This is a genomic window from Acidobacteriota bacterium (genome assembly GCA_016703965.1).
Taxonomy (GTDB): Bacteria; Acidobacteriota; Blastocatellia; order Pyrinomonadales; family Pyrinomonadaceae; genus OLB17.
The window spans coordinates 1730145-1787815 of sequence record JADJBB010000021.1 but is presented as its reverse complement, the minus strand read 5'-3'; the positions used below and the strand labels follow the sequence as shown (position 1 = coordinate 1787815).

At 53.2% G+C, this 57671-nt stretch carries 49 protein-coding genes, 2 tRNA genes and 1 pseudogene (2 of these 52 cut by a window edge); 26 read left to right on the top strand and 26 right to left on the bottom strand.

What is annotated here, in order from left to right:
- Both IPG22_15020 and IPG22_15015 read left to right on the top strand, forming a co-directional pair.
- Positions 1-248 carry the end of a GDP-mannose 4,6-dehydratase gene (locus IPG22_15020; protein ID MBK6589598.1) on the top strand. Its footprint begins 739 nt before the window's first position, so the window shows 248 of its 987 coding nt (coding positions 740-987); the start codon falls outside the window, past its left edge; the stop codon is at positions 246-248.
- Positions 241-882, top strand: a complete 642-nt coding sequence (locus IPG22_15015; protein ID MBK6589597.1) for a carboxypeptidase regulatory-like domain-containing protein — start codon at positions 241-243, stop codon at positions 880-882. Before IPG22_15020 ends, IPG22_15015 begins: the two co-directional genes overlap by 8 nt.
- Before the next feature lie 86 nt (positions 883-968).
- Here IPG22_15015 and IPG22_15010 read toward each other — a convergent pair whose 3' ends face one another.
- A complete protein-coding gene (locus IPG22_15010) occupies positions 969-1403 on the bottom strand; it encodes a hypothetical protein (GenBank protein ID MBK6589596.1) in 435 nt (144 codons plus the stop codon).
- Between the two features lie 191 nt (positions 1404-1594).
- On the opposite strand from IPG22_15010, the gene IPG22_15005 reads away from it, so the two are divergent.
- Positions 1595-1858 (top strand): hypothetical protein, encoded by a 264-nt coding sequence (locus IPG22_15005; GenBank protein ID MBK6589595.1) that lies wholly within the window; start codon positions 1595-1597, stop codon positions 1856-1858.
- On the opposite strand, the gene IPG22_15000 is transcribed toward IPG22_15005, so the two are convergent.
- The 4 genes from IPG22_15000 to IPG22_14985 all read right to left on the bottom strand — a co-directional run bounded on the left by IPG22_15000 (position 1855) and on the right by IPG22_14985 (position 5088).
- On the bottom strand, positions 1855-2148 hold the full coding sequence (locus tag IPG22_15000) for a Smr/MutS family protein (protein ID MBK6589594.1): 294 nt from the start codon (positions 2146-2148) through the stop codon (positions 1855-1857). The two genes, IPG22_15005 and IPG22_15000, sit on opposite strands and share 4 nt — an antisense overlap.
- On the bottom strand, positions 2148-3275 hold the full coding sequence (locus tag IPG22_14995; GenBank protein MBK6589593.1) for a hypothetical protein: 1128 nt from the start codon (positions 3273-3275) through the stop codon (positions 2148-2150). Before IPG22_14995 ends, IPG22_15000 begins: the two co-directional genes overlap by 1 nt.
- Before the next feature lie 79 nt (positions 3276-3354).
- Positions 3355-4791, bottom strand: a complete 1437-nt coding sequence (locus tag IPG22_14990) for a hypothetical protein (protein ID MBK6589592.1) — start codon at positions 4789-4791, stop codon at positions 3355-3357.
- A 138-nt stretch (positions 4792-4929) separates the two neighbouring features.
- Positions 4930-5088 (bottom strand): hypothetical protein, encoded by a 159-nt coding sequence (locus IPG22_14985; GenBank protein ID MBK6589591.1) that lies wholly within the window; start codon positions 5086-5088, stop codon positions 4930-4932.
- Between the two features lie 3 nt (positions 5089-5091).
- Between IPG22_14985 and purH the strand changes: the two genes are divergently transcribed.
- On the top strand, positions 5092-6804 hold the full coding sequence (purH, locus tag IPG22_14980) for a bifunctional phosphoribosylaminoimidazolecarboxamide formyltransferase/IMP cyclohydrolase (protein ID MBK6589590.1): 1713 nt from the start codon (positions 5092-5094) through the stop codon (positions 6802-6804).
- Positions 6805-6817: 13 nt separating this feature from the next.
- Here purH and IPG22_14975 read toward each other — a convergent pair whose 3' ends face one another.
- The gene (locus IPG22_14975) at positions 6818-7954 is read right to left on the bottom strand and encodes a hypothetical protein (GenBank protein MBK6589589.1); all 1137 of its coding nucleotides are present in this window, start codon (positions 7952-7954) and stop codon (positions 6818-6820) included.
- Between the two features lie 229 nt (positions 7955-8183).
- Here IPG22_14975 and IPG22_14970 point away from each other — a divergent pair, with 229 nt between their 5' ends.
- The 3 genes from IPG22_14970 to IPG22_14960 all read left to right on the top strand — a co-directional run bounded on the left by IPG22_14970 (position 8184) and on the right by IPG22_14960 (position 11727).
- Positions 8184-9116, top strand: coding sequence for a nuclear transport factor 2 family protein (locus tag IPG22_14970; GenBank protein MBK6589588.1), 933 nt, complete (start codon positions 8184-8186; stop codon positions 9114-9116).
- Positions 9117-9528: 412 nt separating this feature from the next.
- Positions 9529-10536 (top strand): nuclear transport factor 2 family protein, encoded by a 1008-nt coding sequence (locus IPG22_14965; protein ID MBK6589587.1) that lies wholly within the window; start codon positions 9529-9531, stop codon positions 10534-10536.
- Positions 10537-10782: 246 nt separating this feature from the next.
- On the top strand, positions 10783-11727 hold the full coding sequence (locus IPG22_14960) for a nuclear transport factor 2 family protein (GenBank protein MBK6589586.1): 945 nt from the start codon (positions 10783-10785) through the stop codon (positions 11725-11727).
- Positions 11728-11789: 62 nt separating this feature from the next.
- Here IPG22_14960 and IPG22_14955 read toward each other — a convergent pair whose 3' ends face one another.
- The 10 genes from IPG22_14955 to IPG22_14910 all read right to left on the bottom strand — a co-directional run bounded on the left by IPG22_14955 (position 11790) and on the right by IPG22_14910 (position 24602).
- Complete coding sequence (locus IPG22_14955; GenBank protein ID MBK6589585.1) at positions 11790-14471, bottom strand: ComEC/Rec2 family competence protein; 2682 nt, start codon at positions 14469-14471, stop codon at positions 11790-11792.
- Between the two features lie 9 nt (positions 14472-14480).
- Entirely contained in the window at positions 14481-14774 is a 294-nt protein-coding gene (locus tag IPG22_14950; GenBank protein MBK6589584.1) for a helix-hairpin-helix domain-containing protein, read from the bottom strand.
- Positions 14775-14871: 97 nt separating this feature from the next.
- Positions 14872-17379: a DNA translocase FtsK 4TM domain-containing protein gene (locus IPG22_14945; GenBank protein MBK6589583.1), complete on the bottom strand. Its 2508-nt coding sequence runs from the start codon at positions 17377-17379 to the stop codon at positions 14872-14874.
- A gap of 4 nt (positions 17380-17383) precedes the next feature.
- Entirely contained in the window at positions 17384-17854 is a 471-nt protein-coding gene (locus IPG22_14940; protein MBK6589582.1) for a type II toxin-antitoxin system VapC family toxin, read from the bottom strand.
- A gap of 5 nt (positions 17855-17859) precedes the next feature.
- Positions 17860-18072 carry a hypothetical protein gene (locus IPG22_14935; protein ID MBK6589581.1) on the bottom strand — a complete coding sequence of 71 codons (213 nt, stop codon included), beginning with the start codon at positions 18070-18072 and terminating at the stop codon, positions 17860-17862.
- Between the two features lie 33 nt (positions 18073-18105).
- Positions 18106-19188 (bottom strand): peptide chain release factor 2, encoded by a 1083-nt coding sequence (gene prfB, locus IPG22_14930; GenBank protein MBK6589580.1) that lies wholly within the window; start codon positions 19186-19188, stop codon positions 18106-18108.
- Between the two features lie 196 nt (positions 19189-19384).
- Entirely contained in the window at positions 19385-19735 is a 351-nt protein-coding gene (locus tag IPG22_14925; protein ID MBK6589579.1) for a VOC family protein, read from the bottom strand.
- A gap of 468 nt (positions 19736-20203) precedes the next feature.
- The gene (gene lnt / locus IPG22_14920; protein ID MBK6589578.1) at positions 20204-21841 is read right to left on the bottom strand and encodes an apolipoprotein N-acyltransferase; all 1638 of its coding nucleotides are present in this window, start codon (positions 21839-21841) and stop codon (positions 20204-20206) included.
- Positions 21842-22841: 1000 nt separating this feature from the next.
- On the bottom strand, positions 22842-24353 hold the full coding sequence (locus IPG22_14915; protein ID MBK6589577.1) for a tetratricopeptide repeat protein: 1512 nt from the start codon (positions 24351-24353) through the stop codon (positions 22842-22844).
- A gap of 174 nt (positions 24354-24527) precedes the next feature.
- A tRNA-Glu gene (locus tag IPG22_14910) sits at positions 24528-24602 on the bottom strand.
- 141 nt (positions 24603-24743) lie between these two features.
- Between IPG22_14910 and IPG22_14905 the strand changes: the two are divergent.
- The 3 genes and pseudogenes from IPG22_14905 to polA all read left to right on the top strand — a co-directional run bounded on the left by IPG22_14905 (position 24744) and on the right by polA (position 28133).
- A pseudogene (locus IPG22_14905) lies at positions 24744-25072 on the top strand (type II toxin-antitoxin system RelE/ParE family toxin).
- The gene (locus IPG22_14900; GenBank protein MBK6589576.1) at positions 25065-25373 is read left to right on the top strand and encodes a putative addiction module antidote protein; all 309 of its coding nucleotides are present in this window, start codon (positions 25065-25067) and stop codon (positions 25371-25373) included. The pseudogene IPG22_14905 and the gene IPG22_14900 overlap by 8 nt, the downstream one beginning before the upstream one ends.
- Positions 25374-25397: 24 nt before the next feature.
- On the top strand, positions 25398-28133 hold the full coding sequence (gene polA / locus IPG22_14895; GenBank protein MBK6589575.1) for a DNA polymerase I: 2736 nt from the start codon (positions 25398-25400) through the stop codon (positions 28131-28133).
- A gap of 8 nt (positions 28134-28141) precedes the next feature.
- On the opposite strand, the gene IPG22_14890 is transcribed toward polA, so the two are convergent.
- Positions 28142-29314 carry a PAN domain-containing protein gene (locus IPG22_14890; GenBank protein ID MBK6589574.1) on the bottom strand — a complete coding sequence of 391 codons (1173 nt, stop codon included), beginning with the start codon at positions 29312-29314 and terminating at the stop codon, positions 28142-28144.
- Positions 29315-29695: 381 nt separating this feature from the next.
- Between IPG22_14890 and IPG22_14885 the strand changes: the two genes are divergently transcribed.
- Positions 29696-30181 (top strand): SH3 domain-containing protein, encoded by a 486-nt coding sequence (locus IPG22_14885; protein MBK6589573.1) that lies wholly within the window; start codon positions 29696-29698, stop codon positions 30179-30181.
- Between the two features lie 112 nt (positions 30182-30293).
- Here the strand turns inward: IPG22_14885 and IPG22_14880 are convergent, their stop codons facing one another.
- The 5 genes from IPG22_14880 to IPG22_14860 all read right to left on the bottom strand — a co-directional run bounded on the left by IPG22_14880 (position 30294) and on the right by IPG22_14860 (position 40578).
- On the bottom strand, positions 30294-30725 hold the full coding sequence (locus IPG22_14880) for a hypothetical protein (protein ID MBK6589572.1): 432 nt from the start codon (positions 30723-30725) through the stop codon (positions 30294-30296).
- Between the two features lie 21 nt (positions 30726-30746).
- Complete coding sequence (locus IPG22_14875; GenBank protein ID MBK6589571.1) at positions 30747-31772, bottom strand: hypothetical protein; 1026 nt, start codon at positions 31770-31772, stop codon at positions 30747-30749.
- Between the two features lie 54 nt (positions 31773-31826).
- Positions 31827-32783, bottom strand: a complete 957-nt coding sequence (locus IPG22_14870; GenBank protein ID MBK6589570.1) for a discoidin domain-containing protein — start codon at positions 32781-32783, stop codon at positions 31827-31829.
- Between the two features lie 359 nt (positions 32784-33142).
- On the bottom strand, positions 33143-33823 hold the full coding sequence (locus IPG22_14865) for a hypothetical protein (protein MBK6589569.1): 681 nt from the start codon (positions 33821-33823) through the stop codon (positions 33143-33145).
- A 53-nt stretch (positions 33824-33876) separates the two neighbouring features.
- The gene (locus IPG22_14860) at positions 33877-40578 is read right to left on the bottom strand and encodes a tetratricopeptide repeat protein (GenBank protein ID MBK6589568.1); all 6702 of its coding nucleotides are present in this window, start codon (positions 40576-40578) and stop codon (positions 33877-33879) included.
- Positions 40579-40847: 269 nt separating this feature from the next.
- Between IPG22_14860 and IPG22_14855 the strand changes: the two genes are divergently transcribed.
- From IPG22_14855 to IPG22_14835, 5 genes are all read left to right on the top strand, one after another.
- Positions 40848-41513 (top strand): pyridoxamine 5'-phosphate oxidase family protein, encoded by a 666-nt coding sequence (locus tag IPG22_14855; protein MBK6589567.1) that lies wholly within the window; start codon positions 40848-40850, stop codon positions 41511-41513.
- 34 nt (positions 41514-41547) lie between these two features.
- The gene (locus tag IPG22_14850; GenBank protein ID MBK6589566.1) at positions 41548-42327 is read left to right on the top strand and encodes a transporter; all 780 of its coding nucleotides are present in this window, start codon (positions 41548-41550) and stop codon (positions 42325-42327) included.
- Between the two features lie 30 nt (positions 42328-42357).
- A complete protein-coding gene (locus IPG22_14845) occupies positions 42358-44214 on the top strand; it encodes a peptidase M14 (GenBank protein MBK6589565.1) in 1857 nt (618 codons plus the stop codon).
- A 64-nt stretch (positions 44215-44278) separates the two neighbouring features.
- The gene (locus IPG22_14840) at positions 44279-44746 is read left to right on the top strand and encodes a hypothetical protein (GenBank protein ID MBK6589564.1); all 468 of its coding nucleotides are present in this window, start codon (positions 44279-44281) and stop codon (positions 44744-44746) included.
- Entirely contained in the window at positions 44736-44939 is a 204-nt protein-coding gene (locus IPG22_14835; GenBank protein ID MBK6589563.1) for a hypothetical protein, read from the top strand. The genes IPG22_14840 and IPG22_14835 overlap by 11 nt, the downstream gene beginning before the upstream one ends.
- Before the next feature lie 240 nt (positions 44940-45179).
- On the opposite strand, the gene IPG22_14830 is transcribed toward IPG22_14835, so the two are convergent.
- From IPG22_14830 to IPG22_14815, 4 genes are all read right to left on the bottom strand, one after another.
- Positions 45180-45256: transfer RNA gene (locus IPG22_14830), tRNA-Ala, on the bottom strand.
- A 45-nt stretch (positions 45257-45301) separates the two neighbouring features.
- A complete protein-coding gene (locus IPG22_14825; protein ID MBK6589562.1) occupies positions 45302-45556 on the bottom strand; it encodes a hypothetical protein in 255 nt (84 codons plus the stop codon).
- 25 nt (positions 45557-45581) lie between these two features.
- Positions 45582-46808, bottom strand: coding sequence for a hypothetical protein (locus IPG22_14820; GenBank protein MBK6589561.1), 1227 nt, complete (start codon positions 46806-46808; stop codon positions 45582-45584).
- A complete protein-coding gene (locus IPG22_14815) occupies positions 46798-48009 on the bottom strand; it encodes an ATP-grasp domain-containing protein (protein MBK6589560.1) in 1212 nt (403 codons plus the stop codon). Before IPG22_14815 ends, IPG22_14820 begins: the two co-directional genes overlap by 11 nt.
- A gap of 148 nt (positions 48010-48157) precedes the next feature.
- On the opposite strand from IPG22_14815, the gene IPG22_14810 reads away from it, so the two are divergent.
- The 10 genes from IPG22_14810 to scpB form a co-directional block, all read left to right on the top strand.
- The gene (locus tag IPG22_14810; protein ID MBK6589559.1) at positions 48158-48856 is read left to right on the top strand and encodes a site-2 protease family protein; all 699 of its coding nucleotides are present in this window, start codon (positions 48158-48160) and stop codon (positions 48854-48856) included.
- 4 nt (positions 48857-48860) lie between these two features.
- Positions 48861-49835 (top strand): tryptophan--tRNA ligase, encoded by a 975-nt coding sequence (gene trpS / locus IPG22_14805; GenBank protein ID MBK6589558.1) that lies wholly within the window; start codon positions 48861-48863, stop codon positions 49833-49835.
- Positions 49836-49838: 3 nt separating this feature from the next.
- Positions 49839-50195 carry an arsenate reductase gene (locus IPG22_14800; GenBank protein ID MBK6589557.1) on the top strand — a complete coding sequence of 119 codons (357 nt, stop codon included), beginning with the start codon at positions 49839-49841 and terminating at the stop codon, positions 50193-50195.
- 2 nt (positions 50196-50197) lie between these two features.
- On the top strand, positions 50198-50689 hold the full coding sequence (locus IPG22_14795) for a DUF3060 domain-containing protein (GenBank protein ID MBK6589556.1): 492 nt from the start codon (positions 50198-50200) through the stop codon (positions 50687-50689).
- A 46-nt stretch (positions 50690-50735) separates the two neighbouring features.
- On the top strand, positions 50736-51131 hold the full coding sequence (locus IPG22_14790; protein MBK6589555.1) for a DUF2237 domain-containing protein: 396 nt from the start codon (positions 50736-50738) through the stop codon (positions 51129-51131).
- 90 nt (positions 51132-51221) lie between these two features.
- Complete coding sequence (locus IPG22_14785) at positions 51222-52529, top strand: amino acid permease (protein ID MBK6589554.1); 1308 nt, start codon at positions 51222-51224, stop codon at positions 52527-52529.
- Positions 52526-53674, top strand: a complete 1149-nt coding sequence (locus IPG22_14780) for an aminotransferase class I/II-fold pyridoxal phosphate-dependent enzyme (protein MBK6589553.1) — start codon at positions 52526-52528, stop codon at positions 53672-53674. The genes IPG22_14785 and IPG22_14780 overlap by 4 nt, the downstream gene beginning before the upstream one ends.
- A 92-nt stretch (positions 53675-53766) precedes the next feature.
- Complete coding sequence (locus tag IPG22_14775; protein ID MBK6589552.1) at positions 53767-56439, top strand: S8 family serine peptidase; 2673 nt, start codon at positions 53767-53769, stop codon at positions 56437-56439.
- A gap of 58 nt (positions 56440-56497) precedes the next feature.
- The gene (locus IPG22_14770) at positions 56498-57301 is read left to right on the top strand and encodes a segregation/condensation protein A (GenBank protein MBK6589551.1); all 804 of its coding nucleotides are present in this window, start codon (positions 56498-56500) and stop codon (positions 57299-57301) included.
- Positions 57302-57437: 136 nt separating this feature from the next.
- Positions 57438-57671, top strand: partial view of an SMC-Scp complex subunit ScpB gene (gene scpB / locus IPG22_14765; GenBank protein MBK6589550.1) — the 5' end (the start) only. It continues 330 nt past the right edge of the window; 234 of the gene's 564 nt are visible here — the first part of the coding sequence; it begins with the start codon at positions 57438-57440; its stop codon lies beyond the right edge, outside the window.

Below are 57671 nucleotides of genomic sequence, written 5' to 3'. Positions count from 1 at the left end.
AAGAAGTTTCGATCAACGATCTCGCCAAACGTGCAATCGACCTGACGGGCAGCACGAGCCAGATCAAGTATCTGACCTATGACGAGGTTTACGGTGACGGCTTTGAAGACATGCAGCGTCGGGTTCCAAACCTCGAAAAAGCCAAGCGTTTGATAGGTTACCAGCCAACCCGTTCGCTTGATGACATCATCAATGATGTAGCGGATGAAATGCGTGGCACTCCATCCGAGTCGAAAATGCATGCATAAATTACATCACAGATCAGTCACGGTCGCATTCGGACTTCTGCTTTCTGCCTTCTGCTTGTTGCCAACTGCATTCGCTCAAAACACCGGCGGAGCAAAAGGCAAGGTTCGAAACCTCAAAGACGAAGGCATCGCGAACGCGACCATCTCTGCCCGTCAGAAAGGCGTCGATCTCAAATCAACCAAGACTGACGCGAAAGGCGAGTTTGTCCTCGATGGCCTCGAACCGGGCATCTACAACCTTGCTTTCGAAGCCCGCGGCTATTCTGCTGCTGTTCAATACAACGTCGAGATCAAAAAAGGTAAGGTTCGTGACCTCGGCGATCGTTTGATCCTGATGGTCGACCGTGGTTCGCGTGTGATCGTTAAAGGCAGCGTCTTTTTCAAAGACGGCTTCATCGCCGCCGGTGCAAAAGTGACGGTCGAACGCGTGAACGGCGACGGATCGATCCGTAAACTAGGCGAAGCCGCGACCGATTCGCAAGGCGAATTCTCCTTCACCCAACCCGAAGGCACCGCCAAACTCCGCTTCATGGCCGTATTGAAAGATGGAAAAGCGGTAAAGGACATTGATGTCGACTCCGCAATGGTCTACCGCACCGCACTAAATCTTGACATCGACCGGCCGAAACCATAGTAACCAGTTAAAAACCCGAAAAGACACGAAATAGAGCAGGCTCTTTATTTCGTGTCTTTTTCGTGAACTTTCGTGGTTACTGATCCCTAATTGATCGTCTCAGTTATCTCCTCAGGCGGCCGCATGGCTTCCATGTTGGCTTGGTCTGCGACGATGAGCGGGCATTCGTCGAGGACGACGGTGTTGGCGATGGTCTGGATCCAGTAGGTTCCGGCGGTCGGAAAGACGACGTTTACAAAGAAGCTGACGTTGTCGGTAAAGCCGCCCTCGGCAAGCTCGATCTTGGTCGGCTGCGAGGTGACGATCAGGTTTGTTTTGTCGGGTGAAAGGATGCGGACCTCGGTTTCGTGGCCGCCCTGGCCTTGCCAGTGGTTGATGACCGCAAACTTGATGAGCGAAACGGGCAGTTTCTCGACCATTATGTTTTGAAAAATGCCCATCAGCGAGATCTTGTTGCCCATCTCAATGCGAACATCGTCGCACAGCAATGTGTACATCAACTTAAGTGTTTTCGATTCCATTTGTTGCATTAAATACCTATTCGCCCGCGATCTTCAGATCCGCTGTAACATCTGTAACACCATCCCTGACTGTTACAAGATGTTACAGCTTATAACATATATTAGAGCGTTCCCTAAATTTTACTTTTCCTTAAGCCAAGGTCAAGAGTATAATCCGAATAAACTCAAGTAGAACGTGAGAACCAAGCATTATGCTCATGTATTTTTTGATCGGACTCTCTTTGGTCCTCGTTGGCATCGTCGGTTTGCAATTCACCTATATGTTCTGGGTCGAGAGAATGTATAAGGAACGCCGTGCCTATCTGCGTCATCTCGAAAACAAATACGCCCGCCAATCCGAACGCCTCGCCGCGGCGGAACGCCGTATCGCCGAGCAGAACGACCTGCTTCAAACTGTCTATCCTGAATTTGGAATAGAAGATGAGGTCTGGGCGGATGTGATCGAGGAGCTTTAGACGTCTAACTGCACGATCGTCGCTCCCCAACTCCCCGAAAACTCAGGTGCGTTCTTGAACGACTTCACAAAATCGGTCTCTGACAGCACCTTTCTTACGATCTCGCGTTGGACGCCGACGCCTTTGCCGTGGATTATTCTGACGACGGAAAAGCCTTTTTTGTGGGCTTCGGGAAGGTAGGCTTCGACCACGGCCCGGATGTCTTTCGGGCTGAAGGAATGCAGGTCGAGTGAATCGGTGATCTCTATTTCTACCGGTTCAGAGAATGGATCATTCGGGTCTTCGGTCACTATTTCACCTTGGTCTCGTACTGAGCGATGTCTTCGGGCGGAGTTACACGCAGGCGGTTCTTGTCCTTAAAGACGATAAAACGCTTCTCGTCCATCTGCCCTGATGAATTGCGAAGGCTAACGCTGAACGTCTTGTTATCGCCCTTCCCATCGACCTTCAGAGGCAGACGTCCCCAGATTTCGGTATTAGGCGAGCTTCTCCAGACCGTGTAGTAGCTCTGATCGTATTTATCGAAAGCCATGACCAGAATGCTGTCAAAATCGGGCTCAACGCCGTCTATCGGCTTAGAAAAGCTATTGCGTGCGAGGATCACCCAGTTGCCGGGAGCAAGCGTCTTGTCGCCCGAACCGACCTTGTTGGCGGAATCGGCGTCGAGCCGCTGCCAGGTGACGAACTTGCGGTTGTTCTGCTGAAAAAAGACGATGTCGGTCGGTACCTGCAGTTCGACCTGTCGGCCAAACAGCCATCCGGCCGGTGCCGGCGAGACCGACGGATCGAGCCTGACCTGATACCAGATGTCGTATTTATCTTCGAGTTTGTCCGGCTCGCCTTCTTCCTTCGCCGCCTCTATCTCGGCGTTCTTTGATCGCTTACCCGATTTTTGCTGGCCCTTCGGTGCGTCATCGACGTCAGGAACCTCTGCCTTCGGGACGAATTTCCACGCCATGATCTCAAAGGTCGAGCCGTTTGAGAGTTTGAACAGGACGTTCTCAGGATTCATATCCGGAGCGGCACGCAGGTTTGAAGCCGAACGGATAACGCCCGCAGCCTGCGGCGACTGGTCCTTGAATTCCTCTGCCAGAGCCTTAGATTTGGCCAGCGTTGCACTAGTGATAACGTTCTGAGCCTCGATCCAGCCTTCGGTGGCCGCCTCGTCGTGGGCACGAACGCGGAACCACAGCACCTTTTCGTATTCGAATTCATCGATCACATCGAGGCTGTCGCCGCGTTTGACCTCAAGCAGATCAGCCGCTACGACCGCGTATGAAGTGCGTATCTGGGCCGTCTTGGCAATGACCGTCGCCTTATCATTCGCCCCGAAAACACCAGGAGCTACACCGCCGCAGCCCAGCTGAAACAGCCCTACAAATGCCAACCCGATCAATAAAATAGCGTGAATCTTCATCTACAAACCATCCGCCCTTCGTTCGCCAAGTATTATAACCGAAGGGCGAAAATATGTCTTTTTCACCAAAGTCTTTTCCTCACTTCCTCCAATTATCGATCCCAAGCTTCTCGAGTATCTTCTTTTGCTTTCCTGACGGTTTGCTAACGGCAGTGAATTTAGGAACGCCGGTGGAACGGTCTATTTGGATCCCTGCCTGCAGAAGTGGTGCGTCCATTGAGAACACTTCGCTTCCTGATACATAACGCTCGGTCATCGCAGCGAGTTCGGGATGCGATCGGAAGATGGCAATGAGAGCCGTATTACCGTCGGTTCGTGGCGTGGTTAGGCTGTGTTTTGTAACGACTGCCTTTATCAGGTCGGTCACGGAACGCTTGCCGCCTGAGGCTTCGAGCACGGCGATGTCGCAGAGGAAGCCGAGCAGCATTCCGCGTGCGTAAACCGTTGTGTTAGAGCCGCTCCAACGGTTCGCTGAGGCGTCGATGAGCGAGGTTCTATTCGTCTGCGAATCGTCGATGCCGTACGCCCTCGACAGCGTATCGAGAAAGTCAGCAAAGCTCAGCCGGTTGACACCAACGCCGACCTTCAAGGACTGATACAACGCAAATCCCTCGTAAAACCAGTCGTAATTCCCGCTTAGGTTCACACCGTTCGGTATCCAGAGGTGAAACAGCTCGTGCCGAAGCTGCTCATGCAAACGCTGCACCGATTGATTCTTGAACGGCATATCCGACGACACGATCGTCACCGTCGAAGTACGTGTGTCACCTTCCCAATTGCCAAGCCCAACTGTATTGGGAAACTTCGACAGCCGCACGATGACATTTGGTTCAGCAAGCTTCCCAAACGCCTTCTCGTACTCTTTAACGATCGAATCCGCCATCGACGCTGCTTCGCCATCAGTGAACTGCCATTCGCCCGAGATCGCCAGCTTGACCGAGCCGCTCGATACTTCCCTCATGTTCGAACCGACGTAAAACACGGCCTTTTCGACATTTGGAACAGCTACAGGCTGAGCGGCAAGGCCTGCAACTTTCCACCCGACAGGCAGTTCAAAGCTCACCTTCGCCGTCTTCCCGACCGACTGGGGCAGCAGATCGTCAAGGACGAGCAGTCCGCCGTCCGCCTTTGCCCACGAAGTGTGAGCGGCCGCAAACATTCCCGGACGAGGTGTGAGATCGACGGTGTAGGCGAGCTTGCCGACGTTATTGAGGCTGACCATCTCGTTCGGCTGCAAGCTTTTACGAGCGATCAGAAAGCCGGGTTTGTCGTAGAAATAGATGTGCGATAACCGCTCCGTCAGCAACCCGAAAACCTCGCCATATTGGTCCAAGAACCAGATCCGCTCAGCCTTGTTTGTAACATTTACCGAGACCGTTACATCGGCTGTTACAGCCTTCTCCGCGTTGATCCTGATGCGAACATCGACGTCCTGAGCCTCTGTAAATGTAAAGAATTGTAAAATCAGCACGAACGCAGCTAAAACGGTGGGAATTGGTGCTAAAATTTTTGACATCGCTATTGGGCGGCGAATAGACTTACTATTCACGAACAGGCTCTGCCCACAGGATAGAGGATTTATGAGTGTAATCAAAGTCATTATTTTCGCGATGATAGTCGTTTTGAGCCTGCTATTTCTCGGACGATTCTTCTTCTAAACGCGTACCTTTTTCTCCCGCCCGTCTTTGTAGGTGAGTTCGTAATACAATATATTAGTGTTTGATGAAGCGGCATATGAGCCGCTTTTTTGTATTGCGGAACGCAGGCTGCCAGCCTGCGTGTGAAATATCAGCAGGCTAGCAGCCGCTTCCATATTATGAGCGAACTCAGAAAGATCAAACGTGCCCTTATCAGCGTCTCGGACAAAGTCGGCCTCGCGGAATTCGCAGCCGCTCTCGCCAAACACGGCGTCGAGATCATCTCAACCGGCGGAACAGCGAAGAGCCTTCGCGAGACTGTTTCAAACGTTACAGACGTCTCCACTGTTACGGGCTTTCCAGAGATGATGGACGGCCGTGTCAAAACGCTGCATCCCAAGATGCACGGAGCCTTTCTCGCTTTGCGTGACAATCCTGAGCACGTTGCTTCGATGCACGAACACGGTATCGAGCCTATAGACCTCGTCGTCGTCAACCTTTACCCGTTCGAAGAAACCATCGCCAAAGACGGCGTCAGCCTCGAGGAAGCAGTAGAAAACATCGACATCGGCGGCCCTGCGATGATCCGCTCAGCCTCAAAAAACTGGCGTGACGTTGCCGTTGTGACGGATTCACGCTTGTACGACGAGATCATCGAAGAGATGGATGCCAACGACGGTTCCCTCTCCCTGGAAACCCGCCAACGCCTAGCCACGCTCGCCTACACACGCACGGCCAGCTACGACCTAGCTATTTCATCATACCTCGCGAAACAGCTCTCAAATGACGATCTGGAAAGACTAGAACCGCTCAACCCACTCGGCCATCTGGCGTTTATTGAATTAGAAGACGATCCAGAAAACTCCCCTCCTTACGAAGGAGGGGTGGCTGCCGCTTCGGCTGACGGGGTGGTTCTCTCGGACGCGACTAAGCCGCTTCCCCAATACCGCTCGATCGACCTTACCAAGGTCACGGATCTAAGATACGGCGAAAACCCGCACCAGCGTGCAGCGATCTACACCACCGAAGAAGGCTCCGAAGGCATCGCCTCAGCCGAGCAGCTCCACGGCAAAGAGATGTCGTTCAACAACTACGTCGATGCCGAAGCCGCGTGGAACCTCGTCCAGGACTTCGACCAGCTCGCCGTCACCATCATCAAACACACCAACCCCTCCGGCGTCGGCACCGCTGCAACCAACCTCGAAGCCTACAAACGAGCCCTATCCACCGACCCCGTCTCAGCCTTCGGCGGCATTGTGGCGTTCAACCAAAAGGTAGATGCCGAAACCGCCAAAGCCGTGATCGAAGTGTTTTCAGAGGTAATTGTCGCTCCGGAATATGATAATGAAGCTCTGGAGATCTTCCGTTCAAAGAAGAACCTTAGAATTCTTCAACTCCAAGGCCAAAGACCAAAGACCCAAGGCCAACAGCTGGAATACAAACAGATCAGCGGCGGTTTCCTCGTGCAGGACCAGGACACTCATGTCCTAAACCCAGCCGAACTCAACATCGTCACCAAACGCCAACCGACGACAGCCGAACTCCACGCCATGCAGCTCGCCTGGACGGTCTGCAAGCACGTGAAATCGAACGCCATTGTCTTCGCCAACGAACACCAAACGCTCGGTGTCGGTGCCGGGCAGATGAACCGTGTGGATTCCGTCAGAATAGCCGCCATGCGTGCCGAACGCTTCTACCTGTCGCTAAAAGGCACGGCCCTCGCTTCCGATGCGTTCTTCCCGTTCCGCGACAACGTCGACGAAGCCGCCAAATTCGGCGTCTCAGCCATCATCCAACCCGGCGGCTCCATCAAAGACGAAGAATCCATCGCCGCCGCCAACGAACACGGCATAGCCATGGCATTCACGGGGATCAGGCATTTTAAGCACTAGTTGGTATTGGAATTTATTTCGGCAGCCTCGCCAGCCAGCCCTCATAGTGTCCGACGAGGGCTGCAAACGCCCTATTCACTTCCTCGTCCGAACGTCCGACTCCGGCTTTTTGCAGATTTCTTAGGGCTCCGACAATGTCGGCCTTGACGAAGCTCCCGGCAGACGTGAACCGTTTGTCATCGGCACCTTTGTACTGGTGGTCATTTGGGAATCGGAGATTGAACGCGTCGACGATCGAAGCCGCGACCGGGCTTTTCTCACTGTTGATCTTAGTGATCAACGCCTCGGCATCCGGTCTTTGCGGAGCGGCATCGACGGCCTGTTTCAGGATAGGAATGAGCTTGGCGAGCCTGTCGCATCGTCCATACATCATCGCGAAAAGATCGGCTGCCTCAGCAGTATCGCCTTCGTACGAACCGTCGGCAAAGACCATGGCATTTATGTTGTACTCCCTAACGCCAGCCAGTTCCGGGGCAACCATTCGTTCGTATGTTTTGCCGGGTTCGATGAGGGGCTTGCCGTAAACATCCAGAATTCCCGGAAACAACACCTTCATCGCGTCATCCTTATCCGTGCGAGCCGAATAACCGATAACTGGTTTCGTTGAGTTATTAGTAAATCTCGCCACATAGCGCGGCATCGGCTGCAGGACCGGAAAGATATCGACTCCCACGGAGGTACTGCGGTTATTGACGACTGGCACTTTAACCATCGACCTCTCGACGAGTACAGCCTTGATCGCAACCGGTTCGAATCCGTATTTGACGATCTCAGAAACGACCGCCGACTGTCCCCGCTCAAGCGTATAACGGGCGATAACGTCCTCAAATTCTCTAAACCGCGATCCACGAAAGACCGAAACTGTCAGCTCTGCCTTGCCATCAACAAGCCGTCCCAGAAAATACACAGCCTGGATCCTATCCGGCCCTTCGATAGGCTTGCTTCCCGCCTGTCTGTCCAGATTCAAAGTCCAAAAACCATTCGGCTCGTCGCTCAGCGGAATACGCGGCAGCGGCGAATTCGATGGTTGCTTAAACTCAACCACCAAACCGCCCTCAAGCAAAGCTTGTTTTTGATTTTGGGCAGTTCCCGAATCCGAGAATAGCAGAAGGCCGACAATGAGTGAGAAACTGTAGAAGAAAGTTTTCATTTGAACCTGCCAGAATGGGAAATTTCCGTGAGCATACTCCACTTGGGGTTCACAATCAAGCTTTTGCTTGCTCGCTCGTTAATTCCAAGATCACGTAGAAACTTTTTCCTTGCAATATGTTGTATAAGTGTTTAAACTACACCCAATTAGGACGACTGGGGAACGCTCGACAGGTTTTTGTATGAAAAGCCCTCGGGCTTTTGTGCTTTTTGGTGCGTGGAGACTTGTGATGATGAAAACACTTGCATTTGTTATGTTTACGGCGGCGGTTGGTTTGTTTGCCGGCTGCGGTGATTCGGCGAACGTCAATTCCAACGCTGAGATGGCCAATAAGATAGAGAAGGCTGTAGCGGCGGCTCCGACCAGGGGTTTGCTCGTCGGGCTGGAAACAAAGGCGTTCGAGGCGTGGAAGAATAACGATGCGGCATTCTGGGACGAATATCTTGACAGCAAGTTCGTCTCTTACACCGGCGGCGTTCGCTATGACAAGGCCGGCGAGATCAAGCAGATCACCGAAACCAAATGCGAGGTCACGAGCTATACGCTCTCCGACGAAAAAATGACCCCGATCGGCACCGATGCCATCGTTTTGACCACCAAAGTTGCGGTCGACGGCAAATGCGGCGGGCAACAGATACCTAGCCCCGTCATCTCCACAACGCTATACGTCCGCTATGCCGATACATGGAAGGCGGCGTATCACAACGAAGTTCCGGTACTTGATCCGAAGGCTCCGAAATCCGCAGCTCCGAAAAAAGCTCCAGTTAAGGCGAGCGAGCCTCGAACGGACGATAAGTCAGCAGCAGAACTGCTCGCCATCGAGAAAAAGGGCTGGGATGCGTGGAAAGCACGCGACCGTGCCGCCCTGGAACCGATAGTTACCGAAGACCTGACGCTCGTCGACGTCACCGGCACCGTCACTATCGGCAAGAACGCCGTGCTCGATGCGTGGCTGCTACCCAAATGCGACATCAAGGCCGCCGTTCCGTCCGATGCCGCTGCCACGATGCTCTCACGAACCGTCGCTATTCTCACCTACAAGGGCACCGCCGCCGGCAAATGCGATGGCAAACCGCTCGGCAGCCTGTGGGGCACGTCGATCTTTCAAAAAGAAGCAGGCGAATGGAAGGTCGCCTATGTCTTTGAGACACCCGCGTCATAAAACACGAGCCCGCACGTGAGTAAGGGCGATCCCTTTAACTCGGTCTTACAAAGTCTTTTCTCGGCCCAACTTCGCGAATCGCCCTTGTTTACACGCGGGTAGCGGGTCACTCTGAAATTAATTCATAATGGATCCTCACCTCGGCGGCCTCGGCGTCAAACTTTGCGAACTCTGCGTGGACAATGGCTTAGGTAAAATCAGGTATATTCCTCGCAGAGCCCGCTGAGATAAGACGCAGAGATCGCAGCCGGACGCCAAAAACCACCGCTACGCGAAATATCTTGACAAATTCTTATATTCATATAAGCTGATTAGCAAAAACGTGACTATAAAAGGGGTTGGGTCAATTTGTTCCGTCACGCGGGAACGGTTGACGTTTTCAGCTATTTACACTTTCCGATGGAGAAGATATATGAACCGTAAGAGTTTGATCACTTTAACCTTGGCTGCCGCCGCAATGCTGACCGCTTGCGGAGCACCGGCTGCCAACAACGCTCCGGCGAATAACGCCAACGCTTCGAACGCAAATACCGCCAAGCCGGTCGCTGCCGCACCGACTGCCGACGCTCTCTTTGCAATGGACAAGCAGGCCAGCGAAGCCTGGATCAAGGGCGATAAGGCCTTCTTCGAGGGCTTTCTTTCCGACAAGTTCGTCTCGTTTGAGCAAGGCCGGCGATCGAGCCGTGGCGAGATGCTCGGGGAGATCGGATCGTTCAAATGCGACGTCAAAACGTGGAATCTCGAAGACCCGCAGATGTCGATGATCAACGCCGACACCTACGTTATGAGCTACAAAGGCACATTCGACGGCTCGTGCACCGGACCTGACGGAAAGGCTATGAAACTGCCAAGCCCGGTCCGTGCCACAAGCATTTACGTCCGCGATGGCGAGAAATGGAAGGGTGCATTCCACGGCGAAACGCTGATCATCGACCCAAAATTACCGCCTCCGCCGCCAGCCAAAGCCGAAGCTAAAAAGGAAGAGCCGAAGAAGGCAGAAGCCAAAAAGGACGAGCCCGCAAAACCTGCCGCCGCCGCTCCGAGTGCGAATACAGATGCCCTCGTCAAGCTCCACACTTCGGGTTGGGAAGCATTTAAGGCAAAGGATGCTAAGAAATTCGAAGAGGTCCTTGCCGGCAACATGGCGATCGTCGACCCGGCGGGAACATGGATGAGCGGCAAAGCCAACGTCATCAAACACTGGACCGAAACGATGAAATGCGAAGGCGTTACCAAGGTCGGCGTTTCCGACGGTATTGCCTCAGCAATTTCGCCAACGGTCGAGATCCTAACTCTGAAAGGTACATCAGACGGCACCTGCGACGGCCGTAAGAACGGCCCTCTCTATCAGGCCGCCGTTTATGTGAAAGAGGGCGAGGCATGGAAACTGGCCTTCATGTTCGAAACGCCTGCTATGTAGAACGAAGCACTTGTTTTTGCATGGGAACCGGCTGGGCCCGGTTCCCTTTTTTTGAGCCCGGTCACGTTCAGGGTCCGTGCAATAAGGGAAATAAACTTCAAACTTGCCGTTTGCTTTATCACTTTCCGTGTATAGTTATTTTGATCTAGCACAATTCGGATCTCAGCAGCGGTTACTCGCCTACAGGCGTTCCGACATCACGTCGGCTACCTGGTAGGTTTTTGCCACGATCTTACGGAGAAAAATATGAAACGCATCACACTGATGACCATGACACTGGCCGCCGCGGCCCTATTTGCCGCCTGCGGTGCACCGGCCGATAACAAACCGGCCGCCAACAACGCTAACGCATCCAATGCCAACGCCAATGCGACCGCCAAGCCTGTCGCTGCGGCCCCGACCAAGGAGGCACTGATGACGCTCGAAAAAGGCGGTTGGGAAGCCTGGAAGAATCGCGACGCCAAATGGACCGTCGAGAACGCGTCGGACAAATACGTCGGCCTAGGCACGAGCGGCCGCATGGACAAGGCCGCATCGGTCAAGTCGTACACCGAGCAGAAATGTGAGGTCAAAAGCTACTCGCTATCTGACGAAAAAATGCAGATGGTCGGATCCGACGTCGCTATCCTGACGTTTAAGGGTGCTCAGGACGCAACCTGCGACGGCAAGAAAAACCCTGCCAACGTCCACTCGTCGAGCATCTACGTTCGCGAAGGCGACAAGTGGAAAGCAGCATTCTACGCCGAAACTCCGGCCATAGACCCAAAGGCTCCGCCGAAGGCCGCCGCCAAGAAGGACGATGCCAAGAAGGAAGAGGCTAAGCCTGACGCGGCGACCGAAGCGGTGCTCGCGATCGAAAGGAAGGTCTGGGAAGCGTGGAAAGCAAAAGACATCTCTGCTCTCGAGGCGATCCTTGCCAAGGACTTTGCATTTGTCAGCGGCGAGGGCCTCGGCGACCGTGCCACCGTGATCAAGAATTGGTCGACCGACAACAAATGCGAGATCAAGAGCGTATCGCTCACCGACGCAATGTCTGTCTCGATCGCGAAGGACGTGACCCTGCTCACCTACAAGGGCGGTGCCGATGGCAAATGCGAAGGCCAGCCCGTCCCGACCGAGTGGTACATGGCCGTTTACTCGAAAGAAGGTGAAGCATGGAAACCCAATTTCGGCATGGGCATCTCTCAATAGCCAAAATAAACGTTTAGTGGAGAAAGGCCGGAGTATTCGCTTCGGCCTTGTTTCACTGGGGCTCAAGGAAGGAATGTTTTGACCTCGATCTCAGTGCCATCTGTCGAAACCGAGACCAATCCGCGTTCGCCGGTTGTCGTTACTTTCGCACCCGCGGCTTTCCATCTATCGACAACTTCTGCGTGCGGATGCCCAAATGGCGACGAACGGCCAACCGAAATAACCGCGTATTTAGCCGCGACGGCGTTTACAAAGTCGACCGTTGAGGATGTCCGGCTTCCGTGGTGCGGGATTTTTATGACGTCGGAAGCAAGCGTGGTTTCTCCGGCAAGCATCTGCGTCTCGGCTTCGCGTTCGATATCGCCTGTGAGCAGGAACGCTCGTTTGCCGCAAACGATCCGGAGCACAACGGAATTGTTATTCTCTGAGAGTGTATTCGTATCGTAAGCGGACTGAGGATAGAGTACCTCAACTCTCACGTCGCCCATCTGCATCACATCGCCGCGAGCGATTGTCTCTGCCGGAATTCCGCGTCGGTGCAATACCTCGCTCAATTCGGCGAGATCGGGATCGGTGGGCACCACGCGGCCAAAGACCGCCGAATCAACGCTGAAATTCTTGGCAATCTCGGTCAATCCCTGTATATGATCCGCATCCGCATGCGTCGCCAGAATATGGTCGATCCGCGAATATCCCCGATGCCAAAGAAACTCGGAAACGACCGCTTCCCCGATGCCGCGTGCATCGGGAATGAACGCTTCGGCTTCTTCATCTGCCCTTTTATATTTCTGTTTCCCGCCGCCATCGACCAGCATTGTACGGCCGTCGGGAAAAGTGACCAGTGCTGAATCGCCTTGGCCAACATCGAGAAAATCAACGTGCAGCCGCCCGTCCGGGCGTGGAGCACTGAAAGGATGGAATACGATCAATAGGACAAGTATCGCTACGGACGCGGCAGTCGGAATAAGCACTTTTTGGCTGAGGATCGCTCCCTCATGTTTGAGATCGAACGGCCGCCATTTGCTCAATGCGAAAGCGAGGATCGAAACCGGCAAAAAGAAAAGAAGGTAAACGAATCGGCCATTTCCTGAATACGCCGGAAGCCGAAAGCTCAGCCAACTATTATCTGAAAACAGCCGCGGCAGGAAAAGCATCAGCCAGTTAAAAAGCTCGGCAAACGCGAATATTCCCCCTGCAAGTAACTCGCTAAATTGCCCCGCCACAACCCCAAGCACCGCCGCAAAACTCTCAAGTGCGATGAAGATGCCGACCCACAAATTCAGCACCACCGAGATCAACGAAACGCGATGAAAATACACCACTGACAGCGGCAGCATGCAGATTTGCACGACAAGCGAGACGAGAATTCCCTCAAAGATATACTGCAAGACAAATTGAACGCCGTGCCTGATCTTTGACTCGAACATCGGAGATTTGAATATATTAGCGGTCCAGATCTGCCGCTTCGATTCGAACTTCCAACGATCCTCGCTCCAGTAGATTGTCTCGCAAAAACGCTTGAGCCAAGCAGGAACATTCGGCGGGAACGGCCGCTCTCTCGTGGGCATCCAGCCACCGATGTTTCGCAACACCTCGATCAGCGGATACGCTACAGCGACGATCGCCGCAACGCTGACGAATGTGAGTTGAAACGAAGGATCGAACAATTCCGACGGCCGCCAGACAAGCAAAATCAGTCCGCAAGATCCGAGCGAATTCAGCAGCCCCGACCGCCGGTAAATGCAGTAGGAAAACAGCATCACCGTAAACATTAAAGCCGCACGAACGACCGGAACATCGGCTCCGACCGCGAGCGTGTATGCCCACAAAACCGTTGTCGTCACTCCGAATTGAAGCCAGCGATTCCGCGTAAGCTTTCGTAGAAATAACAGCAGCAGACCGCCAATAAAAGTGATATGAAGGCCCGAGATCACAAGGATATGAAACGTCCCGCCATCTCGAAAAAAGTCAGCCGTTCCCTTATCCAAAAACTGTTTGTTCCCCAACAAACTCGCTATCATCACACCAGCAGCCGGTCCGCTAAGGTTCCGCTGAAAGCTTTCGATAACCCTCGCCCGCTGATCATAAACCCAAGCTAGCGGCAGGAAAACGCTCTCGTCAGCGATCTTTTCGATAAGCAAAGGGCTCTTCACCGCCCCCGTCGCATCGACGCCGAGGCGGTCAAGTATCTCGCGTCTTGGGATCACCCCGGGGTTGAGATATTCGTTGTCGCGTTCGAGTTTGGTAGCGATGCGAAGACGGGAGCCGTATTTGAGATTCGAAATTTGAGATTTGAGATCGTCAATCTGGACGTAAAGACGAACTTTACCGCTAGCTTTTCGTTCGGTACTTCGTTGCTTGATTTGATCGACGGCTAGGTTTAGCAGAGCACCTTCTACGGAAGCCTCAGGCCGTCCAAGCAGCACGCCCTCGACCTCGACAGGTTCGCCGGAAATTAGCGTGCCGTTGTCGAACAGGATCTTAAGCCGATCGGGTGAAACGCTTCGCTTTTCTGCGACGGCCGAAGCGAAACCGGCAAGTCCGAAGGCAGCCAGGATAATGCTAGTGGCAACGGATTTCGAACGAAGGAGGAACGCGGATACTGTGAATGTCAAAGCCACAATCGCAACGATCCGTAGATCGGCATTCACAACATTCGCCGCCAAAATCCCCAACGCAAACGCCATTCCAAGCCAGAGCATCGGATTGCGGTTGAAGTTGGGAGGCCGACGATCTTCGGGCATCGTTAAATGTTATTCGGTTTTAATTAATGGACGAAGTTCGACAAACCGCTCTTCGCTGATCCCGCGTATCTGCATAAGATGCTCAACGCGTCGAAACGGGCCGTTTGCCGTCCGAAACTCAACGATCGACTCCGCCGTCTTACGGCCGATGTGCGGCAGTTTTTCGAGTTCATCGACGGTTGCAGTGTTTATGTTCAGTCCGTTAGAACTGTTGGCGATCTCACTAGAAATGTGTTCAATACGACGCGAGCACGATAGCAAAAAACATGACGTGATCGCAACGAGCAGGATAATTCGGCACATTTCCTAAATATTCAGTGGATAGTGGTTAGTGATAAGTGAGCAGTGACTATCCACTTGTCACTAACCACTATCCACTGACGAACAAAAACGACGGAGACTAATACTCATCTCCCAACGCACCTTCGTTGACGTCTTGCAGATCCTCATACGCCTTCGGTAAAACCGGCCGGGCACGCGAGGAGCCGTCCATTTCGCCGATGTAGCCTTCGCGGACCATGGCGTCAAGGATAGCTGCGGCTCGGCCGTAGCCGATCCTCAAATGCCGCTGCAATAACGATGTGGAGCCGCGTTTAGCCTGGACGACACACTTGAGAGCGTCCATGAACAGCGGATCACGGCGGCCGGGCAGGTCGCCGCTGTCGTCGAGTTCTTCTTCGGTTTTGGTGATGGTCGTGTCGTATTCCGGGCGGCCCTGGGCTTTCACGAATTCAACCACATCGTTTATCTCGCCCTCATCGACAAACGCTCCATGGACGCGAATGACGTTCGATTGTCCCGGCGGCAAAAACAGCATGTCGCCCTGTCCAAGCAAGCTTTCGGCACCGTTGCCGTCGATGATCGTTCGGCTATCGACCTTTGACGAGACCCGAAATGCGATACGAGTCGGCATATTCGCCTTGATAATACCGGTAATAACATCGACCGAAGGCCGCTGCGTTGCAAGTATCAGGTGAATCCCAACCGCTCGAGCCATCTGTGCAAGCCGCGTGATCGATTCCTCGACCTCTTTACCGCTAACCATCATCAGGTCGGCGAGTTCGTCGATGATGATGACGATGTACGGCAGCTTGCGATACGCATCACCGTTGTCATCGAGGCGTTCTTCGGTAATGAAGCCGCCGATCTTTTCATTGAAGCCGGCGATATTTCGCACGCTTTGCTTCGCGAGATCCTTGTACCGCTTTTCCATCTCAACAACGGCCCATCGAAGTGCTGTTGCGGCACGTTTCGGATCCGTGATGATCGGTGTTGCCAGATGCGGAATATCGGCATAAAGCCCGAGTTCGACCTGTTTGGGATCGACCATGATGAACTTAACTTCATCGGGGCGTGCCTTATAAAGGATCGACATGACCAGCGTGTTGATCCCGACCGATTTACCCGCACCGGTCGCACCGGCAATCAGCAAATGCGGCATCTTTGTGAGATCGGCAACATATTTTGCACCATCGATGGTCTTTCCAAGCCCAAGCGTGACCAGCGAGCCGGAATCCTTGAACTTCGCCGATTCGATCACCTCGCGAAGATAGATCGTCTCGCGTTTCTGATTCGGTACCTCAATGCCGACATACGCTTTCCCCGGAATTCGATCGATACGGATCGAAGGAGCTTTCAGAGCGAGGCAGAGATCGTCGACCAAGCTCGTCACCCGTGAATATTTCACACCTGCCGCCGGCTTAAATTCGAACGTCGTCACCACCGGCCCGGGCATAATATTGACCACTTTTCCAGGGACGCTAAACTCCGCCGTCTTTTGCTCAAGCAAGGATCCGATCCCGCGAAGTTCGGCTTCGTTGTGAGTAAACGTCGTTTTTGCCTCGGTCAAAAGGTTCGTGTCAGGGAGCAGGTATCCCGCGTAAGCCTGAGCGTCCGCGGTTTTGACCGCTTCGTCCAGAGCTTCATCGTTTTCGATAGCAGGGCTTTGTTCGATCTCGGCCGCCTTCGCTCGGATCCGTTTTTTCGGCATGTCGAAAGGAATTTCTTCAAATTCCGGCTCGACGACCTTCTGCGTTTCGTATGGATCTTCGCGAGTTTCAATAGTCGGGATCGACGGAGCGTCGTCAAACATCGGCTCGGCCCGACCGACGGCCGCCGCAGCCGCGAGCGATTCCATATTGCCGACCGGAATGGTCGCGGGAAGCTCTTCGTCGTCGGCTTTCTTGGGAAAAGGTTCGCGTCTGCCTTTTCGCTTGTCAGCCCGCAACTTGGCTTCCTCGATCTGGTCGTGGCGAGCTTCGCGGCGTTTGTCACGCCATTCGTCGATGCGGATCTTGAGGTTTTCGCCGGCGACGTCAAAATGGCTAAGGAAACCGGCGAGCGTGAAATTTGTGATCAGCAGGATCGAACTAACAAAGATCGCGGTCAGCAAAATGCCCGTTCCGACGGAACCGATAAAATACATGGTTCCCTGAGCTGCCGCCTCCCCAACGATTGCCCCGTAACCACCAAATAATGTGATCAACCCCGACAGCGAAACCGCAAAAAACACATATCCGGCGACTCTCGCCGCTCTCGGAATCAAGGTATCAGACTGAAAAACCCGCCAGGCGATCACTGCGATCAGAACCGGTATCAAATACGCCGTCCAGCCAAACGTGCTAAACAAAACCGCCGCAATATTTGCTCCGACAACGCCGACCCAATTCTTCAGCTTCGGAGCCCCGCTGCCCGTCGATATCCACGAACGGTCATCCGCACTGCTCGTGATCAGACACAGCAAGACCATCACCGCGACAGCTGCCAGAATGATCGCCACCACATCATTCCAGTGCGAATGCTTCGCCGCCTTCGCTCCCCGCTTTTTAAGCAAAGTGGTACCGTCCGCCAGACAAAAATTAATGTCGTCGTCCTTATATACCTCGTTGCATGTAGGGCAAATTTTCATCTGATCACTCAGAGACGTTTTGCTCGTCTGAGACTAATATCGATTGCGGATCGATCACTTCGATGAACCCAAAACGTTTGAAATCTTTGCCATTGAAAGTCAGGAGTTTCGTGATTTGATGAACGCTCATCGCGGCAGCGATACGAGCGTCGTGGACCTGTTTGCCGAGGACGGAATTGTCACGAACGATGGACCTCCATTCAGCGTAAATGGCTTGGGTGTCTGGCAATAGCGTGAAAATGGTTTCGTAGCGAGCGACCTCAATTTCCGCCACGATCGATGTCCATCCGAAGCCATTTTGCTCAAGCGGCCGTGTTGAGACATTCCAGAATTCAATTAGATTCTGAGGCAACACACAAATTTCATCGTACTCCTTGCTCAAAGTCACGAGAGCATTAGCCGCCAAAACGTGGGCGTGGTGATCAGGTTGCAAATTGCGCAGCAGGACATTTGTGTCAGTGAGAATCCTTCGCATGCGGCTCAGTCCTCGTAAATCGCTTCGCGAGAGTCGTCAAGAATGACGGCACGGTTACCCGCATGCCTTTCCACCATCTCTTTTAGAGCAGCAATTCGTTCTTCCTTCGTCAACGCAACCGGCTTCTCAAGCAAGCTGTTTACATAGTCGAGAACCTGTTTCTGCGACGCTGGCGGCAGCATTTGCACCTTGGTTGTGATAGCTTCGACCGAGTTCATATTCTCACCTCGCGGGAAATTTTAGCACAATAACTAGCGCTGAACATTAGTTTTCTTGAACAGCAAAAACTCCTTGATAAACTCATCAATATCCCCATCCAAAACCGCGTCAACGTCCGATTTTTCGTACTTTGTCCTTGTGTCTTTAACCAGTTTGTACGGATGCAGTACATAATTCCGGATCTGCGACCCGAAGGCGATGTCTTGTTTGGTGGCTTCGAGTTCGGCGGCTCCGGCTCTTAGTTTTTCTAGTTCGACCTCGTACAGTTTCGAACGCAGCACCTGCATCGCGACCGCACGGTTTTGGATCTGCGAACGCTGGTTCTGACATGTTACAACAATATTGGTCGGAATATGCGTGATCCTTACCGCCGAATCGGTCACGTTCACGTGCTGCCCACCAGCTCCCGAAGACCTGTACGTATCAATACGGAGGTCTTTATCCTCAATGTTCACCTCGATCGTCTCGTCGATCTCAGGCGAGACAAAGAGCGATGCAAACGAAGTTTCACGGCTGCCGCCCGAGTTGAACGGCGAGATACGCACCAAACGATGCACACCGGCCTCAGCCGACAGCAGACCGTAGGCATAATCGCCTTCGACACGGAATGTCGCGGATTTCAAACCCGCATCGCTGCCGGATTGTTCGTCGATGACCTCGGCCTTAAAACCTTTTTTCTCACACCAACGCAGATACATCCGCAGCAGCATCTGGCAAAAATCCTGCGCGTCCGTCCCGCCAGCTCCGGCCTGGAGCGAGCAGATCGCGTTGTTCGCGTCCGTTTCGCCGGACAGCAAACTCTCCGTCTCAGCCTCAGCTACCTCTTTATCCAAACGCTCGATCAGGGCCGCAAGTTCCGTCGCTGAATCAGCGTCCTCAGCCGCAAAATCGAACAAAACCTCAGCATCCGAAACGCCCGTCTCAAATGCCTTCTGCCGCGACAGAGCCTTCTCGATCCGCGACCGCTGCTGCACGACCTTCTGCGCCGATTCCTGATCGTCCCAGAATCCGGGAGTAGAAATAAGTTTTTCTGATTCGTCTAGTTCGCGTTGTTTGGCAGGTGCGTCAAAGAAACCTCCCAAGTTGGGTAACTTTCTCTTTGATCGCGTCGAAATTGGTTTGCAGTTCTGTGAGTTCCATTACCGACTATTCTACCGCAGAGGCACAGAGACGCAGAGTGGATCAGGCAGTTTTAACCACAGATGGACACAGATGAACGCAGATATAAGGAATTTTGAGCATCGATCGGTCCGCCTAGTTCCCATCTGTGTTTATCGGTGTCCATCTGTGGTCAAATTTCCCGTGTATCAGCTACGAATCCTTATTCTGCCCGATCCACAACCTATTCCCATCCGGATCGTCGAGCCGGAATTCGGTTAGGCCGTAGAATGTGGTTTCGAGATCGGGTATCTGGACGCCGTTGTCCCGGACCTGTTTGTGATATTCCACGATGTCGTCAGGATATAGATACAGCACGCCCGAACGCGGTGCTCCCGGACGCACATTGATCGACTGCTCGACCATGATCCGGCATTCCCCAAACACCAGCATCGCCCACCGCCACTCATCCCGACGGCTCTCAACGCTGAATCCCAACTTCTCGTAAAACTCAATGCTTCGACCAATATCAGCTGCCGGCAGCATCGGTATTAGGCGGTTCATTTTCATAGAGGCATCCCCTGTCGTTTTGTCTCCTGTCGCCAACGGCGACAAACATTAAAGCCTAGGGTGCAGCGAGTCTTCGAGCGAAACCCTAGGTAGCGTCAAAAATAAGGTACCGTCCCTGTAGGGGACGAACATTCCAACAGCACGCGTTGTTGCTCCCCTTCAGGGAGCGAATATTATCTGCCATCTGACCTAGGGTTCCGCAAAGCCTCCACCCCAGGCTTTAATGTTTGTCGCTGTTGGCGACGCTACCGATGAGGCCCGAGATGAAATCGCATGTCCGTGATCGTCGAATCAATATACGACAAAGGACGGAAGAGGTAGTACAAGATCTCTCGATCCTCCGGAAATATCACGTATGAGAGCCCATCCGACGCCGATATCTGGATATGAGTGCGTCGAAACTCTAAATAAGCGCCTAGATAGAGGCAGCACAACATGATGAATATGAGGATCACGCGGTTTCTACGACTCACAGGTTTTCCTCTTCACCACGCAAAGTGACAAAAGACCCAGCGTCAACACCGAGCACAACCATGCGAACCATTCGCCATACCTAACATATAGTGTCTGCGATCCGTCCGATTTTGGAAAAGACATAACCAAGGTTCCTTCTGTGTAGGATTTAGGACCACAATCAGCCATCGAGTCGCAGATGTCGCCATTTGGACTTATGTGAGCGGTAATACCTACATTTGTCACCCGAAGGACTGGACGGTTCGACTCGACCGCCCGAAATATTGCGTTCGCCAGATGCTGACGGAGAACGGGTGTAGGTCCAAGATAACCGTCGTTCGTCATCTCTATCAAAGCGTCTGCTCCGTTTCGAACATATTCACGACTCAGTTGTCCGAAGTGCGATTCAAAACAAATCATCACACCAGCTTTCAAATCGCCTACCGGCATAATGTCGTATTCGCGACCGTACGAAAAATTCCCAACAAAACCCGGGATCACCGAATCCAGTGGGCGTGGCACCGCCTCACCGAATGGAAGTAGAAATATCTTGTCGTATTGCGCAACCTCACGTCCGTCGGGGCCAACCATTACTGCGGAATTGAAATATTTGCCATTTGTGTCGTCCGGTTCTGCAGAGTTGAATAGAACGCTAACCTGATTTCGACGAGAAAAATCCCCAACAAATCGTTGGAACTCAAGGTCGTCGTTGTACATGTAATTCATCGGAGATTCTGGCAGAACAACGGTTACGCTGCGGTCTTGGGGCTCAGAATCGGTACCGGATTCTCTATTGCGAACCTTGCGAACCTCAAGCTCTGCCAGGTCAAATTGCCTTTGTCGAAGCCGTTCGAGGTCGCTATAGCTTATTCCCGACATCGGGACATTAGGTTGGATCGCCACGACGGTCTGCCAGGGTTTCCTTTCCACGTTACTCAAGTTGGAAACCGCATGTACAAACGACAAAGCAAGCGACAACGCAAGCAAGAAGGTCCATTCGAGAGCGATTCGTTTGCTCGTTTTTACTAGGTCATCGGAGGTAATCGTCACCGTCAAGGTGCGGACGATCATGACATTAACAGAAAGGATAACGCCAGTAGTGAACAGTACGCCGCCAATTGCCGCGGTCCATAGACTTGGGACGAGCCACATTGCAGGAATACTGCAAGATGGTTCGCATGCCTGCGAGTATGCAATCGCATTCCAATTATTCCCCGTCAGCCAATACCGCAAAAACTCCGTAAACACCCAAACGAACGGAGCCGCCAGGAATCCCCACGAGCCGAACCGCCTGAGCAGCACCGCCAGAATGCCCGCGAACAAAGCCGGAAACAGCCCGACCGCAGCCGCCACGAAAACCATTCCCGAATACGCCAGCCACGGCGGGAATCCGGCGTAGTTGATCGGGGCAAACGTCAGCCACCAGCACGTTCCAAAAAAGAAGACAGTACCGAACAGCCATCCAATTGCAAACGACCGCACGACAGATTCCTTTTCCCGCTCCACCGCCCACATCAACGGAACCAGAGCGAACCACGCAGTGAACCACCATTCAAAATCAGGAAACGCCACGATCAGCAATCCCGCCGCGAGGATCGCGAGTAGAGCGTTTTTCCAGTTGGGAAGGATTTTTGTAAGAAAGCTCATGGTTTCGCTCCGGGTCAGAACCCCCCTGCGTAAGCGGGGGGAACGACCGCCAACAATATTCAAGTTCGTTCCGCCCGCTTACGCACGCGGTTCTGACCCGGAGAGGCGGCCGGTTGAAAATATATTCTAACAAATACTGGAAAGCCGCGATGCTTATCACTTCGCTCGACCATTTTGACCGTTCAAAATGACCAAAACAACAATTTGCGGCAGTTTCAACTGACAAAATCTGTCAGATAACCGATTTGCCGTCACGGGCAGGTCAAATAGCCCGAAACACGTGATGCAGATTGAACGAATTTGATTCAAATTGAACGATACGCCCGTCTTTACTGGAAACCGCGAAAACACTGGGGTTTAAAGGAGGAGAGCCCGACTCGGGTGAGTCGGGCTCGTAAAGGTAGGACAACTGTAGGAACGCTCGGAAGGTGTAAGAGCACAGTGGCAAACCGCGCTCGATGTAGTGATGGCGGAGGGTCTTGATCGGGTGACCAAGCTGGCCACTGCTTCTATTGCACATAGCGTGCCACGGAAGAAGGCAGGGAGACAGGAGACGGGAGACATGGAGAATTAGGGATTCAAATTCAGTGATGGCCTGTATTTACCACTCCGAGCCTCGTGTCTCCGTCTCTTGTCTCCTGTCTCTTGTCTGCGGGTCCTCCTCTCTCCTCGTCTTCATCTGCTTTAAAAGGAAGAAGCCCGGCCGTTGTGGCCGGGCTTGAAAGGTTGGACAGATGAAGGAACGCTCGGAAGGTGTAAAGCACAGTGGCAAAACTCGTGCTCGTTGTAGTGGTGGCGGCAGGTCTTGATTCCTTAACCAAGCTGGCCGCTGTTTACTACTGCACATACCGTGCCACAGATCTAGTCCGGAGTCGGGAGTCAAGAGTCGAGTGTTAAGAAAAGGAAAAAAAGCCCATTTTATTGGGCTTCTAGAAACGTAAAGAATTGTATTGGAAACATACCGCTAACTCTCGACTCCCGACGCTAGACTCCAGACTTACTATTTGGAGCACCGTTCCGACGATCTTTGCAAAGCTAGTGCATCGGGGTTGTCAGGGCCGATCTCAAGGGCTGAGGCGACGAAGCTTTTGGCCTGCAGGCAATCACCCTTTTCGATGTAGATCTTGCCGAGGCTGACGTGAGCATCGATCAGCTTATTATCCCAAAAGATCGAGGTCTTGAAGGAACTGATCGCCTGGTCGATATCGCCGCGGCGAAGGTGGATCTTGCCCAGCAGAAAATAGCTTTCAGCGCTCATCGGCTCACTTGCCAGCACCCGGCGAAGCGTGGTCATGGCTTCATCGTCGTTGCCATTCTTGATGAGCGTACGAGCGAGGCCGAGCAGGCTTTCCGTCTCACTTATCTCAGCCGTGCTCGCGGCAACGGGTTTACGGCTCAAGACGACCGCGACAAAGTCCTTCCTAGCCGGCTGATTCACCCGAAGTGTTATCTCGCTGATGGTCTTAGACTTCTGCCACTCTGTCTCGAGCTTGGCGTAGCGGTTATTGTCGGTGAGGAAGCGCTGTGCCTGGTTGTTGATATCCGTGACCGACGGATCTTTCAGCGTATCGAGCACCTTGGAAAATATGTAGTAAGCCTCGCCGTCACGTGGGTTCGCGGCGATCGTGGAACGGAGCTGGGTCGCGGCCTCAATGGTATTTCCATTGAAAAAAAGGGCAGTCGCATAATTGAACCGAACATTCGCATCATCCGGAGCTGATTCCGAAGCTTTCTTAAGAAGCTCCATTCCCTCGTTCAGCAATGCCGCCGCCTTGGCAGGATTCTTTTTCTCGGCACGCGAGGCCTGAACCGCAATAGCACCCAACGCGTTATAGACCGTCGTCAGCTTAAGGTCATCAGTAAGCGGCCTGAGTGTGGCGAGAGCCGGTTCGTAATTTCCTTGCTGCCAAAAGATCAAGCCGATATAGAACGACGCCTCGGCGTAATTCTCGTCACTGCACTGCGCCTGCTTGTTTTCAGCCTTTGCCTTGTCCCGGCATTTCTGGCTGGCGCTGACCACTTTTTCAAAGGCGCCGATCGATTCCGAAAATTTCCGCTGGCCAAGATAAATATGCCCCAGCTCGATCTCGGCCTCGGTATATACGCCGTCGGGGATCGCTTTAGAGAATTCACGCGACGCATTGGTGAAATAGATCTCCCGAGCCTGTTTGTCAGCGGTCAGCAGGCCCTTGATATAAGCCTCAAACGCGCGGGACGGAACTGTATTTGCCGCCTCGATCAACTGATTCTGCGAATACGGCAAAGCCTTATCACGCTGATACAGTATCTGGTATGCGATCTGGCCCTGGATCGTCTGTAGATTGCCAAGGGCGTCGTTCATATTGATATCGCGGGTCACCTGCCGTCCATCGATCACCTCGCTCATGAACCGCCCTTCGTTTACGCGAACGATTTTCGACGTAACGTTAATGGTCGCCGCCGTTTCCGCCCCGGCAGGCACGATCGTGTAGCGGCCTGATATCAGCAAGGTCGCATTGGCATCTCTCGCCATTTTCAGTGACGTTGCAAGGCTCGGGATATTTGTAAGTGGAATTCTGAGACGCTGCTGGATGATCTTACGCTCTATATAAGGATTTTTTTCAGCATCTGTTACTCCAAAACAAAATTCGCTCAGGTTATGAGCGAATTGTACAAAGAAATATGATGCAAAACTTAGGGAAATAGATGGTATCCGGTACGGGATTTGAACCCGTGTTGCCGCCGTGAAAGGGCGGTGTCCTAACCCCTAGACGAACCGGACACAAAGGGAAATGAAATTACAAACATCGCTCCACCTGTCAAAAGGCGAACAAGAAGAATACCGCACAGCATTTAGGCTGTCAAACCGTATTCTGCAACTAAAAGCTTGAAAAACGGTATCCATTTGGATACCAAAGTTCTCGTGGAAGCGAATCCAAAAATACTTCTAGATTATGAAACCGACGACGGGGATTGTCCCATTCGAGACTGGCTAGACTCACTTGACCGAATAACAACAACTCGGATCGAGGCCAGATTAAAAAGGATCGCATTTGGTAATTTTGGTGATGCGAAGTCAGTTGGAAGCGGAGTTAGCGAATTGAGAATGCCGTTTGGAAGTGGCTACAGGGTCTATTTTGCCCAACACGGCGAGACCATTGTCATATTGCTTTGCGGTGGAGACCGCAGGAAAAAGACATTTATATGGCCAAGGAATATTGGTCGAATTTCAAAAGGATGAACAATGCTTAAAAACAGCCGTTCTCACGAACAGGGATTGATCGAGTGGCTTAGAAAAAGCCCTGAAAATCAACGCGATTACCTTAAAGCCTCATTTGAGGAGAACTCCGATATGCCTGAAGCAATTGTTGCGGCCATTCGCGAGATAGCTCAGGCTCGCGGATTCGAATCTTTAGCAAGAGATGCCGGACTCAGTCAAAAATCGCTTTACAAAATACTCGCCGAAGATAAGGCTTCAAAACCGCGTTTCGAAACCATCGTTCAGTTGGTTGGAGCTCTCGGATTGCGATTTACCGTCGAGGGCATTAATTAATACTGCGTGATAGAATCTCTCTAAATGAAACGAGTTTTCCTCATCGACGCGATGTCGCATATCTACCGCGCATTCTTTGCCCCGATGGGCATGAAGCAGGAGCCGCTGCGTAATAGCCGAGGCCAGGTCACGCAGGCGGTTTTTGTATTTACGAACATGCTCCGCAAGCTGATCAATGACGAGAAACCGGAATACATAGGAGCGGTTTTTGATACTGATGTGCCAACATTCCGCCATGAATCGTATGCCGAGTACAAAGCGAACCGGCAGGCGATGCCAGATGATCTTGCGTCGCAAATTCCATATATCATCCGCGTTTGCGAGGCTTTCGGTATCCCCATCGTAAAATCCGACGGCTTCGAGGCGGACGACGTTATCGGAACGCTCGCGCAGCAGATCAAAGCAAAAGAAATGCAGACCGTGATCGTTTCTAATGACAAAGATCTTTGCCAGCTCGTCGTCGATCCTTACATCATCGCGATGAGGCAGAATTCCAACAGTATTAGGCGTAAGGTTCCGGTTGCTCCCATCGAATGGTGCGACGAGGCCTGGGTAAGAAACAAGTTCGGCGTGCCGCCCGATAAGATCATTGACCTGCTGGGGCTGATGGGGGATTCGGTAGATAACATTCCCGGTGCTCCGGGCATCGGAGCGGTTGGTGCTTTGAAGCTCGTCCTCGAATGGGGCTCGGCTCTGGGTGCGATGGAACACGCGGCGGAGATCACGCACAAAACCCAACGCGAAAGCCTGCTGAACAATCAGGACATCATTAAACAATCGCTCGAACTCGCAACGATCCACACTTCCGTTCCGGTCACGCTCGATCTCGACGCCCTTAAACATTCTGAGCCCGATCGAGCGAAAGCATATGAACTTTTCCGCGAACTCGAATTCAAATCCCTAACGAACGAGTTTGCAGGCTCTGGTCCAACTCAGCCAACGGCCGCTCCAAGTGGAGGCGGCGGACTGTTCGACAGTTTACCGCCAGCCGGGCAGGTCGTGGAGACAAACTATACCGTCGTCAAAACCAGCGAAAACGTTGATAAAATGATCCGCCGCCTGTTCGAGGTCGAGCAGTGGAGCTACTTCGTCAACGATCCGAGTACCAACGAAAAAGCAAGCTGCTTCGGCAAGCAGCCGCCGCTCGGCATTGGCATCGGCCTGGGAAACGGCGAGGCGTATTACGTAGATATTGTGAATTTTGAAGGCGGAATTGAGGCCGTGCAGCGGCCGCTCAAAGACATTCTGACCAATGTCTTCATGGACAAAGTCGCGTACGACGAAAAGAAAAATCTCGGTCCGCTTCTAGCTCTTGGTATCCGGCCCGAGCCCGTTCGCGAGGACATTCTCGTTGCCGCCTACCTACTGGAATCGACGCGAGCAAGCTACCCGATCGATTTTCTTGCTCAGGCCTATCTCGATGTGGATATGGCACACACCGTTCCCGGCAGTTTTGATGAGGCTGCCTTTCGCATCGCCGAAAAGGCCGATCTTGCAGCACGACTCGCCCCGGTTCTTCGCCAGAAGCTCCGTGAAAATGAGCTCGAAAAAATGTACACCGAGATCGAGCTCCCGCTGATCCCGATCCTCGCAGACATTGAACTCATCGGTATGAAGGTCGATGGCGAGAGCCTCAAGGTATTCTCGGAGTTTATTACCAAAGAACTCGCCGGGCTCGAAAGTAAGATCTACGCTATCGCCGGACGCGAATTCAACATTGGTTCGCCAAAACAGGTGGGTGAAATATTTGGCGAACTCAATATCGAAACTGGCCGCAAAACCGCGACCGGCCAAGTTTCAACAAGCCACGACGTCCTCGTCGAACTCGCTCAAACGTACGACATTGCTCAGCACATAATTGATTACCGCGAACTCGACAAGCTCCGGGCAACCTACGCCGATGCTTTGCCGAAGATGATCGCCGCAGATGGCCGTATTCACGGAGCTTTGAATCAAGCCGTCGCCGCGACGGGACGGTTAAGTTCGACTGAGCCAAATCTACAGAATATTCCCGTCCGCACCGAACTCGGCCAGCGTATCCGCAAAGCTTTTATCCCCGAAAAAGGCAGCAAGCTGATCTCAGCCGATTATTCTCAGCTCGAGCTCCGTATCCTCGCCCACATCACGCAGGATCCGCGAATGCTCGAGGCGTACAAAAATAACGAGGACATCCACTCGCAAACCGCCCGGCTTGTTTTTGGTGCGACGGACGAAAAAGACCTCAAAGAAAAACGCCGCCTGGCCAAGATCGTCAATTTTGGCATAGCGTACGCTGTCGAGGCATTCGGGCTCTCACAGCGAGTCGGGATCAGCCGGGCCGAGGCAAAGCAGGTGATCGCGGACTATTTTGAAACCTACAAAGGTATCCGCGAATACATGGACCGTACGCCCGAACAGGCAAGGAAACAGGGCTACATCGCTTCCCTCTTCGGCCGCCGCCGCTACTTCCCGTCGATCAACGACCGCAACTTCGCTGTCCGATCACGGGCCGAACGCGAAGCAATCAATATGCCGATCCAAGGTACGGCCAGCGATATTGTAAAGATCGCTATGATCCGCGTCGCCAACGCTCTGAAACAGGAAAAGCTCGAAACAAAGATGATCATGCAAGTGCACGATGAACTTCTATTCGAAGCTCCCGAAGCTGAAGTTGCCACCGCCTCCGCGCTCATAAAACGCGAGATGGAAGCGGCAGCAACCCTCGATGTCCCGCTCACCGTGGAGATCGGGGTCGGCGACGATTGGATGAATGCAAAGTAAAAGGTCTATCAAGGTTTTATCCCGGAAATGCACGAAGTGCTCTTCCCGCTGCCGGATACGCTTGATTTCAACCAGCACCTCGACCTTATGCCCTGAACGCCGGGTTTTACATAAGTGTAGGCTTTGCAATTCGGATCCGCCGCGCAGGCATTTCGGCACAATTCAAAATTAGCCTCTGGCAGATCAAAATTACGGTAGTCGCCGCCCGGCCGGTCGGTGTCGTATTCCACGCTTAGGTTGTTTGCCGTTGCTGCGCGACCACCGGCCGGGGCGGTCACGGGAATTAACGTCGGGGATCCTGCAAGGCTACCACCGACCACCCAGCCGTGTGGCCCATAATTCGCGTTCTGTTCCAATAGACTGATGGCAAAACTTCCTGATGATCCCGGAGCGACGGGGACAGATAGAGAGAATGATTTACTTAGCCTCTCGCCATTCGGAGCTATGTAGTTGTACTCCTTGTGCTCCTTGCCCGCTGCAACCGAAACTCTGAGTTCGTAATAGTCCAACGAACCCGGCCCGCTCGACGGATTCGAACTGGTTGCAGTTCCGGAAACGGTAAGGATAGTTCCAGAGAGCAAGCCTTTGTACTGGCGTCCGGCAACCTTTCCGCTATCACCGCCGCTAGGCGGTTCAAGCTTCGCTCCCGATATCGTGTAGCTAAGAACTCCCCAATAGCCAGGGGACTGCAGCGTCAGGCTGGTCGAGCCGGCTTCGGGAGCGGGTGACGGATTATTTTTTTTGGGATTGAAAGGAAAATATGTGAGAGCGAATTCTATCCGGTCCATCTCGCGCTTTGTTCCTGGGTCTTTTATCTTGTCCTCGGCCCATGCCAGGTCGCCGTAACGCCAATAGAATTTGTCGCCCCATTTCGCCAATAGCTGAGCTTGCTTTTGCCGCTCTGCATCAACTTTTTGTCTCAGCTCATTCAGCCGCTCCCGATCGCTCGGGTCGGAACCCAAGAGCCCGATCGAACTCAACGAGGTAGTACCTACGTCGCCGATCGCCTGCTTGATCTGCCTTGTAGCCATGGCCTCCGCGGCACGGCTTGCTTTGTACTGATTGTAAATTTGCCACCCCTCGGCCTCGTCGGCGTCACGCGGCTTGAAACCTTCCTGGGCCAGCCCAGCTGAAACCGCAGCAATAACGATCGATAGGACACATATAAGCTTTTTGAACATTGTTACCTCCTCGTATTCCGTGCCATTACCAGACACACCAGATCCTCTTTCAATGTAGAAGAAAAGCTATTTCTCAATACAGAAAATGGCAATAGCTATGCCGTAACACAAAGGAATGTTACCAAGCAATATTGGACTCTCGAGGCCCAAAAACGAACGCTCGGGGGACGGAGGCGCGACAAACTTCGACGCTATATGAATTTCTCCACGCTCGGTCATTATGCACCTTCTAAAAAACGCATCATGCCGCCCAAATCGGCCTACTGTTCGTGTTCAAAATGGCACGGCGATTGCGCCTGATTTGTTGAGTAGATGTCACACAATGGCCTGTTAGAAATTTCAAACTGTCAGCCTGTCTGGCAATTACTCAGGGAGGTTATTATGAAAAGAGACCATGTTGACCTGACGATCGCGTTAGGGCTGCTGCTTGGGGCCGGTCTCGCGTGCAACGGGCTGCCGGTGTTCCAGACCCAACAGACAATGCCGCCGCCCGCATCGCCGACTCCTCCGGCGGCCCAGTCCGCAACGCCGGATGCTGAAAACGCAAAGCTGCTTGAAAAGCTATCCGAGCTTGAAAAGAAGATCGATGCCCAGCAAAAACAGAGCAAGTCTTCACCACCGCCTGTAATTCGATCAGGGGGCACAAACGCTTGGGTAAATTCACCGGGCGATGGCTTCCTTGCTCTCCGGAGCGATCCGAGCTCAAACGGTGGCTATCGCGTTATGCAGATTCCTCACGGAGCGAGCGTGCGGGTTCTGAGCTGTCAGGGATTTTCCCAGAATATTGGTGGACACACCGGTCGATGGTGCCGCGTCAGCTATGCGGGAAACACCGGCTGGGCTTTTGACGCCTGGCTTGTCTATTAATTGATTCAGAACTCGGGCCGCGCTTCGAGTTCCGCTTCGGATCTTGAACAGAAAAAGAACCTCGACCATCTCAACATGATCGAGGTTCCAATTTTGTTACTAGCGGCGAGCGTTATTCCCAAAAGTCGCCAACCCCTATTCCCTTAACTTTCTGGCCAGGCTTGACCTTTACGGGGATCGGCTTTTTGGAGTGGCAATCGACACTCATACCACACCTCACAAATTCGTTGTAATACGCCTTGTGACCCGGCACTTCGCTCGTCATTCCGTAAAGTAAATATGTTCCTGACGGCGCGGCGATCTCGTATGTCGCGGCCCGAAAGTTCATCTTGAAACTGATCTTTGCCTCGCGGAGTACTGCTGCCTTGTTGTTTGAGCAATAAACCGGCTCCGCGTATAGAGTTGTTACCTTGAGGCATAAAACCATATCTCGCGGTATGCCGTCGCCGGGATATACCAGCTTGCCCGAGATCACACCAGATTGAGCATAGGCTGAGACTGTCAAGCCAATAAATAGAGCAACTAAAATAATGGATCTTTTCATATCAGTATCCTCCGATAAAGCCTAAAAAACTGTAAAACTGCCCGACCATCCGCCGTATGCTCGGCTAGTAACGCCGTTCCGCGTCGATGCCGAATATCCGCCAGCTCCTGGACGAACCTCGAGGGTGACGCTGCCGCCGGAAATAGTAGTGATCAAGCCGCGATGAACTGCCGCGGTGCAGATCGGCGAATCATCCGTGTAGATATCGGTTCCCCAAATAGCACCTGACGCTGAGCCGCCCGGCGGGCAGAAGAATTTGAATTGCTGACCATTGCGGCCCCTGAGATCGGTCGCAGTAGTTGCCCATCCTATGGTCTTGGCGTTCGGGTCGACCGTCGGCTCTTTCACGTTTACGACCGCAAAACTGCCGCTCCAACGGCCGTAAGCTTTAGTTGTAACACCGTTCCTGGCTGAGGCGGCGTAACTGGCAGCCCCAGGGCGAATTTCGATCGTGATAATACCGCCTGCCCTCGGATCGAGGTACCCGGCGTGTACCGCGGCCGTGCATATCGACGAGTCATCTGTGTAAAGGTCCGTTCCCCAGATCGACCCGGAAAGCGTACCGCCGGCCGGACATTGAAACGCGTACCGCTGACTGTTCTGACCGCGAAGGCCAGTTGCCGTTGTTCCCCAATCGATCTTCTGGGCGGTGGATTCGATCGGCGGGGTCGTTGAGCCGACGATCACGTAGCTTCCGCTCCATCCTCCATATGCTCGGCTGGTAACTCCGTTGCGAGACGATGCGGCATAACTCGACGATCCCGGACGAATTTCAATCGTAACAACCCCGCCACCCTGAGGAGTGATCCGTCGTGCATGCACCGCCGCCGTGCATATCGACGTATCGTCGGTGTAAAGGTCGGTTCCCCAGATCGCTCCTGACAGCGTACCACCCGCCGGACAGGCGAATGAGAACTGCTGATTGTTACGTTCCCGCAATGCCGTCGCGTTACCTTCCCACGTGATACTTGTCTGACCATTCACACTCACAAAAAGTAGTCCGGTCAGAAGTGCCGTTCTAATAATATTTTTCAAACTGGTGTTCATCTCTTCACCTCCTGAATGTAAGATTTCGCTATTCTGTCCTATCGAGGTGCTACTCTAATAAATTTCGACCTCATCTAAATGGAACCAGGTCGTTTCGGCCAATTGAAGCCGAACGAAACGAGCTGACTCGCCTGAGATATTGACGCTTAAAGGCTTACCGGCGAATCGGCCAAAGATCGTGCCGTTGTTGGCGAAGATCCGCTTCCACCGGTTCCCGTCGTTGGAAATCCAAACCTCGATCGTCCGGGCTCTTTCGGTGCAGCAATCGGTCCGATTAAAGATGCGTATCTCAGAGAGCTGCTTGACCTCACCTAGATCGACCTGCCACCAAGGATTTTTTTCGCTCTCGGTATGAAAGCCGTATGATCCGTTCTTCACGCCATCAACTGCTCCATTGGCGTCGTTTGGTTTTGACCACGGTGAGGTGCTGCTCTGTTTTGTCGGCCGATTCAACGCCAGATTCGGCGAGCCCTGTTTCGGTTTTGGCGGCGTGCCCGCGACCCAAACGTAGACGATATCCAGCGTGGTGTGCATGGCTCCAAGTTGGGAAAGGCCGCTGCTGACATGGATCACCATTGTCGAGCCTGGGCCGCCAACCGGGATCGTTCCTTCGCCCTTGCCGCTGGCTGCCGCACCGGGCTGCGTGCCCACCGTGACAATGTACTCGCCATTGTCGATCGCGATGCTGCCAGTTCCGTACCCCCACTGGGGACCGTTTGCTCGGACAGCTTCGTTCGCGCTGAACGCCAAACCCAACTGGAACACGACCTTCTGAAGCGGGATCAGGGTCACCAGATCGGTATTGGCTCCGAAGGTGAGGGTCGAGGTCGTGAGATGCACCACGCGGTCGGCGTTGTCTGTCTTGAAAAATTGCTCGATCGAGCCGCCTTGAAGCCCGCCGGCCACCCTCACCTCATACACGTGTCCTGGCAAAGGCTTGACGGTCGCGTAGTACTCATTTGTCGGCCTGAACGACTCGCTATCATATTTCCAATAACCCTGAGCCTGCACGTTAAAAGGATAAGACGAAATTTCTCTCCTCCCCTTTCCCCTCCCCCCTCCCCCCCCCCCCCCCCCTTCTTTCGCCCCTCCCCCCTTCCCCCCCCCCCCCCCCAAAATCTTTTCCCCCCGCCCCCCCCCGGCGGCCCGCCCCCTCCTTTTCTCCTGGGGGGGGGGGGGCCCTCTTTTTTTTCTTTCCCGTCCTGTGGATCGATCCACGCCGGTCACGCCCCCCGGCATCGCTAAAGTTCCCTGTAAAGACCATAGATGCAGTAATTGCGAGGACGATCATTAATAACAAATTTCTTTTTAGCATGATAGAAACTCCTCAAAACGCATTACTTTTTGCGCGTTTTTTGTCTAAGCAAGGCTCACCGCAACCCGGTCATAATAATCAATTGCGAGCCGTCAAAGATGACCCTCGGGAACCTGTTGAGATCGCTGGGGTCGCCATTCCACGTCTTTGTCGATATGACCTGGCCATTGCGGCCGCAAATGAACTTGATCCGCCCCGCCGCGGTCATAAGGACACGCACTTCACGCTTTTCACCCGGTGCCAGTTTATTTTCCGGCCCAAAGTTCAGCCCCTCCGCAAAAATATGAACCGCTTCGCCCGAACGATTTTCGAAAATTGCCGTTACATACCTCCCGGCATTCGCTACCGGCTGTTTGATCGGCGTCGGCGTCGGCTTTACGACCGGATCTGCGACCGGCGTGCTGCCGCTTGGATAGCCTTTGACGATCGCGTGTCCGCGGCCGCCGCTTTCGCTATTCTGTGCCCAGGTTGACGGGCTGGAATCGACGATGGTATAAGTTCCCGCCGGGATTACAACGTTCGGATTAGCTTCCCAATTAGCATTTGGAACGCCTCCCTGGCCCGGTGTTCCAGTTGTGGACCATGGGCCATACGTCGTTCCGTCGGATCGCCGCAGTGATATTGTGCCAGGACGTGCGGCACCGCGTGCATCATTCCAATGGTATGTAAAGACATACGTGATCATGTGCGGAGCCGAGATCGAGAACTGCGTTGCCGCAGTCGGCCCGTTATACACTCCGCCGATATTGGTGTTCTTGAAAATTACTCTCTCCGTTCCCTGAGGCAGGCTTACGCCCGGCGTTGGCCTTGGCGTAGGTGCAGCACCCGGCGTTGGCGTGAGGTCGAGTTCCCAAGGATATTGCTGCCGCCCCGCCCCCCCCCGCGGGGGGTCCCCCCCCCCTTTTCCCCCCCTCTCCCCCCCCCCCGCCCCCCCCCCCGGCGGGGCCCGGCGGGGGGGGGGGGGGGGCGCCCCCCCCCCGCGGCGCCCCCCCGGTGGTCGGCGGGGGGCCGCGGTCCCCCCCCCCGGGGGGTTTTCCGCCCGGGGGGTTTTTCCTCCTCCGGCCGGGGGGGGGGGGGCCGGGCCCCCCCCCCCCCCCGGCCCGGCCCCTGCGCCCGGGGCCCCCCCCCCCGGTCGGTTGTGGGGCTGGCGCGGCGAACGGCTCCGACAAGACGAAATTCATCTGGAGATAGAGCCTGCCAGCCATCATTCGGTCCCGGTGCGGGACTGCCCAATGGCCATAATCGATAACGAATTCCCTTGAAGCTCGTTGGCGAAAGGAACTGGAACTCGAAATCAACATTATTGCCGCAGCAATATCCCTCAACGTCGCGATTTCTCGCACGCCACGTGATACCATCGCCGAGCAAGGTGGCCGTCCCGGCATTGTAGAAATCACCGCCTCTCGACGGAGGCTCAGGGGTCGTCGTCTGCCATTGCCGCAACCGCAATGTGTTTGCGGTAATGGCTGATATTTCGTAGGTTAGTCCGCTGCTTGGTGTGCGATACAAGCCAGGCCTCGGATCAAAACCTGACGCCGAGTCCTGGAATAGTTTGAACTCCGAAAATGTCGTCTGGAACGTATTGTTGTTGTATTCATTGATCAAAACCAGGCCCGCATTCACCGTTTCAGGCAAATGAGCCGTAACTTCCCCAACTCGCTGCCACGATGCTCCATCAATACTGACATAGCCGGTGAACTGATCGCCTCGCCTTATTAACCGAAGGTAAAGATCATTATTCGAGAACATAATTTGCGCCCGACCCGTCTCCCGCCCGTCCACAAATGCCGAAAAGTTGATATGCTGGCCGGAATTTCCAAAACCGTTAATACCGCGTTCGAATCGAACAACGCTTGTCCGCCCGACGTGTACTGTCAAACCCGAGCCATTGTAGTCAAAGCTCCAAATTCCGCGCAGTCGGGTTTGAAGTGTGAAATCACCTGTAACTTCCTTCGTTAATCGCGGAGCATCAAAATTCGTTGCCGGCCAGAGGTCATTGCCCTTCGGCGCCCGAATAATGATGTTGCCGCCCGAGGTTTCGTATGAAGCATCGGCCCTCGGATCGAACCAGTTCCACCGCTCGCCCGACAGGTCCAATACACCGCTCTCCTTCTTAACACCGCCACCGCCGGCATTCGCCTTCATGATCCCAAGGTTCCTCTTGGCGGTCTCGTTGTTAGGATCTAGAGCGATCGCTTTTTCGTAGTCGGCAATTGCGCCGGGAATATCGCCCAGTCGTTCTTTTGCGATACCCCGGTTGTTGTAAGAAGTGCTGCTCGTAGGATTGAGAGAAATATATCGATCCAGATCCGACAGTGCTCCGCGGTAATCCCCGAGATTGATCCGCGTCAAACCACGATACGAGTATCCGTTCGGATAATTCGGATTTATCTGGAGTGAACGGTCGTAGTCGGCGGCGGCACCGGCGTAGTCCTTTAACGCATCTTTCGCGAGTCCCCGGGTCAGATATGCCCGGTAATCGTTCGGATCGATCTGAATGGCCCGGGTCGCATCATAAAGAGCACCTTGCAGGTCATTATTTCCCCGCTTGATCATGCTGCGTCCGCGATAGGCACTAGCGTTGTTAGGGTCAAGCTTCAGAGCCTGATTACAATCAGCCAGAGCTCCGGCATTATCCTGCAAACTTCGTTTTGCCAGACAGCGGCCGGCATAAGCCGCAGCGGAATTTGGATCTGCCGCGAGAGCTTTGTTGTAGGAATCGATCGCTTCCTTGTATTTTCCGCTGTCATACAGAGTGTCGCCCTGTTTGATCGCGGTTCCGGCTGAGTCACCGGGCTCTGTCTCTGCCGACGCAGGCATCCTCACAGTGCCTTCGGTGTTATCAGCATGATCACTGTATTTGCCGGTTGCTCCGCTTTCGGAAATGACGATCGTATAGCCGACATTCAAGTGGGCACTGCCGGCTTTTATCGCTTCGGTCTCGGTAAGAGCCAGTGTGTTCCCTGAAAAATTGCCGCGGACCCGATTGACCGATTGCAGGCTCGGCCACGTGATCTCTCCAACTACCAGACCTGTCGCCGGATCGTAACTTGTTATCCGCAGCGTGAATGGCCACGTTCGATTCCCTCTCGGCCCCTGCGTTTCGCGGGCTTCGCCGGACATTGGTTCGCCCTGAATAAGCTTCGTCGCAAATTTTGACGCAGTGATTACCACCGGCGTCGGTTTAGGCGTCGGCTTTGGCGTCGGGGTAGGAGTCGCTTTCGGCCTCTGATCCAGATCTGCCTGAGAAACGGAAACATCGAACGAGTTGCTCGCACGCCCAAGCTCGATCCCATTCTTGTCGCGAACGATCACGGTTGCAACGCCGGTTCCAACCTGGCTGCGAGAGAGCCGGATCTGCTGTGAAATGTTATTACTTTCAAAATGCGTGTCCTCATTGACCGTCCATTCATAACGAGCAGCTTCGACGGCCGGTGTGACTTCTGCCCGCATTCCGACAAACTGGTGAACGGCAATTCCCTTCTCCAGCGGCACCAGCCCAACGCCTTCCCTCCATATCTGCGGTTTCGGGCCTTCCGGTCCAAGTACATTTACCTTGACGTCGTATTTATCGGCAGTAAAAGTGGCCGATTTCTCTCCTAGATCGTCGCCCTTGCCTGGAACACGAGCCCTGACAGTTACGGTGATTGGCTCGGCATTCTGTGGAATGAACGTGACCTCGCGCTTATCCTGCGATTCGAACGTCTGTCTGCCGTTCGCGGATATTTGCCAGCGGAAGTCGATATCTTTCAATTCCGCCGGAGTAACCTCGACTCGAGCTTTGATCTCGTTACCGATAAATCCTTTTGCCGGTGCGAAAATCACCTTCAGTTCCGGATTTACGACCTCGACCTCGATTTGATCGGCCTCAGCGAGAGGAACCAGTACCTGGCCCTTTTTCTCAAAGACCGTAACCCAAACTTTCGTCACTCCTGGACGGTTAAAGGTCGCAATGGCACTATTTTTAGGCCCCTCGACCGGATCAAATGTGACCTCGGGATTCGGCTGCCATTGGTAAACAAAATTGCCGCTCGCCGGAGCACCGCTAGATAAGATCTGTGCTGAGAAAGTGACCGGTGTTCCGACCGCGACCTTTCGCGTGTTCGGCTTATCCTGCTTGATGATCGCCTTGTAGTCGGCGACTTCGTATTCGAGATAAGCGGAACCGAGAAAGTACCGGTTTCCCTCGACGCCAACTGACAGAGGGAATTTGCCGGGCTTTGCTGCCTTGACCGTAACCGTCGCAACATCTCGCGAGGTTTCCGGTTTCCCTTCGAAGACACCACCCCAGCTGTATTTGAATGGCGAATCTTCTGCTTTGGCGTTTTCGACCATCACTGTCACACGGGCGGATTCGCCGACCTTTAGCTTTTCGAGCGATGGCGGTGAAAACGTGACTTTCGGCAGGTCCGAACCATCGAGTTTCGGCCCGGTGTAAGGTATTTTTTTGAATTCGCCTTTCTCAACGAGTGCGAGACTGTTCACGATCCCGATCGCCTCTGCCTGAGCAGAGGCGGTATGAGCCTCGAGAAATCCGCGGTCAACGTTCGTCCAGCATCCTGAGCCCCCGGCGTTATAACCGACCTCGACGACATCGCGTCCCTTGATCGCCCAACCGCGGCCGTAAGCTTGCACACCGTCCGCGTTATATCCATATCCAACCCATGCGCCGTTAGAGAACTTGACTGACGAATCGACAAATTGTCCCTTGAAGTCGCCGATCGCGTAGCTTCGGACCTTCAATGTAAATCCCCACCGCTTTGCGTCGGCGACAAGGTCATCGATCTTTTGAGATATCTCGGCAGCCGTTCGAGGAGCAAATGACGGATTGATCTTTCCCCACACCTCGGAATGCACCTGAGCTTCCCACTGGCATTCGCCGGGCGTCTTGGTTTTTGCCTGCTGCCGTGCCAGATCGAAACCCTGCGGGTTGTTTCCACCATCCCAAATGCCGGGAACGCTACCGGCGAAACTCAGTTTCCGCGTATCGATCACCTGATCCTCGGGCGTCGGGGTTGGCGAAGGTTTCGTTTCTTTTTTACCGACGCTTACGGTCTTTGCGGTTTCGGCGACCTTAACTTCGACGCCGTTAACCTTGGAAAACGCCTCGAGGCGTACGTTTTTGGAGCTGTTTTCCGGAAGCGTAAACGAGAACGAATCGCCCGCTCTAGCGCCGCCTGCGGTCAGGTCGGTCCAGGCAAGTCTGAGGTCTTTGAGCTTTTTAAGATCGTCATCAAGGATCGCGGTCAGCGTAATTGTTTTTTCCGGCTCAGGGTTCGGCGAAACGCCGATATCGAGCCCTCCCGATTGCCGGTGAACGATGATATTGAAAGGAACTGATTTCGTTAGCTGTTTATCAAGTTCTGCTTTAGCACTTAGTACGTCATCAGCGATCGTTTTCACATCGATGATCAATTCGTATTCAAACCGGAGCATCTTGACGGTGTCTCCGGTGAATTTGAATTTCCTCGAAGCCTTTTCCGCTGCAAAGATCGGAAGAACCGGCGACCAGGTCTCTTGCTCGGTCAGGTTGAAAGGCTTCCATCGATAAACTTGCGTGGTTTCGACGGCAACCAGTTTGTCCTGACCACCGAGAAGCCGCATCCTTTTTTCAAATTCTGCCAGTCCCTTCCGAATATTTTCGGAACTGCCCACAAATGTAGCCTTTACGTTGACCTCACTTTCCTGATCCGGAACAAGCGTCACTTCTTCCGGATCCGCGTTGGCGATCAGGCTGCTCGCATTAAAATCGCTTTCGACCTTCTTCAGTACGTCGATCGCGTCTGCGATCAGCTCAATGCGGCGGGTTCGCCATCGGCTGACTATCTCGGGGCCGCATTTATCATTAAGGATTCGCTCGATCTCCGGATCGGCTTTGTCGTTTCGAACGGACGCATTTCTGGCGTGTACGGCAACGACCTCGAGTACTTTCGATTCGTCTGTATAAAGCGTCGCGAGTTGCTCGATGCTTCGTTCTGTTCGCTGATTTACATCGAGCGATTCTCGCCCTTTCACCTCATAAATACCCGCGATGAGATCGCGGCATTCCTGTTGGGCGGTGACAATGTTATAGCCGGCCGCGATCGCATCATCCATGATCGCTTTCAAGATCAACGGCACGAATCCGATTACAAATTTCGCCGAGACCATGAAGGTCGCGTCGAGCAGGATATTCTGGATCAAACCTTCAAGATCAGCCTGCGTGGCCTTTTTCAGATAATCCCCGGCCTGCAAGACCACCAAAAAACCAAAAAATCCTTTTAGAGCGAGATCCCAACGAACCTTACCGCCGATCTCAGCGACTCGGCCGCCATAATGCAGGAATGTCTCAATTACACGTGTCCACTTTCCCGACCCGACCTGCAGCATCTCGCGTATTACCTTCAGGATCTGTGGATTTGTTTCGGTTGCCCAACGGATCAATAGTTCTGCCTCTATCTTCGCCCTTCGAAGGCTATTGCCCAGGCCTTCTCTTACGCTTGGTTTTGCAAGCTCCTCGGCAGCTTTTTTGAGATCCATCACAAGGGTCTCTTTACCATTGACGAGCTGCAAAGACTGGCAGCATTCCCGCAAAACGTCATCGAGATAGCTCGCCTCACCAAACCGGCCGAGATCTCGGCCCTTTTTCATCATTTTGCGTAGGCGATCGAGGCTCTTTGCCGCACTTTTGGTGTCGCCGGCCTTGAGAGCATTCTCGACCTTTTCAACGAATTGAAGCGACGTGTTTCCCGAACCTTCGATCGTATAGATCCCGGCATTCTCAAGCCCGGGCAGCAGATCGGCAATTCCTGAGCGGATCAGATTGCCTTCCTTCCAGATCACGCGTCCTGCCTGTGCCTCATACGCATCTCTAAACGCTTTTGCTCCTTTTCCCCACAGCCCTTCAGTGATCGCTCCCCCGAGATTAGGGTTGATTCCTTCCGCGGCCAATTTTTCCAGGGCTTCGGCGGCATCATCGATCCCGTTGAGGATCGACTCCGGCGGATAAAGATTCGTGCTGCTCAGCACCTTAGCAGCCTGCGGGCCGAACCGCTGATTGATCTGGCTCGTGATCTCTCGTCGCAGTTGGTTGTATTTAGCCTTCGCGAGCTCTGGGCTGCCCTCAAAAACCACCCGCATATCAAAATCGGACGTTCCGCCAAGCAGCGGATCGACAAAATTCTTGCCGCTGATCCAGCTTCCGACAAAAACCACTTTTCCCCCGGCCTTATTTACGGTCTGGATCACGCTCATCGCGACCTCGAACCGCGTTCCTGAGAGTCCTTTTAGAAAATTCTTGGTCGCGACATCAAGCCCTTCCTGATACGGCCCGTTGGTGCCTGGAAATAGTTCGGCCGGCTCTTCCGTAACAAGAAGTTCGCCGGCCGCATTTGCTGGATCCTGATTTATTGAACGAGCTGGCTCCGGTGGGATCTTGACTGCGGAAGTAATGACGAGAGAGTAAGCGAGAAGGATCGTGAGTAAACTGCTAATTAGACGTGTGGCTTTCATAAAACCTCCCTCATTCCATGAGGAAATACCGATGATCGGGCGCCAAAAAAAAACTTTGATAGAAATCAAGTGACATAATCATCTATTACGCGCGCAATCGGTGTGCCGTGTATATGGATTTCGCCTGCTCTTCGCAACTGTTGAGAGTAGGACACTTCGAGCTTCGCCGAAGTAGATGGATCGGCTCAGCTAAAATTTCATCACGCTGAGTGAGAGTTTTTTCGCGGCTCCTCGAGAAATTCTTCCTCCTCGCGCTAACATTTAAGACTATGAGCAAGCCGATAGAGAAGACCCAGAGAACCCGAGTAAAACGCATCCCAAAACGCGGAAACTATGAGCGAGACACAATTAACGCGATCCTCGACGAAGCGTTTATCTGCCACGTCGGTTTCGCTGTGGACGGGCAGCCGTATGTTATTCCCACGGGTTACGGCCGCGTTGGCGAGCACCTTTATATCCATGGTTCGGCTGCGAGCCGGATGCTCAGAGATCTGAGCGGCGGCGTGGATGTTTGCGTGACTGTGACGATCCTCGACGGGCTTGTCCTCGCACGGTCGGCGTTTCATCACTCGATGAACTACCGCTCGGTCGTCATCCTCGGAAAGGCAGAGCTCGTTACAAACGATGAAGAGAAAAACAACGCTCTATTCGCGATCTCGGAACACATCATCGCAGATCGCTGGAACGATGTCCGTCCGCCAACAAAGCAGGAACTTAAGGCCACCAGCGTTCTCAGGCTTCCAATAGTAGAAGCTTCGGCAAAGATCCGCACCGGCCCGCCTGTCGATGATGAAGAAGATTACGATCTCGACATCTGGGCCGGCGTTCTGCCAATGTCCCTCGAACCCGGGATCCCGATAGCTGACAATCGAATGCGAACCGATGCCGAAATTCCTGGCTACGTCCAAAACATCAAACGCAAACGCCAAAATTGACGAGCAAGACCCGCTCGTAGGAAAATATCAGGTAATGAAAACAATTCGAATAGCATTCACCCTTCTTTTGGGGGCACTCGTTGTCTGTGCCCAGAAGCCTATCGAGGACAACAGCTTTCTCCTGGAAGAAGCCTATAACCAGGAAAAAGGCGTGATCCAATACATCCAAACCTTTCACCGCGAACGCGGCGGCAATTTCGCCTACAGCTTCACCAACGAAATGCCGATCAAGAAGCAGCAGCATCAGTTCAGCTATACGATCAACGTAAATCGGAACGACGGCACGACCAGATTTGGCGATACTTACGTCAATTATCGCTATCAGATGGCCGGGCTCAAGGAAGAGGACAAGGTCGCTGTCGCACCGCGTTTTTCGCTAATCCTGCCGACCGGCAGCTATCGCCGCGAAACCGGCAGCGGGGCGTTAGGATTTCAATTCAATCTTCCGGTTTCAGTCACCCATTCAAAGAAATTCGTCACTCACTGGAACGCCGGAACGACTTTCATCCCGAAAGCCCGAAGCGTTACCGGTGAAAAAGCGAACACCAAGGGTTTCAACCTTGGCCAGAGTACGGTTTTTCTCGCCAAAACGAACTTCAACGTCCTCGTCGAAACGGTTTGGAATTACAACGAAAAGGTCATCGGCCGTAACCGCACCGAATCCGAATACAGCCTGCTCATCAATCCCGCCATCCGCTGGGCGTGGAATATGAAGAGCGGCCTGCAGATCGTGCCCGGGATCGGCGTTCCACTCGGCGTCGGCCCCAGTCGTGGCGAACGCGGTATTTTTCTGTATTTGAGCTTGGAGAAATAACTTTAACCGATTCGACTGTATAATCGAGCCATGTTTGAACGTGCGGTTTCTCATGGCTCTTTTTTTGCTCTTAGACTTGTCGTCCTCGTCCTCTCGCTTTGTGCAGCCTCATCGATGATGGCTCAAAGCGACCACGGAAATATCCCGCCCGAGTGGCAAACCAAGGCGGAATCGACTGATTACAAACAAACTTGGCGATACGACGAAACGATAGCGTTCGCCAAGCGGCTCGATAAAGCATCGAACCTGATCACCTATCAGTCCCTCGGCAAGAGCGGTGAAGGCCGCGATATTCCGCTTCTGATCGCGGCGAGAGACAACGCATTTTCACCGAAATGGGCGAAGAGAACGCGCCGCCCGATCATCTTTATCCAGGCAGGTATCCACGCCGGCGAGATCGACGGAAAGGACGCGGGCCTCGCTTTGCTTCGCGATATCGCTATCACCAAAACACGCATCGATCTGCTCAAGGACGCGATCATTCTCTTTATCCCCATCTACAACGTCGATGGCCACGAGAATTTCAATGCCTTTCTCCGGATAAATCAGAACGGCCCCGAGGAAATGGGCTTTCGGGCGAACGCCACCAATCTTAACCTCAACCGCGATTACATGAAGGCCGACGCCCCCGAAACACGTGCGTGGCTCAAGCTCTGGAACCAATGGAAGCCCGATCTTTTCATCGATTGCCACGTCACCGACGGCGCCGAATTCCAATACAACCTGACCTACGAATACGCTCATTTTCAGGAATCGTCGCCGTCGATAAAGGCCTGGATGGACGAGCATTTTGACGGGAACGTAGTACCGAAGGTCGAGAAAGAAGGCAATCTGATGACGCACTACGTCGAGTTCGCCGGCCGCGAAGTGACCAGCGGTGTCGCGACATTCATCGCCACGCCGCGATACGCGACAGGTTACACGCCGCTCAGAAACCGTGCCGGATTATTGATCGAAACGCACGTTTATAAGCCTTATAGATCGCGTGTCCGCGGCACTTACGACATCTTGCGATACACCGTCGAGGAAGCCGGGAAAGCGAGATCGAGCCTTTTCATCGCCAACGTCACCGCCGACACACAAACCGTCGAACGCGGCAAAACATATGACGACAAACGCCAGTTCCCGCTCAAGCTAGGTGTTACGGACAAGGCAACGCAGATCAATTTCAAGGGCACCGAATACAAACTCGAAGACAGCACGATCTCCAACACCAAACGCATCGTCTACGGCACCGCCCCGCTCAATATCACGATCCCAAAATTTGACGAGGGCAAAGTAACTGCCTCGGCCGCTCCGCCGCTCGCCTACATCATTCCGCCGCAATACAAGGACGTAATCGACGTCATCACCGCTCACGGGCTCAAATTTGACCGCCTGAAGAAGGCGCTGGTGCTAGAGGTCGAAAGCTATAAGCTGACCGAGCCAAAATGGTCGCCAACTTCATTCGAAAACCGCGTCACGCTGGCCGCAAAACAAACTCCGTACAAAGAAACGCGAACATACCTCGCCGGCTCGATCATTGTTCCGCTCGACCAGGAAGCCGCCGCGGTAGCGATCCATCTTCTCGAGCCGGGCGGGCCAGATTCGTTCGTCTCTTGGGGCTTTTTTAATGCTATCTTCGAACAAAAAGAATACGGCGAAGCCTACATCCTCGAAAAACTAGCCCGCGAAATGCTCGAAAAAGATCCAAAACTCCAGGAAGAATTCGACCGCAATTTGTTGGAACCCTCATTTGCAAGAAGCTCGCAAGCAAGGCTCAGGTTCTTTTACGAACGGTCGCCGTATTTCCTAGATCAAAAGGTCGGGATCTATCCGGTCGGGAGGATATTGAAAGATGTTCCTGTCGATGAACCGGAACCGAAAGCTGTTAAGAAGAAACGCTAGTAGTTGAGCACGCCTTGGTTAGCTTGTCGTTCGATAGTAAGAGATCTTAAGATATTAGCCACACATGGCGTCACTGCTCGAAGAATTTATTGGTATCGTCAACGCTCTAAATGAGCAGAAAATCGACTATGCCGTCTGCGGCGGTTGGGCAATGGCTATTCACGGCTTCCTGCGTGCCACCACGGATATCGATATCTTGATACTCGCTGAGGATCTTGAAAGAGTAAAAACCACAGCGATCGAACTTGGATTCGATATCGAAGGATTGCCGCTCAATTTCGACGGTGGGAAAACACTAATAAGGCGTATTTCCAAGATTGATGCCGAAACCAAAACGCTCATTACTCTCGACATGATCCTTGCGACAGAGGTATACGAAAAGGCCTGGACCGGCCGGAGGCTCGTGAAGTGGAATAATGGCGAATATCGGGTAGTTGACACTGAAGGTATGATAGAGATGAAGGAACGCGCAAGGCGGCCGAAAGACCTGATAGATCTCGAATTTTTGCGAGGACGAGGGAATGAAAGTTGATATGTCAGAAGAAGCGGTGACGCGGCGAATGATCGAGTTGAATCAGCTATGGGAATTGGCCGTAGCGCTAAGATCCTCAGACCTCGGAAATTCTGAACTCGTCGAAAAACTAAACGAGAATAACGCGGGTGTCACCGCCCGAATTGTTCAAACTCAAAACTCCCCAAAACCATTCGACCTATCTGCCAAATAGCTCTACCAATCAAGCCGTTTTCGCCTTACAAAACGGCGGATACACTCGACCAATCTACCCGTCTTGCGACCTTTCGTCCCGTAAACAGTGGGTTTTCTTTAAATGTGAATCGATTCACACTTTTAGAACACAAATTTCGTACGCAACTAGACGGCAAAAATTGGGGGCGCTACAAAATGCACTTTTTCGGGCGCAAAAAAAGGCCGTCCGTTCCCCGGCAGCCTCTTTTTTGAATGTTTTTGGTGGAGACGAGGAGGATCGAACTCCCGACCTCTGCATTGCGAACGCAGCGCTCTGCCAAACTGAGCTACATCCCCACGTTTTCAAATAAAAAATAAAAGGAAATCAGAAAAAGTGCAAGCCTACTGAACGCCCGCGGGCAATAGTGAGCCTCTCGGGTCTGATGCGTAAGCGTGGCCGTCTTCGATCTTGCCGATAAGGCCGTGAAAGCTGATCTCTCCCTCTCCGTTAACGACAACCACGACGTCACCGGGGCTGACCGTTTTTTCGTCAACAGCGAATTTAATGACGGTCGCGTTCCCGTTTTCCGAAGCGGCGGCTTCGTATTCAAAAGTGTCGGCATTAAAACTGAGTGTCTGGCAAAAGGCTACTTCCATAACATAAATTATGGCACAAAAACGGCTACGTGTCAGTCGAACGCACCAGGTCAACGCTAATAGCGTCGTGATCAGAGAGCGGCCGGTCTTCAGCATCGATCAGACCACCGATCGTCCGGGGCTTTGTCCCCGGAGCAATGCACATACCCTTTCCCGTAAACCAATCAAGCCGGCCGTGGACCACGCCGCCGACTCGCCCGGCAGCCCAGAAGATGAACGGGAAACACCACTCAGGAACCCAGTCGCGCAGGTTAGTGTTCTTTTCGATGCTGCCGACATAATAATGCAGCGTCCCCACGCCGATCTCATTTAAAGATCGATAATCGTAGCCGCGGCGTTCCAGGTCTTTGAACAAATTGCGTTCAAAATATCGTTCCGGGTTAGGAAGGTGGTTCTTCGCGACATTCCGTGGCCCCATGAGAACTCGCCGCCAATAGCCCATGATCGCCCGCGTCGAGCTTTGGGAATTAAAAGTTGTGGTGTTCCAGTCACCGCCGATGATCGTCGGCAGCGGCGAAAGGGTTTCGATATGATCGAGAATAAGCTTGATCTGCATTCGCCGATGAGCCCGCGAACAGTGAGCATCGAGATGCACGGTAACCGCTCGAAAATCGCCAGCCGGATGCTCGATATCCGCAACCAAAGCCCGAAGGTAGCCGATCCGCTTCTCCTTGCCCCACATCTTGTCCTTACCGTTCGGCAGCGGAACGGCATGAACATTCTTCATCGGAAATCGCGAGAGCATCGCCAGGCCGTGGATCGAAACGGTATTCTCACCAGCCATATCCGATTCGACACCGCTGCCCTTTTGCAAAGGAATATACACCGGTGCGAAGGCGTAATTTAACCCAAGTTCCCGTGCGATCTCCTGAGCAACGAACCGGTTCCCGCTCCGTGCCATTCCGTAATCAAGCTCTGTAAGAAGAAGCAGATCTTTGTCTTTCAATCCTTCGTGGTTCTTTAGAGCTTCAACGATACCGTCAAATCGGATCCCGCGCTCGATGTTCCAGGCAAGGGCCCGGATCGGGTCCTTAAGTTTCGAGGCATCGGCTTTTTCTGCCAGATGTTCGACAACGACCGCGTTCATTATCCGTTCAACGTCAGGCCGGATCTGCTGATAAAGCTCCGACGCCGCCATTTCGGCGGTCGACTCAAACTTCAGAAGCTCAGGAAAATGCTTATTTAGATCGTGCTCGAGAATACTCGGTGGTCCGCTGTAGCTGTCGGCGGGCGACGGCAGCTTAATCATCATGCCGCTCCTTGACCGGAGCGATCGTAAGGAAATCATCGGTTATCCGCTGCGAATAGACACTCAGTAATTCGTCGATCCGTTCCTGTTTTTTCGACTGGAAAATGAAGCCGACATGACGAGGCTTCTTGATCGTGTAGACGATCTCGTCGTCCACATAGGCTGAGGTGTCAGGCTCTTCAGAATTGGCGAGAGCGAGAGTTATGCCGGCAAATTCCTTTCGCAATTTTGGCAGCTTGTACGGGTTTTCGTCCGTCGCGATCTCGAGTTTTGCCCATTCGCGCCAGAGATTGAAGTTGCAGGCGTATTCGAGAACGTTGGCAATATAAGCCCCGCCAACACGGCATGCGACCTCGAGAAGATAGAATTCGCCGGTTTTCTCGCACTGAAGAAATTCCGCATGAGCTACGCCGCGGTCGTATTCGAACGCCATCAGCAAAGCCCGGTTCATTACCTCAAGCTGTTTCCTTTCCTTCGACCGGTATGGAACGATCGACGACGTAAACACGCCGCCGTGATGCGAAACCTTGAATGGTGTCGTCCCGTATTGACTGACGCCGCAGGCTACGACCTTGCCGTCGGCAACAACGGAATCTACGTGAAAGACCTTGCCCTCAATAAAGCGTTCGATCAGGAATTGCGACGGATGATCGCGCCAGTTGTTGCGGTTATCGAGATCCGTTAAAACTCCCCATGCCTCATCGGCGGTCTCGCACTTACGTATTCCGAAGGCCGAAACCTCATTGCGAGGCTTAACGATCCAGGGAGCCGGAACCGTTGTTAGAAAATTGTGGATCTGCTCAGCATTGAACGCTCCAACAAACTCCGGGCACGGTATTCCCGCGTTATGTGCGATGGAGCGCATCGTCAATTTGTCGCGAAAACGCAATGCGTAAGAGCGGCTTATTCCCGGCAGGTTAAGGTGCTCTCGGGTCATTGCCGCGGTCAGAACATCAAACTCATCGAGCCCGACCACCTTATGGATCGGCCGCGAACCGGCGAGATTCGTGACCGCCCGCACGTAATCCATGACCCCGGCATCATCATCCACCGTTTTTGCGTCATTGATCGCCGTCCACGGCCACGCGCTGTCGAGCAGCTTTTTACGCGTAACAAGCGTAACGTGCCATCCCGCAGTATGACATTCCTCAACAAATTCCGACCCCTTGAAATCGCTCGCGATGATCGCAATATGTTTTTGCATAAACTGATACTCTTATGACTTATCGCAGCCGTCTGTTTTCCTGATAACGATTTTATTTTGAACTAAAAGGATGGCACAATTTAGTGGTTAAGACAATTAAAAACTACTCACTGCGAGTACCGAAAGGCAGTATCTTCGGAAAGAAATTATGGGCGATATCGATCTGGTCAATTTACTCAGCCACCTGATCATCTATATGGTGGTCCTGCTCCTGGCAATCTCTGCCCACGAGGCGGGACACGCATGGATGTCGTACAAGTACGGCGATGACACGGCCTACATGCTTGGGCGTGTCAGCCTTAACCCGGTTGTCCACACTGACCCGGTCGGAACGCTCCTGATCCCTATACTCAGCTTTATTTTGGGTGCCCTCGGCGGTGCATTAGCGAGTGTTCCGCTGCTCGGTTGGGGAAAACCAACTCCGGTAAATCCACGGAAATGGGCGAAGTTCAAGCAGGCAAACGTGATGGTTTCGATCGCCGGGATCGGCGCAAATTTGATAATTGCGCTCACGAGTTTCATCGTCTTTAAATCGCTCCTTGAATTTGGGGTCATCAACGCCGGCAATGTTGGTTCCGGTGTGCTAAAGCCGGTTCTGATCCTTTTTCAGTACCTTATAATGCTGAATATTTCGCTTGCGATATTTAACCTTCTCCCATTTCCGCCCCTCGACGGCAGCAAAGTACTCTCAACATTTTTGCCCGAGAGCTTTCAGCCTGTGTTCCAAATGCTCGAACAATACGGCTTTTTGATCTTGATGCTGCTTATTTATATGGGAGTGATCGGCCTCATAATGCGTCCGGTCTTCACCTTTGTGAATTATCTTTTGGTGACTCCCTGGTTCTAGTTTTATGAAGAAACGAATTTTCAGCGGAGCTCAGCCGACAGGCGAGCTGCATATCGGCAACTATCTTGGCGCTCTGAAAAATTGGGTAGCGTTGCAGGATGAGTACGAGAGCCTCTACTGCATCGTCAACCTCCACGCGATCACGTTGCCGCAGGACCCAAAGCTCTTGCGTAAGAAAACACTCGACCTCGCCCGCATCTATCTCGCGGCAGGCGTAGACGCGGAAAAAGCTACGGTCTTCATCCAGTCAGACGTGGCTGCTCACGCTGAGCTTACGTGGATTTTGTCTTGCATTTCACGAATGGGTGAGCTGGAGCGCATGACGCAATTCAAGGACAAAGGCAAAGGAAATTCCGGTGCGGGTGTCGGTCTTTTCACCTATCCGGTCTTGATGGCATCCGACATCCTACTCTATCAAACGGACCTCGTCCCGGTCGGACAGGACCAGAAACAGCATCTCGAACTGACCCGTGATCTGGCAGAACGGTTTAACCGCGATTTTGGCGAGACTTTCAAAATTCCCGAGCCGTTCATTCCGCCGGTCGGCGCAAATATCGCGTCCCTTCAGGACCCGGGGAAAAAAATGTCCAAATCGGACGAGAACCTCAACGGTTCGATCTTTCTTCTCGATGACGCCGATGTGATCACCAAGAAGATCAAACGCGCCGTCACCGACTCCGGAACCGAGATCAATTTCGACCCCGAACGCCCGGCGATCAGGAATCTGCTCACGATCTACCAGCTCCTAACCGGCAAAACCGCCGAGGAATGCGTCGCACATTTTGAAGGCAAAGGATACGGCCAGTTCAAGGGCGAACTCGCCGAGGTAACGGTAGAATTCCTCAGGCCGTTTCAGGAACGGATAAGGAATTTTGACGATGCGGCTCTTGGTTCGATACTTAAGGCCGGTGCTGAAAAGGCAAATGACATAGCAACTGCCACACTGCGGGATGTATATCAGAAAGTGGGTTTGAGGTGATCAATGGCAACCAAAATAACAGTTTACGAAAAACCAACCTGCACCACCTGCCGAAAGCTGAACAAGCTGTTTGCCGAACACGGCATTGACTGGACCAAGGTCAACTATTTCATCGAACCGTTCGACGAACAAAAGCTGACCGCATTGCTCAAGAAAGCCGGCATGAAACCGTTCGACGTCCTTCGCCGAGCGGAACCTGATTTCAAGCTGGCTGAGATCGACAAAGATTCGAGCGACGCGGAAGTGATCGCGGCGATGGTGAGATATCCTTCCATTATCCAACGGCCGATCGTGGAGGTTGGCGACAAGGCGGTTTTGGCTAGGCCCATCGAGAAGGCTTTGGAGTTGATCGGCAAATGATAATGAGAAATTTCATAACGATCTGTGTTTTGGCCGCGGTTGTCGGGATCTTGACGTCGTGCGATGTTCGGAGCGGTACGGCTAAGGAAGAGATGGAGAAATTCAGCGGTTCGCCGACGCCGACGTTTGCTCCGCCTTCGCCTGAAATCACGCCCGATCCTGCGGATTCAATCGCGGTCGATGTTTCGATGGAGGGCAGCACGATCACGGTCCTGGGCTACAAAGAGAAAAAGTCCGCCATCTGTTCAAAATTCGACCGCGTAATGATCAACGGCGATGATAATGTCCTCAATATCAAAGGCGGCTGCAGCCAGATCGTTGCGAACGGCGATCGTAATCAGATAACTGCGGAAGCGTCTCTGGCTTTCGTTCTGAACGGCAGCGACAACTCGGTCAAATACTCAAAATACGTGAACGGCCGCCGTCCGACGATTACCGAACCGGTCGGCGGAAATACGATCGAAAAGATCCCGGCACCAACGGCCAAGAAATAAGACTGGAGGGTGAGCATCCTGCTCGCCCTTTGCTAATATTCGAACAATGAGCTATACCAACGGAAACGGCAACGGCCACGCACCTAAACCAAAGAACGTCCTTGGCACCGAACTTCAGAGTTGCTGCACCGACCCGATGACGGGATTTTACCGCGACGGGTATTGCCGCACCGGCGCTGACGACACGGGCCGTCATACGGTCTGTATCGAGGCGACAGATGAGTTTTTAGCATTCTCAAAAGCGGTAGGGAACGACCTGTCCACGCCAATGCCGCAGTACGCGTTTCCGGGCCTAAAAGCAGGCGATAAATGGTGCCTATGTATGCTCCGCTGGCGCGAAGCTCTCGAAGCCGGAATGGCACCTCGTGTGTATTTGGAAGCAACGCACGCTCAAGCGTTGACCGTCGTGAGCCTCGAGGATCTGAAGCGGCACGCGGCGTAAGTTTGGCAAAAGCCGGCGCGTAAGCAAGGGCCAAAACTCCAATTTGAGCGATTCGCCCTTGCTCACGCGCGGGCTTCTGCACCTCTGACAATGGAAGAACTCAACAAAAAAGAGATCGGCCTGTACGGCCTGACGATGATCGCGATCGGGTCGAGTATTGGTTCCGGTATCTTCCGTACACCTTCCGAGATCGCGGGTTATCTTCCGGCTGAAGGCTTAATGCTCATGGTCTGGGCTCTCGGAGGCATAATCGCTCTGTGCGGGGCACTGACCTTTGCCAAGATCTCGGGCCAATTCCCGCAGGTCGGCGGCTTTTATGTGTTTCTGAAAGAGGCTTACGGCAAGCTGCCCGCGTTCCTCTTCGGCTGGTCGATGCTGCTGGTTATCAATACCGGCTCGCTCGCGGCTCTCAGTCTCGTCTTTACGTCATATCTAAGTTCGTTCATTCCGCTGTCCGACAACGCTCAGCTGATCATCGCAGTCCTGACAATAGTTGTGCTGACCGTGATGAACGTTTTTGGCGTAAAATTTGGCAATTTATTTGCAAGTATATTTACATCCGCGAAGCTCCTCGGAATTCTGTTCGTTGTCTTTCTCGGCCTGTTTTTCGGAACGAATCAGCACGTAAGTTACCTGAACACGAGCTACGCCCCCGTAGCCAATAACCTCTCTCTGATATCGGCATTCGGCCTCGCTCTGATCGGCGTTACCTTCTCATTCGGCGGTTACCAGCACGCGACATTCGTCGCCGCGGAAGTCAAAAACGCCGCAAAGATCGTTCCGAAAGCGTTGGTGATCGGCATTCTGATCGTTTGCCTCGCGTATCTGACGATAAACGTCGCTTACCTCAGATTTCTTCCGATCGAACAGATCGCCGCGTCGAAAAGCGTCGCTTCGGATGCGATCAACACGATCTGGGGCCTCGGCGGCAAATTCGTCTCTTTCCTGATCATCGTCTCGGTCGTCGGAACGATAGGTATTTACATTTTGACGGCTCCGCGAATATATTTCGCCATGGCGGACGACAAGCTATTCTTTAAGAAATTCGCCGAGATCCACACCAAATATGGCACGCCGGTCTGGGCTATCGTGTTTCAATCCGCATGGACGATCGTCCTGCTGATTTTCTGGAAAACATTCTCAAACCTGATCACTTTTGTCGTATTCGTCGACGAAATTTTCTTCTTCCTGACGGCACTCAGCTTTTTCTTTCTGATCAAATCTCAGAACGTGCTCGGCAGCTTTCTGGCTCTGGTTTTCCTGGCGATGACGGGCTTTATCATCTTCAACACGCTTTACGAAAAACCGATGGAGGCCATTGCCGGTCTGATATTCCTCGCTTTGGGATGCATTTTCTTCCTGATATTTCGTAAGACCCAAACCGACTTAGCAGCATGAACGAATCATTCATCATCAACCAGCTAGCCGAGGACCGCGAGAATTATTTCCATGCAGTCGCTCCGCCGATCATTCAGACGAGCAATTTTGCGTACCCAACAGTCGATGAGTTCGTCCACGCGATCACGAACGAAAAGAACGAGCACATCTACACTCGCGGTAATAATCCAACCGTAAACATGCTCGCCAAGAAAATGGCGGCTCTCGAGGGTGCCGAAGATTGCCTGATGGTCGGCAGCGGTGCCGCGGCGATCACAAACGCCGTGATGTCGCAGGTAAATGCGGGTGACCAAATTATCTCGGTACGAAACCCCTACACTTGGGCCGCCCACCTAATGACAAAGATCCTGCCGCGATTTAGGGTCGAGACGACGTTTGTCGACGGTACCGACATCCAGAATTTCGAGAACGCCTGCACCGAGAACACAAAACTCATCTACCTCGAATCGCCGAATTCGTGGACCTTCGACCTTCAGGATCTCGCGGCGATCGCCAGCTTTGCAAAACAAAAAGGCATCACGACCGTCATCGACAACAGCTACTGCACCGCTCTCTGTCAACGGCCGATCGATCTGGGAATCGACCTCGTCATCTACTCCGCGACCAAATATTACAACGGCCACAGCGACGTCGTTGCCGGAGCGATCTGCGGTTCTGAGGAGAAAATAACGCAGATCTTCCACAACGAATTCATGACCTTCGGCAATATCCTCGCCCCGCAAAACGCATGGCTGATGCTCCGCAGCCTGCGAACGCTGCCGATCAGGTTAAAGCAGTCGTCCGAAAGCACTCTGAAGATCCTGGAATACCTGCGCAATTCCGAAAAAGTTGAACGGATCTGGTATCCGTTCAACGAAGACAGCCCGCAATACGAACTAGCAAAAAGGCAGATGAAAATGCCGATGGGAATGTTCGCGATCGCGTTAAAAACAAGAGATGTCGCCGCCATTAAACGTTTCTGCGAATCGCTCCAATACTTCCTCATCGCCGTCTCCTGGGGCGGCCACGAATCACTGATAATGCCAAAATGCGCATTTGTCCCAGCCGACGATCCGCAGGTCAGTATGATCAGGTTTTATATCGGGTTGGAAGAGGCGGATGTGTTGATCGACGACCTTTCACAAGCTATAGGCCAATTGTTTTAGCCGGAGCTTTTCACTAACGACGCCTGAGAAAACATTGACACGTAGAGCGACGGGTAAATAAACTTGAATTAGCGATTTTTCAGGAGATTTACATGTCAAGATCATTTTCTCGCGGACGAGGTGTTTTATTTGCAGCGGTTTTACTCATTCTGGTCGCGGGATGGGTGATCCTCTCTCCTGTTAGCGAAGCGCGCGTTAATACTAGAGCAACGACGTTTCTTTCAGTTTTCGACATCACCTCCCCCGCGATCCCGACGTTCGGTATTAGTCAGGAAAACAAGATCTCGCCTGATGTTCGTAGAGATACAGCGGAAGGTAAATCAACTCCGATCGTCATTCTGCTCGCGGAACAAGCCGATGTGAGCAAAGCATATTCGATAACTGATCAGGACGAACGCGGTTGGTTCGTTTACCGAACCCTGACCAGCGTGGCCGACCGAACTCAGGCGAGCCTTAGGAATCTCCTCGATAACGACGGGCGAAAATACCAGTCTTACTGGGCGGCGAACATGATAGTGACGACCGCCGACGCCGCCCTTGTTCAAAAAATAGCTGCACGTCCGGATGTTGCTCACATCGATTCGAACCGTCCAACAAGATGGATAGAGGATCCAAATGTAGCTAAATTTGCTACGACAACTTCGCGTCCCGAGACACCCGAAGCGATCGAATGGGGCGTGACCAACGTCAATGCTCCATCGGTCTGGACGATGGGATTCACCGGGCAGGGCATCGTCATCGGCGGGCTCGACACTGGAATTCGCTGGACACACAACGTACTCAAATCAAAATATCGCGGCTGGAACGGAACGACCGCTGACCACAATTACAACTGGCACGACTCGGTACACGCGGGCGGCGGCATCTGTGGTGCGAATACTACGGCACCATGCGACGACGACGGCCATGGTACGCATACAGTCGGAACAATCGTCGGCGATGACGGCTCGGGCAATCAGGTCGGTGTAGCTCCCGGGGCAAAATGGATCGGTTGCCGAAACATGAACGTCGGCGACGGAACGCCGGCAACATATGCGGAGTGCTTCCAATTCATGATCGCCCCGACCGACCTCGCCGGGAACAACCCAAATCCGGCGCTTCGGCCGCACGTCCTGAACAATTCATGGAGCTGCCCGGCAAGCGAAGGCTGTACAACGCGAGCGGAGCTTGAAACCATCGTCAACAATACTCAAGCCGCCGGAATTTTCGTCGCGGTTTCTGCCGGAAATTCCGGGCCGAGTTGTTCGAGTGTAAGCACGCCCGCCGCGATCTATGAAGCATCATTCTCGGTCGGAGCTTTTGATATCAATAATTCCATGGCGAGCTTCAGCAGCCGCGGCCCGAGCACCTATTACACTCCGAATTTACTGAAACCGAATATCTCGGCACCTGGTGTGAACGTCAGATCGGCAACGAATGGCGGCGATACAACATTCGCAAATCTCAGCGGAACCTCGATGGCAGGCCCGCACGTTGCCGGCGTGGTCGCTCTTTTATGGTCAGCCCGTCCGGCGCTCGTCCGTGATATTGCAGCGACAAAAGCTCTGCTCCAAAACACCGCGAATCCATCGGTAAGCGTCGCCGCCCAAACCTGCGGCGGCATTCCATCGACGCAAGTCCCGAATAACTCGTTTGGATACGGACGCATCGACGCCCTAGCCGCCGTTAACGCAGCCGGCGGCCCAACTCCAACTCCAACGCCGACTCCAACTCCAACTCCAACTCCGACGCCGACTCCAACTCCAACTCCGACTCCAACTCCGACTCCGACTCCGACTCCAACCCCGACTCCGACTCCGACTCCGACTCCGACTCCGACTCCGGCGCCGACTCCAACTCCGACGCCGACGCCTACGCCAACTCCAACTCCAACACCGACGCCAACTCCGATGCCAACTCCGACGCCGACGCCGACGCCGACTCCAACGCCGACTCCGACTGCCACTCCGACTCCAAGACCAACTCCAACGCCGACTCCAACGCCGACTCCGACTCCGACTCCGGCGCCGACTCCAACTCCGACGCCTACGCCAACTCCAACTCCAACACCGACGCCAACTCCGTTTCCGACCCCATCTTTCTCGATAAACGATGTTGAAGGGCCGGAGGGGCAAGGTATTGGCCAGACTGAGTTCAATTTCCTGATCACGCGGTCCATTCCGGTCGCTCAGTCCTGGTCGGTGGTCACTTTTTCGACAGCAAATGGTACTGCGATCGCACCCGGCGATTACTCAGCGATCGTAAATGGAACAGTAACGTTTGCTCCTGACGAAACGGTTAAACAAGTGACAGTGCTTGTAAATCCGGATACGACACCGGAAACCGATGAAACGTTCACAATAACTATTTCAAACGTTAGCTTTGGGACGATCGCCCGGGCGACAGGAACGGGCCTCATCCTAAACGATGACGCAGGACTTCCACCCCCGATGGGTATCGAGGGAGATATTGTGGACGGCAATGGCGGCCCCGCGGGCGATGGGTTGATATTAGCTAATGACGTTAGCGTGATCAGGCAGTTTATTCTTGGAACCGCGACACCAGTGACCACGCCGAATCAATTTCAGCGATCCGACGTTAATCTGCCTTGCGGAAATGGCCAGATCGATGCGGGCGATGTCACCATCATTCGTCAAATGATCTTGGGGAATATACCGAATAACACCACGACGTGCGGCCCGACCGTGTCCTCGATCGCTCCGCCGGCCGAAAAAAGCAGCAGTTCGATCTGGATGCAAAATGATGCATCGGCATTTCTGTGGTAACTATCTTCGGCAGGCGTTCCTTTATGTAACGTCCGCTTTACGCTAGAATGCTCTATTCATGGAGCAAACGGTCGAACAGTTCAGTTTTGATTTTCATAACGAAAAGGCCCAGATATTGGGCGGTTCGTCTGAGGATCTGAAGATAAAGCTCGGCGATTTTGCCGGGCCGCTCGACCTGCTTTTGTTTCTGATCAAGCAGGAACAGGCGAATATTTTTGACATCCCGATCGCCCGCATCACGCAGAAATATCTCGAATACATACGGCTGATGAAAAAGCTCGACATCGCCGTCGCCGCTGATTTCCTGGTAATGGCGGCAACCTTGATCGAGATCAAATCGAAGATGCTGCTGCCCCGCGATCCGACGCTTACCGAGGAAGAAGAGTTCGAAGATCCGCGAAAAGAGCTCGTCGACCGGCTGCTCGAATACGAAAAATTCAAATCCGCCGCCGGAATGCTTTACGAACGTTCGACCATCGAACAGGCGATCTTCACCCGCGGTCCGATCGAGTCCGACGACAACAACGCCGAGGTCAACGCCACCGTTTTTGACATCCTGACCGTTTTCCAAAAGATCGTCGCCCGCCACGTGGATGAGATCAAAATGGAGATCGAGCGCGAAGAGATATCGCTCTCGGACATGATCAAAACGTTGAGGGATCGGATTTTCAAAGACGGCGAGATCAATCTGCTCGTGTTTTTCGAGGAGATGCACTCAAAACGAGAGCTTGTGACGGCATTTGTCGCGGTGCTTGAGATCGTGCGGACGGTCGGCGTGAAATTGGTCCAGCGAAAGACCTTTGGCGATATTATCTTGAAGAAAGCGACAGAAACCGCAGAACTTGGCCCGTCGTTCGAGTAATAGCTGATGCACAAGCCCGCGCGTAAGCAAGGGCGAAACATTCAAGTTGGACGATTCGCGCTTGCTCGCGCTCGGGCTTTTGCATCTGGTAAATTGATAATCCTGCCCATCCTGTCTATCCTGTTAAATTCCGCCTATGACCGAAAAGATCGAGGAAATTTCCAAACCTGCACGCACGCCTGCCGAGCTTATGGCTCTCGTCGAGGCGTTGATTTTCGTTGCGGACGAACCCGTGACTTCGAAGCTGCTGGCCGAGGTTTTGGGCGAAGAAAAAGAAAGTATCGACGCGGCGGCCGAGGAATTGGGACGCGAATACGAAGAACGCGGCAGCGGCCTGCAGGTCAGAGCGATCGCCGGCGGCTGGCAGCTC

Bases quoted from the DNA above. Each gene is read 5' to 3' on its own strand.
- IPG22_15015 (MBK6589597.1), top strand. From the start codon at position 241: ATGCATAAATTACATCACAGATCAGTCACGGTCGCATTCGGACTTCTG.
- IPG22_15010 (MBK6589596.1), bottom strand. From the start codon at position 1,403: ATGGAATCGAAAACACTTAAGTTGATGTACACATTGCTGTGCGACGAT.
- IPG22_15005 (MBK6589595.1), top strand. From the start codon at position 1,595: ATGCTCATGTATTTTTTGATCGGACTCTCTTTGGTCCTCGTTGGCATC.
- IPG22_14995 (MBK6589593.1), bottom strand. From the start codon at position 3,275: ATGAAGATTCACGCTATTTTATTGATCGGGTTGGCATTTGTAGGGCTG.
- IPG22_14990 (MBK6589592.1), bottom strand. From the start codon at position 4,791: ATGTCAAAAATTTTAGCACCAATTCCCACCGTTTTAGCTGCGTTCGTG.
- IPG22_14985 (MBK6589591.1), bottom strand. From the start codon at position 5,088: ATGGAAGCGGCTGCTAGCCTGCTGATATTTCACACGCAGGCTGGCAGC.
- purH (MBK6589590.1), top strand. From the start codon at position 5,092: ATGAGCGAACTCAGAAAGATCAAACGTGCCCTTATCAGCGTCTCGGAC.
- IPG22_14975 (MBK6589589.1), bottom strand. From the start codon at position 7,954: ATGAAAACTTTCTTCTACAGTTTCTCACTCATTGTCGGCCTTCTGCTA.
- IPG22_14970 (MBK6589588.1), top strand. From the start codon at position 8,184: ATGATGAAAACACTTGCATTTGTTATGTTTACGGCGGCGGTTGGTTTG.
- IPG22_14965 (MBK6589587.1), top strand. From the start codon at position 9,529: ATGAACCGTAAGAGTTTGATCACTTTAACCTTGGCTGCCGCCGCAATG.
- IPG22_14960 (MBK6589586.1), top strand. From the start codon at position 10,783: ATGAAACGCATCACACTGATGACCATGACACTGGCCGCCGCGGCCCTA.
- IPG22_14955 (MBK6589585.1), bottom strand. From the start codon at position 14,471: ATGCCCGAAGATCGTCGGCCTCCCAACTTCAACCGCAATCCGATGCTC.
- IPG22_14950 (MBK6589584.1), bottom strand. From the start codon at position 14,774: ATGTGCCGAATTATCCTGCTCGTTGCGATCACGTCATGTTTTTTGCTA.
- IPG22_14945 (MBK6589583.1), bottom strand. From the start codon at position 17,379: ATGAAAATTTGCCCTACATGCAACGAGGTATATAAGGACGACGACATT.
- IPG22_14940 (MBK6589582.1), bottom strand. From the start codon at position 17,854: ATGCGAAGGATTCTCACTGACACAAATGTCCTGCTGCGCAATTTGCAA.
- IPG22_14935 (MBK6589581.1), bottom strand. From the start codon at position 18,072: ATGAACTCGGTCGAAGCTATCACAACCAAGGTGCAAATGCTGCCGCCA.
- IPG22_14925 (MBK6589579.1), bottom strand. From the start codon at position 19,735: ATGAACCGCCTAATACCGATGCTGCCGGCAGCTGATATTGGTCGAAGC.
- lnt (MBK6589578.1), bottom strand. From the start codon at position 21,841: ATGAGCTTTCTTACAAAAATCCTTCCCAACTGGAAAAACGCTCTACTC.
- IPG22_14915 (MBK6589577.1), bottom strand. From the start codon at position 24,353: ATGGCGAGAGATGCCAATGCGACCTTGCTGATATCAGGCCGCTACACG.
- IPG22_14900 (MBK6589576.1), top strand. From the start codon at position 25,065: ATGCTTAAAAACAGCCGTTCTCACGAACAGGGATTGATCGAGTGGCTT.
- polA (MBK6589575.1), top strand. From the start codon at position 25,398: ATGAAACGAGTTTTCCTCATCGACGCGATGTCGCATATCTACCGCGCA.
- IPG22_14890 (MBK6589574.1), bottom strand. From the start codon at position 29,314: ATGTTCAAAAAGCTTATATGTGTCCTATCGATCGTTATTGCTGCGGTT.
- IPG22_14885 (MBK6589573.1), top strand. From the start codon at position 29,696: ATGAAAAGAGACCATGTTGACCTGACGATCGCGTTAGGGCTGCTGCTT.
- IPG22_14880 (MBK6589572.1), bottom strand. From the start codon at position 30,725: ATGAAAAGATCCATTATTTTAGTTGCTCTATTTATTGGCTTGACAGTC.
- IPG22_14875 (MBK6589571.1), bottom strand. From the start codon at position 31,772: ATGAACACCAGTTTGAAAAATATTATTAGAACGGCACTTCTGACCGGA.
- IPG22_14860 (MBK6589568.1), bottom strand. From the start codon at position 40,578: ATGAAAGCCACACGTCTAATTAGCAGTTTACTCACGATCCTTCTCGCT.
- IPG22_14855 (MBK6589567.1), top strand. From the start codon at position 40,848: ATGAGCAAGCCGATAGAGAAGACCCAGAGAACCCGAGTAAAACGCATC.
- IPG22_14850 (MBK6589566.1), top strand. From the start codon at position 41,548: ATGAAAACAATTCGAATAGCATTCACCCTTCTTTTGGGGGCACTCGTT.
- IPG22_14845 (MBK6589565.1), top strand. From the start codon at position 42,358: ATGTTTGAACGTGCGGTTTCTCATGGCTCTTTTTTTGCTCTTAGACTT.
- IPG22_14840 (MBK6589564.1), top strand. From the start codon at position 44,279: ATGGCGTCACTGCTCGAAGAATTTATTGGTATCGTCAACGCTCTAAAT.
- IPG22_14835 (MBK6589563.1), top strand. From the start codon at position 44,736: ATGAAAGTTGATATGTCAGAAGAAGCGGTGACGCGGCGAATGATCGAG.
- IPG22_14825 (MBK6589562.1), bottom strand. From the start codon at position 45,556: ATGGAAGTAGCCTTTTGCCAGACACTCAGTTTTAATGCCGACACTTTT.
- IPG22_14820 (MBK6589561.1), bottom strand. From the start codon at position 46,808: ATGATGATTAAGCTGCCGTCGCCCGCCGACAGCTACAGCGGACCACCG.
- IPG22_14815 (MBK6589560.1), bottom strand. From the start codon at position 48,009: ATGCAAAAACATATTGCGATCATCGCGAGCGATTTCAAGGGGTCGGAA.
- IPG22_14810 (MBK6589559.1), top strand. From the start codon at position 48,158: ATGGGCGATATCGATCTGGTCAATTTACTCAGCCACCTGATCATCTAT.
- trpS (MBK6589558.1), top strand. From the start codon at position 48,861: ATGAAGAAACGAATTTTCAGCGGAGCTCAGCCGACAGGCGAGCTGCAT.
- IPG22_14800 (MBK6589557.1), top strand. From the start codon at position 49,839: ATGGCAACCAAAATAACAGTTTACGAAAAACCAACCTGCACCACCTGC.
- IPG22_14795 (MBK6589556.1), top strand. From the start codon at position 50,198: ATGAGAAATTTCATAACGATCTGTGTTTTGGCCGCGGTTGTCGGGATC.
- IPG22_14790 (MBK6589555.1), top strand. From the start codon at position 50,736: ATGAGCTATACCAACGGAAACGGCAACGGCCACGCACCTAAACCAAAG.
- IPG22_14785 (MBK6589554.1), top strand. From the start codon at position 51,222: ATGGAAGAACTCAACAAAAAAGAGATCGGCCTGTACGGCCTGACGATG.
- IPG22_14780 (MBK6589553.1), top strand. From the start codon at position 52,526: ATGAACGAATCATTCATCATCAACCAGCTAGCCGAGGACCGCGAGAAT.
- IPG22_14775 (MBK6589552.1), top strand. From the start codon at position 53,767: ATGTCAAGATCATTTTCTCGCGGACGAGGTGTTTTATTTGCAGCGGTT.
- IPG22_14770 (MBK6589551.1), top strand. From the start codon at position 56,498: ATGGAGCAAACGGTCGAACAGTTCAGTTTTGATTTTCATAACGAAAAG.